This is a genomic window from Amycolatopsis ultiminotia, from assembly GCF_039536925.1.
In the GTDB taxonomy this organism is placed as follows: Bacteria; Actinomycetota; Actinomycetes; order Mycobacteriales; family Pseudonocardiaceae; genus Amycolatopsis; species Amycolatopsis ultiminotia.
Map to the genome: position 1 here is coordinate 56,046 of NZ_BAAAZN010000010.1, position 55,775 is coordinate 111,820.

Below are 55,775 nucleotides of genomic sequence, written 5' to 3' on the forward strand. Positions count from 1 at the left end.
CAGTAGAACTGGGTGTTGAACCACGAGATCTGGTCGCCGCGGTCGCGGTAGAGCCGGTCGTAGTCGAGGCCGGAGAGCCCGCCGCCGCCGTTCAGTTCGGTCGCCACCGGGGCGAGCGTGATGAGGAAGTCCTGGCCGAAGTCCGCGCGCAGGGCGTCGATCAGCCGGTTGAGCGCGTCGTTCGACATCTGCTCCTCGATGTCGAGGTCGATCCCGGACAGCGAGTGGTCCTTGATCAGCTGACGCAGCAACGGGTAGTAGGTGTCGAAGTCGTTCTCCAGCCGTTCGAAGCTGCCCGCGGCCGCGCCGCCGACAAAAGCCAGCGCGTGCACGCCCTGGCCCTGCATGGTGGCGAGGTCCTGCCACATCTGCGTGAACTTCTCCGAAGACGGCGGATCGTCGTTCAACGTCATGGTGGCGCCGTCGTTGAGGTGCACCGCGCCGACGATCACGTCGGTGACCCCGGAGTCGTTCTGGGTGAGGCCGAGCGGGGAGACGTAGGAATCGCCGTCGTAGACGGTCTGGTAGTAGACGACGACCCGGCGTCCGGTGGCGGCCTCGGCCGGCACCGTCGCGAATGCCACCATGAACACGGCCAGCACGGCCGCCGCGAGCTTCCTCATGGTTTCCGACCATAAGACGCGCACGGTGCACGCGGTAGCACCGTCGGTAGGGGTTGCCCTCCGGGGCGCCGGTGCTTCCCGTGGAGGGCAACCGTTGACCAGCGGGCGCCTGATCAGCAGCGGCCGAGCATGTCGGTCAGCGCGGACTTCTCCGCGGAGTTCACCGTGAGCTTGAACTTGTACTTCACCGCGACCCACATCTTGGCGTAGGTGCACCAGTACCCGGTGGACGGCGGCTTCCACTGGTCCGGCGATTTGTCGCCCTTCTCCTGGTTCACGTTGTCGGTCACCGCGATCAGCTGCGGATCGGTCAGATCGTTGGCGTAGGCCTGGCGCTGGTCCTGGGTCCAGGACGAGGCGCCGGTGCGCCACGCGTCGGCCAGCGGTACCACGTGGTCGATGTCCACATCGGACGGAGAGGTCCAGGTGGCGTCGTCGTAGGGCGAGGCCCAGCTGCCCGAGGTCGGGTAGCAGTCCGAGCCGACCTGCACGTCGGTGCCGTCGCGCTTGAGCACCGCCTCCCGGGTGTTGCAGTTGTCGCCCTGGTCGATCCAGTGCGGGAACTTGTCGCGGCTGTAGCCGTCGAGCGAGCCGTCGGCCTGCACGGTGAGCTCGGCGAGGTCGCTGGTTGCGGTCTCCGTGGACGGGATGCCGGGAGGGGTGGCCTCGGCAACCCCGATCGTGGTCGCGCCGAGCAGGGCCATCCCGGCCACTACGGTCAATGAATTGCGAACAGTACGTGTGGTCAGCATATTGCCGCCTCCGGATCAGGTGCGGGGACGAATTCACCCTTAACCACGGAAGTGGCCTGCGCAACACCTCGGGGTGACATGTAACAGACCTTCTGTGAACGGAAAGTCACCGCCGGGTCGCCGGGGATCGAACTCCCCGGTCAGCCGAGGACGAGCCGGAGGTCGGCGGTGTGCCGGTACCAGGTCCACCGGTTGATCTCCCGTTCGTGCGCCACCCCGTCGATGACCAGCGAAGACGTGGGCAGGCAGCCGATCTGGAAGGCCCGCCCGCGGAACGTCGCGGAGCGCTTCACGAACCGTCCACGGGTCACCTTGGCGGCCACCCCCGCCTCGTCCGGGGTGACCTCCACCGAGGTGACCGCACCGTCGAACGCCACCTGTTCGTCGCAATACGCCTGGCCCTTGACGGCGCCGAGGTTTGCGTACCCGAGCAGTACGCCCCCGCTGTCGTCGCGCACGAGCGGGACCGGCACGGCGGTGCCCTTCCACGCGATCGCGAACGCCGCCTCCGCGTCGGCGGGCAGCCGCCGGTGCGCGGCGACCCGTCCCGGCGGCACCGGCACGAAGCCGACCGACACGTCCGCCAGCCGCTCCCGGCGCATGATCCGCACCACCACCGCGGCCAGATCGGCGTCCGTGCCCACGACCACCAGCCGATCGTGTTCCCCCAGCAAGTGGTCGATTTCCGCCTTGCCGGGGCGGGCCCCGACCCGGACCAGCGGCAGGTCACCGAACGCCGCGGCGCGCTCCCCGGCCGGTCCGCAGGCCACCACCGTTCCGCGCACGCGCACGTCCTCCGTTACAGTCATGCACCGGCATTTCCCACCGCCACCCGTGTCCCGCCGGGGCACGTTTTTCCTGTTGCCGAATACCTGGAGTGTCACATGCCGGCCATTGTGCTGATCGGTGCCCAGTGGGGGGACGAGGGCAAGGGCAAGGCCACCGACCTGCTCGGTGACCGTGTCCAGTGGGTCGTCCGCTACCAGGGTGGCAACAACGCGGGCCACACGGTGGTGCTGCCGAACGGTGAGAACTTCGCCCTGCACCTCATCCCGTCCGGCATCCTCAGCCCTGGCGTGACCAATGTGATCGGCAACGGCGTGGTGGTCGATCCCGGTGTGCTGCTGGACGAGCTGGCCGGGCTGGAAGCGCGGAATGTGGACACCGGCGGGCTGCTGATCTCGGCCGACGCGCATTTGATCATGCCGTACCACGTGGAGATCGACAAAGTCACCGAGCGCTACCTCGGCAGCCGCAAGATCGGCACCACCGGCCGCGGTATCGGGCCGTGCTACCAGGACAAGATCGCCAGGGTCGGCGTGCGCGCACAGGACCTGCTGGACGAGAAGATCTTCCGGCAGAAGGTCGAGGCCGCGCTCGAGTTCAAGAACCAGGTCCTGGTCAAGGTCTACAACCGCAAGGCACTCGACGCCGACCAGGTCGCCGACGAGGTGCTCGCCGCAGGCGAGAAGTTCGCGCACCGCATCGCCGACACCCGGCTGCAGCTGAACCAGGCGCTGGAGCGCGACGAGGTGGTGCTGCTGGAGGGTTCGCAGGGCACGCTGCTCGACGTGGACCACGGCACCTACCCGTTCGTGACCTCCTCCAACCCGACCTCCGGCGGGGCGAGCGCCGGTTCCGGCATCGGCCCCGGCCGGATCACCACCGTGCTGGGCATCCTGAAGGCCTACACCACCCGGGTCGGTTCCGGCCCGTTCCCGACCGAGCTGGACGACGAATCCGGCGAGTTCCTGCGCAAGCAGGGCGGCGAGTTCGGCGTGACCACCGGCCGCTCGCGGCGCACCGGCTGGTTCGACGCGGTGATCGCCCGCTACGCGACCCGGGTCAACGGCATCACCGACTACTTCCTCACGAAGCTGGACGTGTTGTCCGGCCTCGAGAAGGTCCCGGTGTGCGTCGGCTACGAGGTGGACGGCTTCCGCACCGCGGACATGCCGATGACGCAGACCGACGTGCACCACGCGGTGCCGATCTACGAGCAGCTGCCCGGCTGGTTCGAGGACATCTCGACCTGCCGCACCTTCGCCGATCTGCCCGCCAACGCACGGTCCTACGTCGAACGGCTGGAGGAACTGTCCGGCGCCCGGATCTCCGCGATCGGCGTCGGCCCCGGCCGGGATCAGACGATCGTGCGGCACGAGTTCGCCTGACCCCGGCCCGGTGCCGGGCCCGGTCAGGCGAGCTTGGTGCTGACCGGGGTTTCGTGGCGGAACAGGTCGAGCACCGGGCAGTGCTCGTCCACCGCGCGGCGCAGCTGCTCGTAACGTTCGGCCGGAGCAGGGCCTTCGAGTTCCACCGAGATCCGGACGTCGCGGAAGCCGGGCCGGGTGTCCTCGTCGAAGCCGAAGAAGCCGTGCAGGTCGAGGTCGCCGTCCACGTGCACGCGCACCGCGTCGAGCGGGATGCCGAGCCGGGCGGCCCAGAACTGGTACGTGATCACCTGGCAGGAGCCGAGCGAGGCCAGCGCGTACTCGACCGGATTGGCCGCGCGGTCGGTGCCGCCGAGCGCGGGCGGCTCGTCGACGGTGAACGCGTGGTCGCGCACGCGCACGTCCACCACGGTCGTGGTGCCGGTGGCCAGGGAGTGGTCCACGCCGAACGACACGGCCGCATTGCGCGGGTCGGCCTGCGCGGCGGTGCGGGTGCCGTCGATGACGTCGGTCAGAGACATCGGTCCTCCTGGGGTCGTCGGATGCCCAGCGTGCGTGCCCCGACCGGCCGAGCGCAGCGGCTCCCGGCGAGTGGGAGCCGCGCCGAACAAAACCCGGAAAGGACTTTCGGGACGGTCCGGCCTCGACCGGCAGCACGTCCCCGCATCCTGCCCGGCGCGCTGCAGCTTGGGGTTGCTGCTGCGTGTCCGGCGCCCGACGGCCCGTAGTGCCGCTGTGTGCCCCCGGCGCCCCGGAGTGCCGCTGAGTGTCCGGCGGTTCGGCGTGCCGCTGCGGTGTGTCCGGTCTGCTGTGGTGCGGGTGGTCTCGGCCGGGCGGTGTCGTCGAGCGGTTTCCCGGTCACCCCAGCCGGTTGCGCAGTGCCGTGGTCACCGACATCTCCTCCAGGTCCAGTTCGCGCAGCACCTTCTGCAGTACGTCGTCGTCCAGCCTGCCGGCGCGGTTCTCCTCGATCATCGCTGCCCGCTGTGTGATGAGCAGTTCGCGCCGTGCCCTGGCGAACTGGGCGTGCGGGCTCGACCGGCGTTCCTCGCCGGACAGCGTGATCGCCGCCTGTGCGAATTGGTACCGGGTGTCCACCAGGCGTTCCAGCCGGGCTTCCAGCATGTGTGCCTTGTCTTCCGGTATATCCAATTTGGACAGATAATCGCCGGAGATCTCCCGCAGCCGCTCGTGCGCCGCCTTCTGCGCGATCTGCCGGGCGGCCAGCTCCTCGGCCTGGTCCCTGGTCTCCTCGTCCGGGTCCTGCACCTTGAGCAGCCGGATCAACGGCGGCAGCGTGAGTCCCTGGATCAGCACCGTGCCCACCGCGACCGCGAAGGCGAACAGCTGGATCTCGGCCCGGCCCGGCGTGTCGGCGGGCACGCCGGACGCGGCGGCGATGGTGACCACCCCGCGCATACCGGTCCAGGACACCACCGCCAGCGATCGCCACGACGTCGGATCTCGTTTCGTCTGCCCGATCAGCTGCAACGAACGGGGCAGGTAGGCGGACAGGAACACCGCGGGGATCCGCACGAACATCGTGACCAGCAGCACCATCACCGCGACCACCGCAAGGGTTCCGTTGTCTCTTGCGGCGTTCTCCGCGCCGTCGAGCACGAACGGCAGCTGGAGACCCACCAGCGCGAACACCAGCGCTTCCAGGATCACGTCGATCGACGCCCACACCGAACGGTCCTGCATGCGTGTCGGCGGTGACGCGTCCAGTGACCGGTATCCGAGATACAGCCCGGCGGCGACCACGGCCAGCACGCCCGATCCGCTGAATTCGGCGCCGAACGGGTGCAGGTGCTCGGCAAGGACGTACGCGGCGAACGGGACCACGATGCCGAACGCGGACTCCATCATCGGATCGTCGAGCCGCGAGCGGAGGAAGCCCACGACCGCTCCGATCAGCAGTCCGACCGCGATGCCGAGCACGGTCGCCACGGCGAACACGGCGAAGCCGTGGCCGAGCGATCCGGCGGTCCCCGCGACGGCGGCGAGCGCGACCTTGTACAGGGTCAGCGCGGCCGCGTCGTTGACCAGGCTCTCGCCGGTCAGCACGGTCATGATCCCGCGTGGCAGGCCGAGCCTGCGCCCGATCGCGACCGCGGTGACCGCGTCCGGCGGGGAGACCACCGCACCCAGCACCAGCGCCGAAGCCCACGGCAGGTCCGGCAACAGCAGGTGCACCACGAAGGCGACCACGAACGCGGTGACCACGACCAGCAGCACGCCGAGCGAGACGATCGAGCGCAGGTTCGCCCGGAAGTGCGTCACCGAACTTTCCAGCGAGGTCGAGTAGAGCAGCGGCGGCAGCACCAGGGTCAGGATCAGCTCGGGCTCCAGCTCGATGCGCGGTACGCCGGGCAGCACCGCCACCCCCAGCGCGACCACCACGATCACCAACGGCGCGGACAGGTTGAACCGGCGAGCCAGCGCAGTCAGCCCGAGCGAGCCGGCCAGCACACCTATCAGCGTCAAGGTCTCCATGTCCGCATCTTGGCCCATGATCGCCGTGGCTCGCCCGTTTCAGCCCGTCGTGTCGGAAGGCGGCAGTCGTTTTCGAGCCGGCCCCCGGTGGTCGAGCCGCCGGGGCGGGTGGCCGCCGCCCCGGTTCCGGAAGGGCCAGGACCAGGTCCACGACCTGCCACCGGTCGGCATGCCGGTGCGCCGGCTCGAGCACCTCCAGCCCGCACGACCAGGCTGCAACGAACGTCAGCTGCGCCCCCGGGACGCCTCAAGACGCCGGCTGGGGTTCTGCGGACCGGAGCGGTCAGCCCAGGTCCTTCAATTCCCTTTCCACCGCGGCGAGTTCTTCGGCGGAGCCCTGCACCTTCGGGCCGGTGAACCACTTCCGTGCCGACACCGCCCACCACAGTGCCGCGCCGCCCAGTACCACCAGGAAGGCGACGGGTGTGTAGTTGAACGTGTCGACCGTGACCGGGGCGGCTTGGGGCAGCATGAACAACACGAAGATCACCACTACCCACGCCGTGGCGATGATGCCGATCGGCTTACCCCAGCGGCCCAGGTTCCAAGGGCCCTTCTCGAAGCTGTCACCGCGGCGGACGCGGAGGAACACAGGGATCACGTACGCCACGTACAGGCCGACAGTCGCAATCGACGTGACCGCGGCGTACGCCGTCTCGCTCCACAGGTACGGCAGTGCCAATACCAGTGCCCCGCCGGCGGCCAGCCATACCGCGTTGGTCGGGGTTTGGGTGCGCTTGTTGATGCGGTGCCAGAAATTGGCGCCGGGGATCGCGCCGTCGCGGGCGAAGGCGTAAATCATCCGCGAGTTCGCGGTCACCGAGGCCATCCCGCAGAACAGCTGTGCGCCGATACAGATGAGCAGCAGGAACTTCCCGGTCACGGCGCCGGTCGCGTCGATGAAGATCTGCGCGGGCGGTACGCCGGTGGCCGAGTTGACCGCACCGCCGTAGTCCTGGATCGCGAAGGTCAGCCCGATCAGCAGCACCCATCCGGCGGCCAGCGACACCAGGATCGACGTGATGATCCCGCGTGGCCCCGCTTTCGAGGCGTTCTTCGTCTCCTCCGTCATGTGTGCCGACGCGTCGTACCCGGTGAGCGTGTACTGCGACAGCAGCAACCCGAGCGCGAACACGTACGGCGCCGAGCCCCAGCCCGTCTGGTTGACGAAGCTGCCGAACACGAACGACGCGTCCTGGTGCTTCGCAGGCACGAACACGAGAATGCCCACGATCACCAGCACTCCGAGCAGGTGCCACCACACGCTCACGCTGTTGAGCAGCGCGACCACGCGCACGCCGAAGGTGTTCAGCACTCCGTGCACCACGAGGATGATCGCCAGCAGCAGGATGGTGTGCCCCGGTGTGGCGCTGAATCCCCATTGCAGATCGAGGAATGCGTTGAGGAACAACGCCGCCCCGAAGTCGATGCCTGCGGTGACCGCGATCTGCCCGATCAGGTTGAACCAGCCGGTGAACCACGACCACGCCGGTCCGTTGCGCGTGGCGAGTTTTGCCGCCCAGTAGTACAGCCCGCCCGCGGTCGGGTAGCTCGAGCACACCTCCGCCATGCCCAGTCCGACGAGCACCACGAACAGCCCGACGAGCGGCCAGCCCCAGATCATCGCCGCCGGCCCGCCGGTCGTCATGCCGAAGCCGTAAAGCGTGAGGCAGCCGGACAGGATCGAGATGATCGTGAACGACACCGCGAAGTTCGAGAACGCCGACATCGTGCGCTTGAGTTCCTGCGCGTAGCCGAGCGCGTGCAGGCGTGCGCTGTCCTCGTCCGGATGGTCGGGTCCGGCGGTCTGCTGGTCGGAGACATCCATCGGGCACCCACCTGAAAGGTATGCGGACAGACCATTGAGTCCGCAGAAGCTAGCCCGCCCCGTTCACGAGTGTCAAGGTTTCGCCGCCGCGTGCAGTCGACGAGAACGGCCCGCCGCCGACCCCTCGGTCGGCGGCGGGCCGGGCAGTGCGAAGGATCAGTGGCCGAGGAAGTCGTGCAGCGACTCCAGCGCCGTGTCCGGCTGGTCGGCGAAGAACCCGTCGACACCTGCCTTCAAGAACGCCGCCTCCTCGCTGAAGACGTCGCCGAACGCGGTCGGGCTGTCCGACGAGCGCAGATTCGTGGGCAGGAACGGGTTTTCGTTGCGGAAGGTGTAGGGCTGCACCTTCAGTCCGGCCTGGTGTGCGTCGTCGACCAGTGCGGTCGGCGCCGCCAGATTGCCCTGTGTGTCGAGCGGGATCACCTGCGACTTGTCCGGCCCGAGGTACTTCGCGTACTTCGCGACTTCACGCAGCCCCGACGGCGAAACGACGTCGGCGTACGTGCGCTTGTCGCCCTTCGCCACGAAGTCCGCAGGAGCGCCGGTCGCCTCGGTCAGCTGAAGCAGCGGCACTCGCACCTGCCGGTGCAACGCCTGCAGGTTGGACACCTCGAACGACTGGATGACCACCGGTGCGTCCGGCCGGTTCAGTCCGTTGCGGTTCAGCACGGACACCAGCTTCGGTTCGACGGGATTGCCGATCGAGGAGAAATAGGTGGAGTGCTTGACTTCCGGGTAGGTGCCGAGTGTGCGGTGCAGTTGCCTGCCGAGCCGGTTGGCGAAGTCCAGCACCTCCTGGTAGGTGACGATCGCGAACCGGCCGTCGTAGAGCTGGTTGTTCGGCCGGTTCTCCGGGATCCGCTCCTTCGCGCGCAGCGTCTTGAGCTCGGCGAGGGTGAAGTCCTCGGTGAACCAGCCGGTCGTCTTCGTGCCGTCGATGACCTTGGTGGTCTTGCGCGAGGCGAATTCCGGATGGTCCGCGACGTCGGTCGTGCCGCCGATCTCCGGTTCGTGCCGGGCCACCAGCTGCCCGTCCTTGGTCGGCACCAGGTCGACGTCCACGGAGTCCACCCCGAGGCGCCAGGCCAGTTCGTAGGACGCGAGGGTGTGCTCCGGACGGTAGCCGGGTGCGCCCCGATGCCCGACGATCACCGGGTCATCGTGCCCGCGGTCGTGCGCAACCGCATCCGGGGCGGCCTGCTCACCGGCGGCGGCCGGACCGATCGCCAGCCCCGCGGCCCCGAACAGGGCAAGGCCGGACAGGACGAGTACGCCGACTCGTTTGCGCTTCATGGAAGACCTCTTTCTACCGGGGCACCCGACGGCGCCACGATTACCGCGCCACCCTCACGGCCGCAAGCGTCGGGCGGACTTCGCCTGCCGGGCCGGAGGCTGACAACCCGGTAAACGGTGCGTGGATTCCGGTTCGGGGCGGACTTGGCGGGACGGCGATCTGCCCTGCCGGTGCACGCACGGTTACGCTGTCCGGCGTGCGCGTACTGGTAATCGGCTCCGGCGCCCGTGAGCATGCACTCGTCCTCGCGGTGTCCGGTGACCCCGCTGTCACGGCGCTCGCCTGCGCGCCGGGTAACGCCGGCACGGCCGCGCTCGCCGAGCAGCTCGGCGTCGAGCCGGCCGAGCCGGGCGCGGTCGCCGCGCTGGCCAAGCAGTGGCAGGCCGATCTCGTGGTGGTCGGCCCCGAAGTCCCGCTCGTCGCGGGCGTTGCGGATGCCGTGCGGGAGGCGGGAATCGCCTGCTTCGGTCCGGGTGCCGCGGCAGCGCGGATCGAGGGCTCCAAGGCGTTCGCGAAAGACGTGATGGCCGCCGCGGGGGTGCCCACCGCGCGTAGTGAGGTCGTCGATACGCCTGCCCGTCTCGACGCCGCGCTCCAGCGCTTCGGCCCGACCTGGGTGGTGAAGGACGACGGGCTCGCCGCAGGCAAGGGCGTGGTGGTGACCGAGGACGTCGAGGTGGCCCGCAAGCATGCGCTGATGCTGCTCGACGGCGGCCACCCGGTACTCCTTGAGTCCTTTTTGGATGGACCGGAGGCCTCGCTGTTCTGCTTCGTGGACGGCCGCACCGTGGTGCCGATGCTGCCCGCGCAGGACTTCAAGCGCGTCGGCGACGAGGACAAGGGCCCGAACACCGGGGGGATGGGGGCCTACGCCCCGCTGCCGTGGGCTGCCGACGATCTGGTCGACGACATCGTCGCGCAGGTCGTGCAGCCGGTGGTGGACGAACTCGACCGGCGTGGCTGCCCGTTCTCCGGTCTGCTGTACGCCGGGCTCGCGCTCACCTCGGACGGTCCGCAGGTGATCGAGTTCAACTGCCGCTTCGGCGATCCGGAAACCCAGGTCGTGCTCGCGCTGCTGAACACGCCGCTGGCCCCGGTGCTGCACGCGACCGCAACCGGAACGCTGGCCGAGCTGCCGCCGCTGGAGTGGTCCGGCGGAGCCGCGGTGACCGTGGTGATCGCCGCCGACGGCTACCCGGGCAAACCTCGCACCGGTGAGGTGATCACCGGCGGTGAGCTCGAAGGCGTGCTGCACGCAGGCACCCGGCGGCGCGAGGACGGCGCCGTGGTCTCGGCAGGTGGCCGGGTGCTGTCGGTGGTCGGCACCGGCAAGTCGCTCAAGGCCGCCCGTAAGCACGCGTACGAGACGGTCGAGCGCGTGCACCTCGCCGGTTCGCACCACCGCACCGACATCGCGCTGCGTGCTGCCAACGGAGAGGTCGTCGCACCCGCCTGAACGGTCTGGGCGAAACCCGTCTCGGCGCAGGGGCGGCGTTGGTAGCCTCGAAGCGGGTTTGCACGGTCACTTTCCGTATGACGTGAGGGGTAGCGCATGCCAGTCAGCACTCCGCCGACCGATCTGGCGTCCTCGGTCCCTGCTGCGCCGGGCGTCGCCGATCTGGTGGTGGAGCCGGCGAAGCTGCTCGACGTGGCCAGGGTCGTGGAGGAGCAGGTCACCGCGCTCGAGGACAAGCTGCTCACGCGGCTGGGCGAGCTGCGCATCGACACACCGTCGGCGGATGCGGTGAGCGTGAACGCCGTGGCCGCGTGGAACCTGGTTGTGGCCGAGGGAGACCAGTCCTACGTCGCACAGGTGCGGGAGTACGTCGCCAACCTGCACCGGCTCGTGGCACAGCTGCGCGACGCGGCCAAGACCTACCAGGCCAGCGACGAGGACAAGGCCGCGGCGTTCGGGGACCGCGGTGCGCACGGTATCCACTAAGCCTCTCCTCGCCTTGGTGGCGGTGCTCGGCGTGGCCGGTTGCTCGTCCGCCGACCCGGGCACCGCGTATCCGGTGCAGACGGCGGTCAGCTCGGCTTCGCAGCAGGCGAAAGCCGCACAACTGCCCGCTCGGCCGGCCGAGCTGCCGATCGCCGGCGTCGATCCGTGTGCGCTGATCGGCCAAGCCCAGCTCGATGAGCTGAAGGTGACCAGCGTGCCGCGGAAGGCCGCGGATCCGCAGGACGGCCCCACCTGCGTGCTCGATGCGAACACCACCGAGCCGTTTCACGCTTTCCACCTGCGGGTCGTCGACGCCGACCTGCAGGAGTGGCTTACCGGCGCGCGGCGGAAGAACAGCATGACCACCGCACCGGTGAGCGTCGAGGGCTATCCGGCACTCACGAACTACCGCGCGTCCGGCACCCCGTCGGACTGCGAGGTGCTGGTCGGCGCGGCGAACGGCGAGACGTTGGCCGCGCAAGCGTTTGCGATCACCTCCGGCGGATTCAGCCAGCCCCAGCTGTGCGAACTCGCCACCCAGGCCGCCGGGCTGGCGGTACAGGGCCTCAAGGCACCGAGTTAGGGAGGGCGCGTGGAGATCTCGGACCTCGCGGGAAGGATCCGCGACCATCGCTTCGACGGCTGGACCGACACTGCCATCTCCGAGGAGATCGAGAAGTTCGGCAGCGGCGACGGAATCGGCAGCATCGGCACAGCGGTCGAGGCGCTGAAGGCCGTCTCGACCGCGCTCGCCGACACCGACCGCACCCTGCGCGCGCAGCTGTCGAAGCTCGGCGTCGAATGGCAGAGCGAGGCGGGCGGCCAGGCCGGGCAGGTGTTCACCGAACAGGCCGGCTTCTCTCAGGACGCGACGCGGAAGGTCTCGCACGCCGCGGAAATGCTCTTCACCCAAGGCGAAGCGTTCAACCGCACCAAGTACAAGCTGCCCGACGCCGAGACCGTGCGCAAAGGCGCGGGCGGCTACACCCTCGGTGATTCGGTGCTGAGCCTGATCGGGTTCGAGACCGATCACTCGGCGCAGGTGGCGGCCGCGCAGAACGCGCGTGCCCAGGCGCTCGAGGCGTTGAACGCCTACGCCCAGCAGAGCGGCGAAAACCTGCTGACCAGTGAGGAACTGAGTCGTCCGGAGTCGCTGACCACGACCCAGCCGGACGGACAGCCCGGCGTCGTGGACCGCGCGGGCTCGGCGGTCGAGGTGACGCCGGACGGAGGCGTCAAGCCCTCGTCGACGTCGATGCGGTCGCAGCACGTCGAACCGCCTCCGGCGCAGCAGGCCGGCCGTGGGGTGGTGGATCCGCCGGCGCACGAGGGCTCCGCACCGGCCAACCGGGTGGTGCCTGCCGCAAACGTGATCACCCCGCCGGCGCGACCGCCCGCGGGTGGGGAAACCGCGCCGGGACGTGGCGCCGGCAGCTCGGGTCGGTACCCGCCGGATGCCCCCGGCGGACCGGGAACTTCCGGCAGGCCAGGGACTTCCGGCGGACCGGGGGCTTCCGGCGGACCGGGGACGTCCGGCGGTTCCGCGGGTTCGCGGCTGCCCGGTGGCCAACGACCGGCCGGTGGTCCTGGACCGGCCGGTGGTCCTGGGGCGTCCGGCGGCTCCGGCGGGCCGGGTTCGGCAGGTGGCTCCGGTGGTCCGGGTTCTGCTGGCGGGTCCGCCGCTTCCGGCGGAACCACCGCCCCCGGCGGTCCTTCGTCGCCCGGTGGTTCCGGTGCACCGCGTGGCTCCGCGCCGTCGGCCGTGCCGGGAGGTCCAGACGGCGGACGGCACGGGAGCCTGCTCCCGGACGCGCCGCGCGGCGCCACCGGGGCGGACGGCGTGACCGGCCGTGGCGGCGGTGCGTCCGGGCCCGGCGCCGGGCACGACCAGACGCTGAACCGGGGCCGGTTGGTCGGCAGCGCTCCGCAAACGCCGTTCGTACCCGGTGCGGAGACTGCTCCGCCCGCGGTGCCGCGTGGTGGGGCGTCGCCAGGAGACGTCGGCGCGGGTGCCGCGGCGATCGGTGCGGGTGTCGCCGGTGGCGCGCTGGCCGGGGACCGCGAACGGCAGGGCCGTGGCTTCGGCGGTTCGCCGGAGAACGGCCCGGTGCGTCCGCTGCCGGTGGACGAGCTGCCCGAGGAGGAGGCGATCGCGCTGCGCAAGACCGAGCAGATCGCGCCCAAATCGGAAGGCGGCAACGCGAAGTTCCTCTCCCCGGCCGCGACACAGGGGGAGGACGACGACGAGCACGTGCGCCGGTTCGGCGTCGACGACAAGGACCTGTTCACCGACCGGCGCATGGTCACCGGTGACGTGATCGGCGACGGCACGGGGGAAGTGCGCTGACCGTGAGCCTGGTGCTGTCCGCGCTCGAATTCGACGTGCTGTGGGAATCGCTGGAGCTCGGCCGCCGCCCGGCCACCCTGGCCGTTCCGTCGCCCGGCAGCACACATTCCGAACGCACGTCGCTGGTGGAGTCCGCTTGGCAGTCGCTCGCGCAACGGCGGCTCGCCCGCGGTGGCCGTCCCTCGGGCGCCCTGCTCGACCAGCTGCACCTGCTCGCCCGGCCGCACTACGCGGTGGACGTGTGGGTGTGGGCCGAGCGGGAGATCCGCGGCCGTGCGGTGAGCCGGGGCAGCCAGGCGGTGCTCGGCGTGATCGACCACGACGAGGTGTGGCTGATCCCCGCCGACGAGGGTGCGCTGGCCGAGGCCGCGGTGCCGGTGGCCGGGGATCTGGCCGCCGGTGTCGGACAGTCGATCTCGGTACCGCACGACGCACTGGTTGCCGCCGATTCCGCCGCACGGGGTGAGCCGAAGGCGCTGGTCACCGAGCTGGCAGATCGTGGCCTCGACCTGTGGGAAGCACAGGAGCTGGCCGGCATGCTGGTGGGTCAGGAAGCTCGTGGCCAGTTCTGCGCCGAACGGGTGCTGCGGGACGGTACGGTGCGCCGTTCGCCCCAGGTGGCCGCCTTCTACGACACCGATGCCGGCCGGTACCTCTTCCAGCTCACCGAGGACCCCGGTGGTCGCGCCTGGGCCACCGTGAGCCCGGCCGACAATCCGGTCCTGATCGGACGGGTCCGCGAGTTGCAGGCGGCGTTGTGAGCCCGTGGCGATCATGAAATCGGACTTCTCGGACTTTCCGTGATTCCGGATGGCACTCCGGGGTGGAACTTGCCGGAGTTTGCCACCACCACCCGATCGAGGTCTTAGAGTTGATATGGGAACCGACCTGGTCAGACCGGCGTCCGACTGGTCGGCAAGAATGTTTTCGTGAAGGGGATGACCGCGAAGTGCCTGTCTACGACGCTGATTCGATGTCCATCGCGGCGCGTCAGGTGGAGAAGCTGAGGGACGAGTTCCGCAAGTCCAAGGACAAAGTCACCGGGATGGACGACGAGCGCGAGAGCCCGTTCGGCGGAATGGACGGCGCGCAGGATGCGCACGGAGCGGTCGGCGAGCTGAAGAACGGCGTCCACAGCCAGTTCGACGCTGCCGGCCAGCACATGGACGCACTCGCGCTCGCGATGCGGAAGGCGGCCGGGCTGATCGTCGAAACGGACCAGGTGGCCAAGAGCGACCTGACCGTCCACGAAGACAAGTGACGACCTGATTCGACCGAGCCGGGACAGAGGGGGAGTACTCACGTGCCATTGACTGCGAACGGAGCAGGCACGCCGGACAACTGGCAGGCGTTCACCGAGAAAGTCGACAAGGTCGCCAAGCTGAACGTCGACGCCATCAACAAGGCGGCCGACCAGTTCCGCGGCGCCTCCACCGACGCGGCCGACCATTCGACGGCACTGGACAACACGACCAAGGCACTCGACGGGGGTGTGTGGTCCGGTCAGGCGGCCGACTCCTTCTTCGACTACGTGCGCTCGGTGCGCAATGCCGGCGCGAAGGTCGAGGCACACCTCGGCGACGTCGCGAACGACCTGTCCGCGTTGGCGAAAGACCTCGGCGACATCAAGTCGAAGGTCACCAACGACAAGCTGCACGGTGCGGAGGCCGCGGTCAACGCGCGCAACCAGAAGGCGCAGACCGACATGGACGCGGCCACCAACGCCGCGAAGACCCTCGCCGCACAGAACAAACCGGGCCCGGACAAGAGCGCCGATCAGATCAAGGCCGAGGCGAAGACCGACATCAACAAGATCACCAGCGACTGGGACGGTCAGGTGCAGGGCCTGCTCGACCAGGCCAACGGGATGATCGGCCGCTCGCAGACGCTGATGAAAAAGCAGATCGACGGCGGGTACGACAAGGTGAAGACGCCCGGTTCGGGCGGCACCACCCCGCAGGGCACCGGCGGTATCCACACCGGACACGGCGGTGGCGGCAGCGGCGGAGGCGGCGGTGGAGGTGGCGGCCTCGGTTCGAGTGGCGGCCCGCCCTCGTCGCCGCCACCGGGAAACGTGCAGCAGTGGATCCAGGAAGCGATCAAGGAACTGCAGGCCGCGGGCGTAAACGTGACCGACGCGGACGTCAAGAACATCTGGGCGATCATCCAGCACGAATCCGGCGGCAACCCGAACGCGATCAACAACTGGGATTCGAACGCGGCCGCAGGACACCCGTCCAAGGGCCTGATGCAGTGCATCGACTCCACGTTCCAAGGGCACAAGCTGCCAGGACACGACAACATCTACAACCCGGTCGACAACATCATCGCCGGCGTCCGGTACTCGATCGACCGGTACGGCTCGATCGGCAACGTGCCAGGCATCCAGGCGATGTCGCAGGGCGGCGCGTACCGCGGGTACTGATTCGCCGCGGTAGCGCCGGTCCGATTCGGCACCGCTGTGCCGGACGGATTCGCCGCAGTTGAGCCGGCGGGACTCCGGCCCCGCCGAGCTGGATGGACTCGCCGCGGTTGAGCCGGTCCGGTTTTGTACCGCTGTGCCGCACCGCCGGGCCGGACGGCCGCACCGCCGGGCCGGACGGCCGCACCGCCGGGCCGGACGGATTCGGCGTGGTTGGGCCGGTCCGGTTTTGCACCGCTGTGCCGCACCGCCGAGCCGGACGGCCGCACCGCCGGGCCGGACGGATTCGGCGTGGTTGAGCCGGATGAACGCCGCACCGTGCCCGTACGGTGCGGCGTTCGTGCCTCTTCTTCTCTTGTTCCCGGTTCGTGAGCGGTGGAAAATTTCCGCCGAAATCAGTATCCGGTCAGTCAAGGAGGGCACTGTGCCGACGAAGACCCGGCTGCGCAGGGTTGCGGTGGTGGCGAGTGCGGCGTTCGCGCTCTCCTTGGGATTCCCTGCCGCCGCACTGGCGGATCCGCCGGCGGCCCTGCCCGCCAATGCCACCGATCTGGAGAAGAACTTCCAGCCTGCCTTCGACTACGACAAGGACGGCTGTTATCCGACTCCGGCGATCGGGCCGGACGGGACGATCGCGCCGGGGCTGGCGCTCGGCGGGGACGTGAACGGCAGCTGCCGGGACGAATCCGACCTCGACAACACCAACTCCTACTCCCGCACCAAGTGCAACAACGGCTGGTGCGCTGCGATGTACACGCTCTACTTCGAGAAGGACCAGGCCGCGCTCGGCCCCGGCAGCGCGGGCCACCGGCACGACTGGGAACACATCGTGGTGTGGATCGAGGGCGACCAGGTCCGCTACGTCGCGACCTCGCAGCACGGCGGGTTCGCCGTGCACCCCGCCTCGGACATGCTGTTCGACGGTACGCACGCGAAGGTCGTCTACCACAAGGACGGCGTCTCCACGCACTGCTTCCGCTCCGCCACCGACAACGACGAGCCGCCGGAAAACCACAAGGGCAGCTGGCAGTACCCGACACTGGTCGGCTGGGACGGTTACCCCGAAGGCATCCGCGACAAGCTCACCTCGGCCGATTTCGGGTCCGCGACCATGGGGATCAAGGACGACCAGTTCGCGGGCAACCTCGGCAAGGCCAAGCCGGACGGGATCCCGTTCGACGAGAACGCGTGAGACGGCCGGGCGGCTCGGCGACCGGCGGCAGGCCTTAGCCTGACGGCATGGTCGACATCGGTGCCTTCGGCAGCCCGGCGCTGCGGGCGGGCGTGCCCCCTTTCCACGTGATGGATGTGCTTTCCGCGGCACAGGCCCGGCAGCGCAGTCACGGCGACGTCGTCTCGCTCGTGGCCGGGCAGCCGTCCGTGCCGGCCCCGGCGGCGGTGCGGCAGGCGGCAAAGGAAGCGCTGGACCGGCACAACCTCGGCTACACCGAGCAGCTCGGCATCCCCGAGCTGCGCGAGGCCGTCGCCGGGCACTACCGGCGCAGCTACGACCTGGACGTGGCTGCCGGCGACGTCGTGCTCACCACCGGTTCGTCCGGCGGGTTCCTGCTGTCGTTCCTCAGCGCGTTCGACCCCGGTGCGCGGGTGGCGATGGCGCGCCCCGGCTACCCCGCGTACCGGAACCTGCTGACTGCACTCGGCTGCGAGGTCGTCGAGTTCGCGACCACGGTGGAGACGAACTTCCAGCCCACCGTCGACCTGCTCGATCGGCTCGGCCCGCTCGACGGGCTGATCGTGGCCAGCCCGGCCAACCCGACCGGCACCGTGCTGCCGCCGGGGGAACTGGCCGCGATCTCCGGATGGTGCGTCTCGCACGGCGTGCAGCTCATCAGCGACGAGATCTACCACGGCATCTCCTACGGCGACCCGCTCGACTGCGCCTGGCAGTACGGCAGCGAGGCGCTCGTGCTCGGCTCGTTCTCCAAGTACTTCGCGATGACCGGGTGGCGGCTCGGCTGGATGCTGGTGCCGCAGCGGCTGCACCGCGCGGTCGACGTGCTGACCGGCAACTTCACCATCTGCCCACCGGCACTCTCGCAGTACGCGGCGGTCGCAGCGTTCACGAGTGAGTCCTACGCCGAGGCCGACGCGCACGTGGCGCACTACCGCAGCAACCGCGACCGGCTGTTCAGCGGCCTGAAGAGCATCGGGATCGACAAGCTAGCCCCCGCCGACGGCGCGTTCTACGCCTACGCCGACGTATCCGCGCACACCACGGACAGCCTCAGCTGGTGCCAACGGCTACTCGCAGACACCGGCGTCGCCATCGCCCCAGGCATCGACTTCGACCCGGTAGCCGGCGGACAGTTCGTGCGATTCTCCTTCGCCGGCGCAGCCGAGCACATCGACGAGGGCGTGCGCAGACTGGGCGATTGGCTGGCTTGAGGCTCAGGGGCTCGGAGATCCTTTGCCGTGCGCCCGTTATCTGCCGCCCTTGCCTACGACGCTGAGCCCCGCCACCGACAGTTTGCCGATGGCGCGGCCCAGCTCATCCTTCGGCGGGCGGTCCCTCAGCTGCCGTTGCGCAGGTCGTGCGCCAGGCGTTGCACCTTGTTCGCGATGTCCGATGGCGCGGCGCCGGCGAGGCTGATCCAGCCGGCACTGTCCACACTCAACAGGACGCGTCCCTGATCGGTGTCGGCCCAGCCAGGCGGGTGCTCGTTGCGGCGGCGTCTCCCCCGGCCGTCCCGAACCGCGACGTACAACCGAACGAAGTAGGTGTGCGGCGCGTTCAGCCAGCGCAGCACGTGCTTGGCATCGCGGATACTGGGGCTGGTCGTACTCGGGATCCGGCCGCTACTGATCGTGTTCAGATCAGTGTTCGAGCAGGTCAGCGAAGCCCAGTCGAGCAGCAGGCGTGCGCCCGATCGGCCAACGAGATCAGCCCGCTCGCCAGAGCAAACCAGGCAGAACACGGCTGGGTCCGACCGGTCCGCCCCGAGGTCACCAGGAACTCCGAACGGACCGGCCCATGCCGTCGCGCGTCCGCGCGCACTTGGCTTCAACCGGCGGGAAAACCGCAGGTCAGACTAGGTTTGGCCGCTGGCGGTGCGGGTGTGCCGATCGGGGCAGGGGGCTCAGGGGGAACCCGGAGATCCCCCTGAACGTTGTCCTTGGACGGCGCGTTTCCGGCGCGTAGGTGGCAGGCTGGAGGGCACCGGGCCGAGGTGGCGCGGCAATCGCATCGGAGGGGCCATGTTCTGGAAGATCGTCGGAGGACTCATCGTCGCCTGGATCGCCTTTATGGTGCTTGGCTCGGTCCTCGGGTTCGTGTTCAAGGCGGTGCTGTGGATCGCGATCATCGGCGGTGCGGTGTTCCTCGGCACCGCGGCTTACGGAGCGATTTCCGGCAAGAAGAGCTCGAAGCGGATCAACAGCTAGTCCGGCACGCTCCGCGTAGCGGAACGTCGGCCGGGACGTCCAGGCTGCTCCGGTGGCACGGTCACGACCGCGCGAGGCTCAGCATCGCTTCGCGGAATCTGGCCGTGCCTTCGGGGTCGGTGAATCGGCCGATGTCGTTGAGGATCACGTGTTCGCATCCGGCTTCGCGGTACTCCTGCAGTTGCTCGCGGACTTCTTCCGGGGAACCGTGCAGTACGGCGTCGGCGACCACCGCGTCGGGGATCGACGTCAGCAGGTCGGTTGCCTTTTCGGCAGGGATGTCCTGCGGGATGTAGCCGTGGTCGAGCGGATAGGTCGCGCCGTGTGCGGAGAAGCCCGCCGGGCCTCGGTAGAGCGCGACCGCGCGGACCGAAGGGTGGGCCAGCAGTGCGCGGCTTTCCCTGCCGGTCGGGGCGAGCGCGGACCAGGCGAACAGGGTGGGCCGGATTGCGGCGGGGTCGCGCCCGATGCTTTCCGCGTGCGCGCGCAGGTAATCGAGTTTTTCCCGGTAAACCCTGGGGGACAAAGTGGTCGGCAGCCAACCGTCGCCGTGCGCGGCGGTCAGCTCCAGCATCCGCGGCCCGTGCGCGGCGACGTACAACTCGTAGCCGGCCACGGCGGTGATGCCGAGTCCGCCGGTGGTGCGCAGGTCGTCGAGCTGACGCAGCGCCGGGCGCAGGTACGTGAGGCGTCCGGTGCGTTCACGCCCGGGGTGCAGGCCGAACGGCCGTAGCTGGCCGGGATCTCCGACCCCGAGACCGAGCCGCATCGGCCGGTGGCCAAGCCAGCTGATCGTGCTCGCGCCCTGTGCGAGCGCGACACTGCTGCGCCGGAGCGGGTCGGTCACCGCGACGCCGAGCGTGACCCGCTCGGTGCGCACCGCGCCCGCCGCGAGCAGGGAGAGCGGATCGAGCAGCTGGTGCGGATCGTCGAGCACGCCGCCGGGCGCCCCGCGCGGGAACCAGCCCTGCAGATGATCGATCAGCCACGCGCCTTCGATCTGCGGATGCCGGTCGGCCCACTGCAGATCGTCGAGCGGATCCACTTGCGGGTGCACGGAAATCGGCGCGCCGAGGGTGAGCGGGTGCATGCGGTCGCGATCCCTTCGTCCAGTCGGGCGAGTGGCGTCCACCGGTCGACGGCCCGGACGCTCAGCCCAGTGCGGCTCGGGCGGCTTCGGTGCCGTCCCACCGGTGCGCGTGCATACCCACCGCCCGCGCACCTTCCACATTGGACTCCCGGTCGTCGAAGAACAGGCAGTCCCCCGGTTCGGCGCCGAGCTGGTCCAGCAGCAGGTGGTAGATCTCCGCGTCCGGCTTCGCGCAGCGCACGTCGCCGGAGAACATCGTGTGACGGAAGAGTTTCGCCCATTCCTGCGTGCGCACCCATGCGCCGAACGCCACCGAGGCGTTGGACAGCAGGGCGAGCGCGGCGCCCGCTTCGGCCAGTGATTCCAGCAGCTCGAGCGACGACGGGACGAGGTGCGCCCAGCCCTCGATGTCGAGTGCGGTGAGCTCGGCCGACATCGCCTCGTCGACCGGTGCCCCCACCCGCTCACCGATCGACGTCCAGTACTCCAGGTCGGTCGAACCCCGGTCGTAGGCGTCGCGCAGCTCCCAGTACGCCGGCTCGAACACCCCGGCCGGAACGCCCATCGTGGCGGCCAGTTTCGGCACCGAGGTGGTGCGGGTGCACAGCACCTCGCCGTAGTCGAACACGATCCAGTTCGTCATCTGCGTCCCCTGGGTTCAGGCACCGGTCTTGATGCGGCGCAACGCCTCTTCGATGTCCGCGGCGGACAGGTCGCGGTGCGTCGTGAACCGCACCTTGCCCGCCATCGGCACGGTCGCGATCCCGAGCGATTGCAACCAGCCCAGCGCCGTGGTCAGGTCCGGTACGTCGGCGAGCACGATGTTGGTGTCCGGTGTGGCCACACGCCAGCCGTGCTCGGCGAGTCCGGCGGCGAGCCGTTGTGCGAACTCGTGTGTCCTGGCGAGTTCGTCGATCCGGCCGAGTGCGACCAGACAGGCCGCGGCGAGCACCCCGCCCTGGCGCACTCCGCCGCCGAGCATCTGCCGCATCCGGCGGCCCTGCTCCACGAACTCCTCGCTGCCGGCGACAACCGAGCCGACCGGCGCGCCCAGGCCTTTGCTGAAGCACGCCGACACGCTGTCCACCCCTACGGTCAGCGCGGCAGGCGGAACCTGCAGGGCCACCGCGGCGTGCCAGATCCGTGCGCCGTCGAGGTGGACCGTGAGCCCGGCCTGTTTCGCCACGGACAGCAATTGCGCGTGTTCGTCCGGCGGGGTAACCGCTCCGCCGGCCGCGTTGTGCGTGTTCTCCAGGCACAACAGCGTGGTGCGCATCGTGTAGTACGGCCCGGTGTGGCCGATCGCGGCGGCCAGCGTCTCCGGAGTGCACCGGCCGGGGCCTGCGTCGTGTTCGAGCAGGTCCGGCATTCCGCCTGCCAGCCACGCGGCCGAGCCCAGTTCGTTGGTGAGCACGTGCGCACCGCGCATGGCGAGGAACCGGTCGCCGCGCTGCAGATGCACGCTGAGCGCGATCAGGTTCGCCATGGTCCCGCTCGGGGTCCACAGCGCGGCGGGCATGCCGAGCGTCCGCGCGGCCCGCCGTTCCAGCTCCGCGATGGTCGGGTCGGTGCCGATGACGTTGTCGTCGACCTCGGCTTCGGCCATCGCCCGGCGCATCACGTCGTCCGGACGGGTGACAGTGTCGGAACGGAAATCGATGGGCCGGCCAGTGCTGGTCACGTTCCGATCACATCACACCGATGGCGTGGTGTTCAACGTGCCCGGGTGGAACGGATCCGGGTGGCCGTGCAACCGTGGACGCCCCCGGATCCGTCCTCCCACCGGACATGGCACGAGTGGAGCTGCAGAGCGCGTGGACCAGCGCGACGAACAGGAGTTCGCGGAGTACTTCGCCGCGAAACGCGATGCTGTCCGCAGGACCGCGTACCTGCTCTGCGGTGACTGGCACAAGGCCGACGACCTGGCACAGACCGCGTTCGTCGCGCTGCACCGGAGGTGGAAGAAGATCAGGGATCGCGCGGCGACGGACGCCTACCTGCGCAAGACGCTCGTGCGCGCGGTGATCGACGAATCGCGCCGGCCGTGGCGCCGGGAGCGGCAGACCGACGTGCTGCCGGAACCGGTGCCGGACGGGCCCGGCCTGGCCGAGCGCGTCGCGACCAGGGAAGACCTGCTCGCCGCGTTGAAGCAGGTCCCGCCGAGGCAGCGGGCGGTGCTGGTGCTGCGGTACTTCGACGGTCTCGACGTGAGCGCCGCGGCGAACGCGCTCGGCTGCAGCGAGGGCAACGTGAAGAGCCAGACGGCGCGCGGACTGGCGAATCTGCGCCAGGTACTGGACCGGGAGGTGGAGACCGATGGATGAGCAGGACGTCGGGAAGTTGTTCTCCGGTGCCCCCGGTGAAGTGCCGCCACCCACCTTCGACGTGGCGGACGTGGTCCGGCGTTCGCGGCGGGAGACGCTGCGCAGGCGCAACCGGTTCGTCGCGGGTGCGGGTGCCGTGGTGCTCGTGCTGGCCGGGTTCGGGACCTGGGGAATCGTGAGCGGTGTCGGCGGAAAGTCCGATTCGTCCTCGGTCTTGAATTCCGCCGGGGCTCCGGCGCAACCCAGCGCGTCAGCCGCACGTCCTCTGGGTACTGATAGCGGGGGTACCCCCAACTTCCCGCCCCAGCCGTCTCGGCAGGGAGACAGCGGGGACGGGAGGACCGGCCCTCGGGTCGAAGGCACCCACGGGTGCGCACAGGTGGACTGGGAGCTCGCCACCGCCCTCGCTGGCGAGCTCCCAGGACACTTGACCGCGGCGAACGCCTCCCCCGGCAGCGTCTGCACTACCGGGGCCCGCGGTGCGGGGTTCCCGCTTCGTGACGGCGCGATCTCGGTCGCGGTGTTCGCGGCGGGCAAGCCGGTCACGGCGCCAGCCCAGCCGGCCGGTGCGCTCACCGTGCGCCACGCAACCGCCGGCGGGGGGACTCTCGTACTCGTCAGCGTGCCGGGGACGGCCGGTCATCCGGCTCCCTACGCCGCCGAGCTGGACCGGTTCGCGACCGAGCTGGCCGCGCGGTTCTGACTTCGGGCCCGGACGGCGGGTTGCCGGTCGTGGTTCTGGCCCGGGGCCCGGACGGCGGGTTCTGGCCGCGCGGTTCTGTCGGCGGGTTCGGCACGGGTTGGTTCGGCACGGGTTGGTTCGGCACGGTCGCGCACGTCGTGGCTGGCAGAATGACCGGTCATGACCGCGGCAGCGACCACTCCCAAGGGCGAGCGACGGCGGGCGGCGCTCGTCGAAGCCGCCGGACAGCTGCTGGCCGAGGGTGGGTTCGACGCCGTCCGGCACCGCGCGGTCGCCGAGCGGGCCGGGCTGCCGCTCGCGTCCACCACCTACTACTTCGATTCGCTCGAGGACCTCGTCACCGCCGCGGTCGAGCACCATTCACAGGCCGAACTCGAGAACGGACGACGCAGGCTGGACGAGCTGGCGACCCGCAACCGGGGTGTGCAGGCGACCGTGGAGCTGGTGCTGGACCTGCTGCTGGGTACGCCGAGCGGGGACCAGGAGGCGGACGCGGAAGCCGTGCTGCTGCGCTACGAACGACTGGTCGCCACCGGCCGACGGCCCTACCTGCGACCGCTCATGCGCACCTTGTCCGCGCAGCTGAACGAGCTGCTGACGGAGATCTTCGCCCGCTCGGGCACCGCGGTGACCGAGGCCGAGCTGGAGAAACTCGTCGCATTGGTGGACGGCGCGGTGGTGAACGCGCTGATCGGGATCGACCCGGCCCCCCGGTCTGCCGCAGCACGGATGCTGAAGGCGGCACTGTCCGGCGACTGAGCACCAGCAGGCCGACGCGGTGATCCGAGCGTCGTCCGGGACCGGTCCCGCTACGGTCGGCGCACCACCGCGGTCTGCTACGCCCGCAGCGGTGCTGATGCGTGCGCAGTGAGCCGGTGGGTTCAGGAGCGGGTCCGGGTGACCCGGTCTAGGTCGTCGTGGGACTTCGCGACCAGGGCGAGCATTGCGGATTCCGCCGCGGCCGGGTTGTTGGCCACGACGGCGTCCAGCACCTTGCGGTGGCTCGGCACCGGGTCGTCGGTGCTGCGGTTGCGGTGCACGAGCTTGTCGCGTTCGGCCAGTCCGATCGCGAGGACACGCTCGACCTGCCGCAGGAAGTTGTTGTGGGTGGCGGCCATCAGCGCGCGGTGGAACGCCAGGTCGGCCTCGACGCTGGCTTCCGCGTCGGAACCGGCCTCGGCCATCTGATCGAGCGCAGCCTGTAGCGCGGTGACGTCGTCGTCGTTCGCCCGCTCCGCGGCCAGCCGGGCCGCTGCGGGTTCGACCACGGTGCGCACTTCGGTCAGTTCGTCGAGCAGGCCCGGATTGCCGCTCGCCGCGGTCTGCCAGCGCATCACGTCGGCGTCGAGCAGGTGCCAGTGCTCGCGGGGCTGCACGAACGTGCCGCGCTTCTGCCGCGCGTCGATCATTCCCTTGGCAGCAAGCACTTTCAGTGCTTCACGAAGTGCGGTCAGGCTGATGTCCAGCTCCTCGCGCAGGCCGGGCAGATCGAGTACGGTGCCCTCGCCCCATTCGCCGGACAGGATCCGGGCGGCCAGTGTCTCCACGGTCTGTCCGTGCAGACCGCGGGGCCGGTGTTCGGTCAAGGTGCGTCCCCTCGGTCGGCCGCTGCGTTCACCGCAGTCGTCACAGCGGCAGGATGAAGCTGGGTGATCCGGTCTCGAAACGGTGGATTTCGGCGTGGCCGTGGTCTTTCAGCGGGAAGGCGGTGAGCGCGTCGGCCAGCTGTGCTGCGACGTAACAGATCCCGTCGATCACCGCGAAGTGCCGGGGATGTGCACCGCACGGCTGGTCGGCGGTTGCGCGGGCTCCCTCGAACGAGGTGACGCAGTCCGGACCGCGGTTGGCCAAGTACGTGCCCGAATCCAGGACCTCCAGGTGCGCCACCAGTGCTTCGCCGCCGGCAGCGGTGGCCGGGGTCGAGCAGACGAACTCGAACTCGCCGACGGAAGTCTCGCGCACAGTCAGCAGCTCACCGGAAAGCTCGCCTGCCACATGGGCTTCTGCGCTACCCGGGACGCGCACGAGCTGCCGCGGCCCGGTTCCCGGCGGCAGCGACGACACGGCGAGTGGTGAAAGCCTGCCCTCGCTGGAGATCGCGTAACTGCGGATTTCGTCGGTACCCAGATCTACTGCGCTCACCACGGAACCGTCCGGCGACGGCACCGCCATGTGCACGTGCGCGACGTCCTGACGCTCCGCGTTCGGGCCGCTGCCGGTGTGCTGCACGAGGTCGGTGCGGCCGTCGATCCGCCCGTCGGCGCGGAGCGCGAATACCGCGAGGCTGCCGCCGGTGTAGTTGGCGCAGAACAGAAATCGACCGTCTGGCGACACCGCGAGGTGGCACGGGTGCGCCCCGCCGGTGAGCTCGACGTCGAGTGCGGTCAGTGTCCCGTCCGCGACGGAAACCGACGTGACTGCACCGGTTTCCGTCTCGTTGGCGGCGTAGACCATCGGCAGCGCCGGATGTTTCACCAGCCACGACGGGGAGGTCATCGGCAGCGTCGACTCGTGCGTCAGTTCACCCGAGGGCGTTCGCCGGAAGACCGAAATCCCGGTGCCGTTGCCGCCCATTTCCCTGGTGTAGCAGCCGACCAGTACCGCGTTCATGCGTCCGCTCGCACCATTGCCGCCACCCGGGCCTCGATCTCGGCGGCTGTACCGCGAGTGAGTGCCGAGCCGATTCCGCACGCCGCCGCACCCGCTTTCCGCCACTCCGGCACGTCGACGGCGGCGATCCCGCCGGTCGGCACGAGAGGGGCCTGCGGCAGCGCCGCGCGGACATCCTTCACCCATTGCGGCCCCAATACGGAGGCCGGGAAGACCTTGATCGCGTCGGCGCCTTCCTCCAGTGCTCGCACGATTTCGGTGACCGACCCGGCACCGGGGAATGCCGCCGCGCCGTAGCGGTGCGCGGTACGGATCACCTCGGGATGCAGCGACGGCGAGACGAGAAACTGCGCGCCGGCCCGGATTGCCGCCGTCGCCGACGACTCGTCGAGCACTGTGCCGGCACCGATCGTCGCGTCCGGATACGCCGTGGTCAGCTCCTCGACCGCGGCCAGTGCCCCCGGGTTCGTGAGCGGCACTTCCACCGAGCTGAGCCCCGCGTCGAGCACCAAGCGCGCGGCTGCCACCGCCGAAGCCGTGTCCGCGGTCCGCACGATGCCCACGACGCCCTGTCGCAGCGCCTCGTGGGTGATCTGCCAGCGGTATCGCATCGATGCACCTCCTCGTCGGCACCCTGGCACGTCCGCCAGGGTGACGGATGAAATCTTAATTTAGTATTTATTATTGACGCGACCTCCGGCCCCCCGCCATGCTGCCAGCCGGACCACGTCGCCGGCTGCAGGAGGTGCGATGTCCACCGGAAAGACCGCCGTCGTGACCGGCGCGGCGGCCGGGATCGGTGCCGCGACGGCACGGCGGCTCGAAGCCGACGGTTACCGCGTCGTCGGGGTGGATCTCGCCCCGGTCGACGGCGGCGTGCAGGGCGATGTCGCCGCCGACGAGACCTGGCAGCGGGTGCTGGAAGTGGCCGGTGAGGTCGACGCGCTGGTGAGCAACGCCTACCTGCCCGCCACCGGGCCGTTGCACGAGATGGACCGTTCGCAGTGGCAGCGCCAGCTCGACGTGAACCTCACCGCGTCCTACCTGGCCGTGCGGACCTGCTTGCCGTCGCTGCGGGCCAGGAGTGGTTCAGTCGTGCTCGTCTCCTCGGTGCACGCGCGGTTCGGGCTGCCCGGCCACCCGGCGTACGCGGCCGGCAAGGGGGCGCTGGTCTCGCTCGCCCGGCAGCTGGCCATCGAATATGCCCCCGAGGTGCGGGTGAACGCCGTGCTGCCGGGGCCGGTGCGCACCAGGGCGTGGGATCGGCTCAGCGACGAGGATCGCGCCCGCAGCGCCCGCGCCACGCCTGCCGGGCGGCTCGGCGAACCCGGTGAGGTCGCTGCTGTCCTCGCATTCCTGCTCTCACCCGCGGCCTCGTTCGTCACGGGTGCCGATCTGACCGTCGACGGCGGATGGTCGGCCGCCAAGGATTCCGCTTAGGAGATGGAGCCAGGTGAAGATCACCGGGATCGAAACGTTCCTCGTCCAGCCCCGTTGGCTGTTCCTCAAGATCAGCACGGACGAGGGGGTTTCCGGCTGGGGTGAGCCGGTGGTCGAGGGCAGGGCGGGCACCGTGCGTGCGGCCGTGCACGAACTGGCCGAACTGGTCGTCGGCGAGGACCCGCTGCGGATCGAGGACCACTGGCAGGTGCTGCGCCGGGGCGGGTTCTACCGCGGCGGTCCGGTGCTTTCCAGCGCGATGGCCGGAATCGACCACGCGCTGTGGGACATCGCGGGGAAGGTACGCGGGGTGCCGGTGCACGAACTGCTCGGCGGCCCGGTGCGCGATCGCGTCCGGGTGTACTCGTGGGTCGGCGGTGACCGGCCGTCGGGCATCTTCGACGCGGTGTCCGCGCAGGTGGCGGCGGGATTCACCGCGGTGAAGATGAACGTCGCAGGTCCGCTCGCGCCGATCGCCTCGCCCGCGGAAGCGAACGCCGCGCTCGCCAGGGCACGTGCGGCGCGGGAAGCCCTCGGCCCGGACCGCGACCTCGCGATCGACTTCCACGGCCGGGTCGCGCCCGCGCTGGCGCGGCGGCTGGTGCGGATGCTCGAGGAGGTCCAGCCGATGTTCGTCGAGGAGCCGATCCTGCCCGAGCTGCCTGCGGAAGTGCTGGCGTCGGTGGTCGGGGCCTCGACGGTGCCGATCGCGACCGGGGAACGGCTGTACTCGCGGTGGGAGTTCAAACCGGTGCTCGACGCGGGCGTCGCGGTGGTGCAGCCGGATCCTTCGCACGCGGGCGGAATCTCCGAGCTGCGGCGGATCGCTTCGCTCGCCGAGATCTACGGCGCGAGCCTCGCCCCGCACTGTCCGCTCGGCCCGATCGCACTGGCCGCGGCCATGCAGGTGGCGTTCGCGACGCCGAACTTCCTGATCCAGGAACAAAGCCTCGGCATGCACTACCACGACGGCCACGAGCCGGTGGCCTACCTCGCCGACTCCGCGTTGTTCCGGTTCACCGACGGCTACGCCGCCCGACCGACCGGGCCGGGGCTCGGCATCGAGGTGGACGAGGAGGCGGTGCGCCGGGCCGACGAGACCGGGCACCGCTGGCGTTCCCCGGTGTGGCGGCTCGACGACGGCGGGCTCACCGAATGGTGACCGCGCACCGGCCGGCTGCGGCGGACCGCCGATGACCGTCACCGGCACAGTCGCCACAACGAGGTGACCTGGTCCGCCCCGCGTCCTGGCCGCGGCTCGAGATCATCCCGTCCGGCCACCCGGAGCCCGGCGGCGCCGATCCGGGCGAGCAGTTCGCCGCGGGTGCGAAGTCCGCGGCGTTCGGCCAGATCGGACAGCACGAGCCAGCCCTCGCCGCCCGGCGTGAGGTGCTCGGCCAGCCCGTCGAGGAACTGGTGGAGCATCCCGGATCCGGCGTCGTAGACCCCCAGCTCCACGGCGGAGGCCGGCCGCCCCGGCAGCCACGGCGGATTGCAGACGACCAGGTCGGCGCGGCCGTCCGGCCATCGGCCGGTCTCCACCGTCCGCACCCGATCGGCAAGGCCGAGCCGGGTCAGGTTCGCCAGTGCGCATCGCACCGCCCGCGGGTTGACGTCGGTGGCCACCACCCGGACGCCCTGGCGGGCCAGCACTGCCGCGAGCACCCCGGTGCCCGTGCCGAGGTCGAACGCCAGCGCGGCCCCCGCGGGCAACGGTGCTCTCGCGACGAGGTCCACGTAATCGCCGCGGGTCGGGGCGAAGACGCCGTAGTCCGGGTGGATCCGCGCGTGCAGCGCCGGGATTTCGATGCCGGTGAGGTGCCATTGGTAGGCACCGAGCACGCCGAGCAGTTCGGGCAGCGAGACGACGGTCGGCCCCGTCGCCGGGCCGTAGGCGTGGTCGCAGGCTGCTCGCACGTCGGGTGCACGGCGCAGGTGCAGTGCATGGTCGGGTTCCAGCAGGACCACCAGTTTGCCGAGCAGCTCGGCCCGCGCGCCTCGGCCGGGTCTTTCGGTCCCCGCGGCGCGCTCGCCGGCGGACGGGCGCATCCGGCGCGCCATCGCCCGCAGCAATTGCCTGCCGTTGTGGAAATCACCGCGCCACAGCAACCCGGTTCCGGACCGGGCCAGGCGGTGTGCGGCGTTTGCGGTGATCCGGTCGTCGGCCACCACGAGATGCGCAGGGGCAGCGGACGCATTTTCCGAATGCCAGCGCGCGGTGCAGAATGCTTCGTTTTCGGTCCACGTGATGGTGGACATGCGAGACTCCCAGTACGACGAAGGTGCCTGTCGGTCGGCAACGCTTCGCGCGGGAGCGCGCGATCAGGCCTCCCGCGTCGAAGCGCGGGAGCGATCGCCGAGCACCATCCCCATACCCATCGCCCCGATGGTCCCACACACCGTGGCTGACCTGCGTGGGTATCGTGGTCACGTGACGGACAAGCCTGGTATTCCGAACGTGCTCGCCGCCCGGTACGCCTCACCCGAGCTGGTGCGGCTGTGGTCACCCGAGCGCAAGGTGGTGCTGGAGCGCCGGCTGTGGCTCGCCGTGCTGCGCGCGCAGAGCGAGCTCGGCGTCGAGGTGCCCGAAGGGGTGCTCGAAGACTACGAGCGGGTCGTCGACCAGGTCGACCTCGAATCCATCGCCGCCCGTGAACGCGTGACGCGGCACGACGTGAAGGCCCGGATCGAGGAGTTCAACGCGCTCGCCGGGCACGAGCACGTGCACAAGGGCATGACGTCGCGGGACCTCACCGAGAACGTCGAACAGTTGCAGCAGCTGCGGTCGCTCGAGCTGGTCCGCAGCCGGGTCGCGGCGGTGCTGGCGCGGCTGGCCGCGCTCGGCGTGGAGCATTCCGATCTGGTGCTGGCCGGTCGCTCGCACAACGTCGCCGCGCAGGCGACCACGCTCGGCAAGCGTTTCGCCACCGCCGCGGACGAGCTGCTGGTCGCCTTCGCCCGGCTCGACGACCTGATCGGGCGCTACCCGCTGCGCGGGATCAAGGGCCCGGTCGGCACCGCACAGGACATGCTCGACCTGCTCGGCGACGAGTCCACTCTGGACCGGCTGGAGTCGAGCGTCGCCGAGCACCTCGGTTTCCGCAACCACTTCGTGAGCGTCGGACAGGTCTACCCGCGTTCGCTCGACTTCGACGTGCTGTCCACTGTGGTCCAGCTCGCCGCGGCGCCGTCCAGCCTGGCGAAGACCATCCGGCTGATGGCCGGGCACGAGCTGGTCACCGAGGGGTTCAAGCCCGGCCAGGTCGGCTCGTCGGCGATGCCGCACAAGATGAACACGCGCTCGTGCGAGCGCGTGAACGGCCTCGCCGTGGTGCTGCGCGGGTACCTCTCGATGATCGGCGAGCTGGCCGGCGACCAGTGGAACGAGGGCGACGTGTCCGATTCCGTGGTCCGCCGGGTGGCGCTGCCGGATGCGTTCTTCGCGCTCGACGGCCTGCTGGAGACCTTCCTCACGGTGCTGGGCGAATTCGGCGCGTTCCCCGCCGTGGTGGACCGGGAACTCGACCGCTACCTGCCGTTCCTCGCGACCACCAAGGTGCTCATGGCGGCGGTGCGCCGCGGCGTCGGCCGGGAGACCGCGCACGAGGCGATCAAGGAGAACGCCGTCGGGGTCGCCCTCGCGATGCGGGAGCGCGGTGCGGAGAACGACCTGCTCGAACGCCTCGCCGCCGACGAACGGCTCCCGCTCGATCGCGCCGAACTGGACGAACTGCTCGCCGATCGGATCTCGTTCACCGGCGTGGCGCCACGCCAGGTCGAGGAGGTCGCCCGCCGGGTCGAGGACGTGCTCAAGCGGTTCCCGGAGGCCTCGGCCTACACGCCGCAGCCGATCCTGTGACCGTCCGCACGCCGTCCACCAGCTGAGACGAACTTACTCGAACGGGCGAAATCCCTACGCTCGGACGCCGAACCCCGCAAGCGCCAGGCTGCACCTCGCGGCCTGGCGTTTCTGTCGCGCGCACCAGGAAGAAGCGATGAGAAGGATCCTCAGCACCGTCATCGGCACCGCGATCGTCGCCATCACCGCCGCGGGCCTCACCGCGTGCGGTTCGTCGGACACCTCCGGCCAGACCCTGCGCGTCGGCACCCTCACCGACGCGCCACCGAGCATCTACCTCGACAACGGCCGTTTCACCGGCTATGACAACGAACTGCTGCGGGACATCGCCCAGCGCGAGGGTTTCCAGGTGGACTTCGTCAGCACCGAGTTCTCCACCCTGCTCGGGAAGGTCGCCGGCGGGCAGCTGGACATCGGCAGCTCGACGATCTCCGCGACCAGCGCACGCAAGAAGACGGTGAACTTCTCCAACGGCTACGACACCAGCTACACCACTGTCGTCAGCAAGAAGGGGGCCGCGCTGCCCGGCGCGAACTCGTTCGGCGGCAAACGGCTCGGTGTGGTGCAGGGCTCCGTGCAGGACGAGTTCGCCGGGAAGCTCGCCGGTGCCGAGGTCGTGCGGTTCCCCGACTACAACGCCGGATTCGCCCAGCTGCGCAGCGGTGGGCTGGACGGCTGGGTGGTGCCGAAGGACATCGGCCAGAAGTATTTCGACCAGAACCCGTCGGTTCCGCTGGAATTCGGGTACACCGTGCTGGACAAGGACACCCCGTCCGCCTTCGCGGTGGCGAAGTCGAACACCGATCTGTTGAACAAGATCAACGACGGCCTGGCCAAGGCGATCGCGGACGGCACCGCGGCCAAGCTGCACGCGCAGTTCTACCGGGCTGCGCCGATCGCGAAGGAACTCGACAAGGGCGGCGCCGGATTGCCGGTGAAGAACTCGTGAGCGAGTGCGGTACTTGGCATAAGCTTCACCGGCAGTTCCCGGAAGCCGAGGAGTGACATGAAGAAGCTGATGGTCACCGCCGTTGCGGCGGCGCTGGTAGCCGGACTGACCGCGTGCGGCGGAGCGGACGCCGACACGCTGCGGGTCGGCACGCTGAGCGACTCCCGGCCCAACGCCTATCAGGAGAACGGCCAGTACACCGGGTTCGACAACGAGCTGCTCCGTGCGATCGCGGACAAGGAGGGGCTGAAGCTCGAGTTCGCCTCGAGCGATTTCTCCGCACTGCTCGGCCAGGTCGCCAGCGGTTCGTTCGACGTCGGCAGCGGCGGTGTCGCGCAGACCGACGAGCGCAAGAAGACCGTGGCGTTCAGCGATCCGTACAACTACCAGTCGCTCGGTATCGAGGCGAAGTCCGCGGCCGGCATCAGTGATGAGAACTCGCTGGGCGGAAAGCGGATCGGCGTGGTCCAGGGCACCGTGTCGGACACCTGGCTCGGCGCGAACGCGCCGAGTGCGCAGGCGGTGCGCTTCCCGAACGACGCGGCCGTGGTCAGCGCGCTGAACTCCGGCGGGGTCGCGGGTGCGGTGTTCGACCAGGTCTCCGCCGAGGACTACGCGAAGAAGAACCCCGGGCTGACGGTCACGAAGGTGGTCACCACGACCATTCCGCACGGGTTCGCGGTGCGGAAGGGCAACACCGATCTGCTGGCCAAGCTGAACGACGGCATCAAGAAGGTCGTCGCGGACGGCACCTGGCAGAAGGTGCACCAGCAGTTCGAGCCCGGTCTGCCGGTACCGGCCGATTTCAAGACCAAGTAACGCCGATGGATCAGTTCTTCGACACGTTCCTCAATTGGGACTACATCTGGCAGGTCTTCCCCGATCTGCTCAAGACCGGACTCGGCAACACGCTGATCCTGTCGGTTTCCTCGGCGTTGATCGGCACCGTGCTCGGCATGGTGCTGGCGGTCATGGGGTTGTCTGCGAAGCGCTGGCTGCGCTGGCCCGCGCGGGTGTACACGGACATCTTCCGCGGCCTGCCCGCGATCCTCACCATCCTGGTGATCGGACAGGGCCTGTTCACGCTCGCCCGCGGGCTGATCGGCACGAACCCGTACCCGCTCGGCATCCTGGCGCTCAGCCTGATCGCCTCTGCCTACATCGGGGAGATCTTCCGTTCCGGCATCCAGAGCGTCGACAAAGGACAGTTGGAGGCCAGCAGGGCGCTCGGCATGAGCTACACCAAGGCGATGCTGCTGGTGGTCATCCCGCAGGGGGTGCGCCGGGTGCTGCCCGCGCTGGTGAATCAGTTCATCGCACTGGTGAAGGACTCCACCCTGGTGTACTTCCTCGGGTTCATCACCTCGCAGCGCGAGCTGTTCCGGATCGGCCAGGACCTCGCGGCCAACACCGGCAACCAGTCGCCACTGGTCGCCGCCGGGGTCGTGTACCTGGTGATCACGATCCCGCTCACGCATCTGGTCAACTTCATCGACAAGCGCTTGCAGACCGGCGGCAAGGTGCGGCCAGGTCTGGGACAGAGCAACGAACTCTCGGCCGGTGGGGTGATGGGTCAGTGACGACGGCGGCGGTGCGCTCCTCTTCGGTGGAACTGCGCGACATCCACGTCAGCTTCGGCACCCTCGAGGTGCTGCGCGGGGTGGATCTCAAGGTGCCGAGCGGGGGCACCACCTGCGTGATCGGCCCGTCCGGTTCGGGCAAGTCGACCTTGTTGCGCTGCGTGAACCGCTTGCAGGAGCCCGATCGCGGCGACCTGCTGCTGGACGGCGAGAGCGTGATCACCGCCGATCCGGACGGCGTGCGCCGGCGCGTGGGCATGGTGTTCCAGCACTTCAACCTGTTCGGGCACCGGAGCGTGCTGGACAACATCGTGCTGCCGTTGCGCAGCGTCCGGCGGCTGTCCAAAGAGGACGCCGCGGAGGTGGCGCGGGAGCGGCTGGCCGAGGTGGGGCTCGCGGACAAGGCACCGTACCGGCCCTCCGCGCTCTCCGGTGGCCAGCAGCAGCGGGTGGCGATCGCACGGGCGCTGGCCATGGAGCCCGAGGTGATGCTGTTCGACGAGGCCACCAGCGCACTCGACCCGGAGCTGGTCAAGGGCATCCTCGATCTGATGGCAGGCCTCGCCTCCCGCGGCCTGACGCTGCTGGTGGTGACCCACGAGATGGGCTTCGCGCGCAGTGTCGCCGACGAGGTGGCGTTCATGGATGCGGGCAAGATCGTCGAGCACGGCACCCCGGACCGGATCTTCGACGAGCCGGAGAGCCCGCGGCTGCAGCAGTTCCTGTCCCAGGTGCTCTGAGGTGCGGGTAATCCGGTAACCGGGCGCGGCGGTATCGGGTTAGCCTCGAGGTATGGCGACCATCGCGCAGCTGACCTGCTACCCGGTCAAGGGCTGCGCCGGCACGTCGTCGGCGGTTGCCGAGGTGGGGCCGGCGGGGCTGGTCAACGACCGCGGGTTCCTCGTTGCCGCACCGGACGGTGACTTTCGCAGCCAGCGGCGATTCCCGGCGCTGGCCGCGGTGCGCCCGCGGGTGCTCGACGGGGGGACCCGGCTCGCGTTGTCCGGGCCCGGCGTGGAGGACCTGGTGCTCGAGGTCCGCGTGGACGGGCCACGGCATCCGGCGTCGACGTTCAACTGGCGTGGTGAGGGAGTCCACCAGGGCGCGGCGGCTGCCGAGTGGTTCTCCACGGTGCTGGGCAGGCCGTCGGCGTTGCTCGGGGTCGCTCCCGAGCACGAACGCGTCACGAGCGGGGAAACTCCGGGTACCGCGGCGTTCGCCGACGGGCACGCCGTGCTCGTCGCGTCGGAGTCCTCTTTGGACGCCCTGAACGAGCGGATCGTGGCAGCCGGAGGGGAACCGGTGCCGATGGACCGGTTCCGGCCGAACGTGGTGGTGCGCGGGTGGGCCGAGCCGCACACCGAGGACGTGGTGCGCATCCTGCGGGCCGGCGGGGTGGAGCTGGCCTACGCCAAGCTGTGCGTGCGCTGCGCGGTGCCGATGGTCGACCAGCGAACCGGCGCCCGCCGTGGTCCGGAGCCGATCCGCACCCTCGCGACGTACCGCAGGGACTCCGGTGGCGGCGTCCTGTTCGGGATGAAGGCGGCGGTGACCCGGCCGGGTCAGCTGGCCGTCGGCGACGTGGTGATGGTGCATTCGTCGGCCGCGCTGAGCCGGAGCACGGTGGCCGCGCCGCCGCCGTTCACCGCGACCGCGAGCCTGCCCGCCGAATCGGGGTAGACGAGGTACGCGCCCGGCGGCACGTCGGCGAAGGTCCGGCCGATTTCGGCGTTCACCGCGACGTGTGCGCTGTGCACGCCGACCGTGCCGGTCAGCCCGGTCAGCTCCAGATCCGCGGGAGTCGCCGCGAGTTGCACGTTGCCGAAGTGGTCGACGGTCAGCACGTCCGACACGAGCTTGCCGGGAAACGCCGCGACCAGCGGATCGGGTAGTCGAACCAGGTCAGCCACGGCGGGACCGAACGACGCCGGTGTGGCGCCGAGCGCGAGCCGAGCTGCGGCGGGCGCGAACACGTCCCGGCCGTGGAAGGTCGCGGACGTCGGCTCGGGTCCGTCGATCAGGTACGCCTCGACCACGCCACCCAGCGCTTCGGCGGCCGGCACCAGCAGCCCGTTGTCCGGCCCCACGAGCAACCCGTGCGCGGCGACGACGACCACCCCGCGGCGTGTGGTGCCGACACCCGGGTCGACGACCGCGAGGTGCACAGCTTCGGGGAGGTACGCCGCAGTCTGCGCGAGCACTGCGGCGCCTTGCCGTACCTGCTGTGGTGGCACGAGGTGGGTCACGTCGAGCACGCGTGCTTCGGGTGCCAGCCGTGCGATGACCCCGTGACAGGCGGCCACGAAGCCGTCCTGCAGCCCGTAGTCGGTGGTGAACGAGATCCAGCGGTAGGCCATGACCAGCATCATCCTCGGTACAGGGGTTCGCGGGTTAGGGTGCAGCGGTGACGACGCTCGCCGATTATCCGAAGATCGCCGCCGGCAAGGTCCGGGAGCTGTACGCGGTCGGAGACGACCACCTGCTGATGGTCGTTTCGGACCGCATCTCCGCTTACGACTTCGTACTGGACACGCCTATCCCGGACAAGGGCCGCGTGCTCACGGCGATGAGCGTGTACTGGTTCGAGCAGCTGTCGGATCTGATCCCGAACCACCTTGTCGCGTACGACGACCCGCGCATCCCGGAGGAGGTCCGTGGCCGCGCGCTGCTCGTACGCCGGCTCGACATGCTGCCGGTGGAGGCAGTGGCACGCGGATATCTCACGGGCTCTGGCTACGCGGACTACCGGCGTACAGGCGCAGTATGCGGCGTACAGCTGCCCGAGGGGATCGTGGAATCGGAGAAGCTGCCTTCGCCGATCTTCACGCCGGCGACGAAGGCCGAGCTTGGTGAGCACGACGAAAACGTGTCTTTCGAAGTAGTGGCGGCGAGGATCGGCGCGAAGCGCGCGGAGGAGGTCCGCGAGGCGACACTGGCGGTGTACCGCCGTGGTGCGGAGCTGGCGGCGGAGCGCGGGATCCTGCTGGCGGACACGAAGCTGGAGTTCGGTATCGACGAGACGGGGGCGCTGGTGCTCGCGGACGAGGTGCTGACGCCGGACTCGTCGCGGTACTGGCCGGCGCAGCAGTATGAGCAGGGCCGAGCGCAGCCGTCGTTCGACAAGCAGTACGTACGCGACTGGCTGACCGGACCGGAGTCGGGATGGGACCGGAAGTCGGAGGAGAAGCCGCCGAGGTTGCCGGAAGCGGTGGTGGAGGCGACGAGGGCAAGGTACGTGGAGGCGTACGAGAGGATGACGGGGTTGTCGTTGGAGGAGTGGGGGTAGGCCCGGGGGGAAACCCCGAAAACTGTCGGCAGCCCATGACAGACTGCAACCATGTCCACACCGTACGCAACACCGCGCGCGAGGGCGTTGGGCCTGGAGCTCCGCGCGGCGCGGAAAAGACGAAGACTGGGTGTGCGAGAGCTCGCCCGCCTGCTGGGAATGACGCCTGGGTTCGTGACGAACTGGGAGCGCGGACTGCGGTTGCCGAAACCGGAGGACGTGGGGGCGGTGCTGGCGCACTGCAGGGTGATCGGTGAAGACCGCAGGCGGATAGTGGAGATGGCGCGCGGAGCGCGCGAGCAGGACTGGATAGCCACCGGCGGCGAAGCGGCGTACCGGGAGTGGGAGCGCACGGCGCGGCGAGTGTTCGCGTGGGGGCCGGAGTTGGTGCCGCCGTTGCTGCAGACGAGCGGGTACGCGCGAGCGGTGTGCCCGACGCCGCGAGCAGCCGAGGAAGAGCGGCCGGAGTGGCGCGAGGTACGCGGGCGGTGTGTGCTGGTGGTGGGGGAAACGGCGCTGCGCAGGAGGATCGGCGGCGCGGAGGTGATGGCGGAGCAGGTGCGCCACCTGTCGGCGCTGCTGGAGGGTGAAGAGGCCGACGTGCGCGTGGTGCCTGCGGAGCAGGAGTACCAGCCGGGGCTCGGCAGGGCGTTCACGATCTTCGATTTCGCGAGCCTGCCTTCGATCGTCCACGAGCGGCTGCTGAGTGAGAGCGCGAGCAGTTCGAGCCCGGCGCGGGTGGCGCGCTATCGCGAGGTGGCGGAGACGTTGCTGGGTCTGGCCCTGCCGAGGTGGTCGGCGAGTGCGTTGCTGGAGTCCGTGCTCCGGGAACTGTCGGTGCCGGGTGGCAGCATGGGAAAGGTGACGAGAGGGGAAGTATGAGTGAGGCGCTGGTACTGGGTGGTGGCGGAGTCGCCGGGATCGCGTGGACCACGGGATTGCTCACCGGGCTCGCGGCGGCCGGTGCGCACGTGACCGCGGCGGATCTCGTCGTGGGCACATCGGCAGGGGCCACGGTGGCGGCGCAGCTGGGCAGCGGGCAGAGCCTGGCGCAGCTGTACGCCCGGCAGGCCGATCCGTCGTTGCAGACCGAGGAGATCACCGCGGAACTGGACCTGGAGAAGATCGGAGCCGAGTTCGGTGCGGTCTTCGAGCAGGCAGCCGATCCGCTCGGCCTGCGGCGGGCGATCGGCCGGTACGCGCTGGCGGCGCAGACGGTGCCGGAAGCCAGGCGCCGCGCGGTGATCGCCGCACGGCTGCCGTCCCACGAGTGGCCGTCGTCGGCGCTGAAAATCGTGGCGGTGGACGCGGAAACCGGGGAGCCCCGGGTGTTCGACCGCGCTTCCGGGGTGCCGCTGGTGGATGCGGTGGCCGCGAGCTGCGCCGTGCCGGGAGTCTGGCCACCGGTCACCATCGGACCACACCGATACGTCGACGGCGGTGTCCGTTCCGGCGAAAATGCGGACTACGCCGAGGGTTTCGACCGGGTGCTGATCGTGGTCCCGATGGGAGAGGCGGAGTCCTTCCCCACCGAACGACCGCTTTCCGAGGTGGTGGACGACTTCCGGGCCGCAGGCAGGAAGGTCGCGATCATCCGCCCGGACGCCGCCGCACAGGAAGCCATCGGCACCAACGTCCTGGACCCGGCCACCCGCACCCCAGCCGCCGAGGCCGGCCGAGCACAGGGCCAAGGCCAGGCGATCGTCTGGGAGTGAACCCCCTCCCGGCCGCATCACCCCGGCCGACCACGATGCCCGGCAGGCAGCGCGGTCGGTAGGTGGTGGTCGGCGGAGTTGGACGCAGCCGCGTGGTTGGTGGGGTTGGACGCGGCTGGGGTGTTGGCGGGTGGAGGCTGTGGTGGTTGGCGGGTTTGGTGGGGTTGGACGTGGCTGGAGGTGTTGGTGGGGCGGTGGCGGTGGCGGTTGACGGGACTGGCGGGGTCGGCGGGCAGCTGGCTTCCGCATCAGCGCGGGTCATGAAGGGGGCCGGTGAGGCTGCTCGTTGTAGTCCTCGAACGGCAGGTGGACGCTGAGGCCGCGAGTGCGTCCGCTTGGCCGGGCGTTGGCTCGCCACGAAGTTCCCACAGTGCGCTGTCCGGGGACTGGGCATTCCCCTACTGCAGCGCTGGCGGATCGATGGTTCGTGCGATTGCGCCGTCGACTTTTCCTGGCGACACGAATGCGGCAAAGGCAATCGCACACCTGTTGCGTGGCTTTGCGGCCAGGGGCACTTCTTCCGATGCCAAGACACCGAGACGCCAAGTGGCGAGGTCGGTATCGGTGCGGAGGTGGCTTGCTGCGCAAACGGGATCGTGCCGATGATCGGCGTTGGTCCGGGTTGCGATCGGCTCCGCTTCCTCGCCGCTAGGCGGAGCGCTGGGTTGCGTCACGTCGGTAGCCGTAGAGGATGAACCCCTTCCGGAGCTTGCCCACCCGGTCGTACAACGCACGAGCTGGTGCGTCTTCCAGCGTGTTCCAGTAGCGGCTCGGGAAACCCTGCGCCTTCGCGTCTTGCGCCACCCACTTGGTCATTGCCGTCGCAATCCCCTGGCGGCGGACTTCCTCGTCCACGAACAAGTCCGCCAGATAGCATCGCCCGGAGTACCAGACACTGGCGTGGAACAAGTAGTGCGCGGCACCGACCATCTTGCCGTTCAACCTGGCGGCGATCCCGCGTATCTGCGCGTCCTCGAGCAGGCGCCGCCGGGTCCGTTCGTAAGCGTCGTCGCTGCGTTCGACCTCGAAGCAGGTGTCTTGCCGCGGACCAGGTCGGCTGGACCTTCCTTTCCCGCGGGCTACGGGGGTGGTGCCGGAAACGTTTGCCGCGGCCGGTGCGCCTCGCTGCTGGTCTGGCACGGTCGCCGTCCGGTCGCCGGGTAACTCTCACGCGCAGTTCACGACGTCGTCTCCTTACCGCCACCGGGCTCCGGCGCAATGGAGTCGTGGATGCTCGTCTGCTGGTCTCGCTGTCCGGGGTCACCTCGCGCACGCTGCACCGCTGCGCGGATCTGGCGACCGAACTCGAACGCCGTCGTGTCCCGCTGTCGCTCCTGTACGTGGCCCGCACCGAGGACAGTCCGGTCACGGCTTGGGTCCGCGAGCGCGTCGAAGCGGGCGATTCCGTGCTGCTGCACGGTTACGACCACCGCGTGCTGCCGACGCACCGCGCGGTGCAGCTGGGCCGCAAGGCGGAATTCGCCGCGCTGCCCGCACACGAGGCCCGGCTGCGGCTGATCGCGGCGAAGGCCGCACTGGACGCGACCGGCGTCACGGCCGACGGCTTCGCCCCACCGCGCTGGCTCGCCTCACCCGGCACTCTGCAGGCCCTGCGCGAACACGGCTTCAGCCTGTGCGCCGACCTGGCCGCCGTCCGCAACCTGGTCACCGGCGAGATCCGCCGGGCCCGCGTGCAGGAGTTCACCAGCCAGTCCCACCGAACCGAAACGGTCCGCTGTTTCGCGCTGGTACTGGCCGCCGCACGAGCTGCTCGCCGGGGCGGCCTGGTCCGGCTGGACATCGCCGCCGCCGACCTGGCCCGTCCCGGCCTGCGCCAGGCGTTGTTCGACGCGGTCGACGTGGCGCTGGAGAACCGCGCGTTCGGCAGCACGTACGGCTCGCTTCGCCGGACCGCCGTCGCCTGAGTCTCGCCGGACCGCCGTCGCCGGAAACTGGCCGGGCTCCCGTCGGCAGCGGCGACCGGTTCAGACCTGCGTCAGCACCCCGCGCTCGAGTACCTGGACCTCGGTGCCTTCCGGGGCGAGGTTCTGGAACAATCCGTAGTGCATTGCCGGGTTGGCCAGCACGGCCTCGTGCACCGGGACCGAACGCCGGGGTGCCACCGCGCGCAGGAAGTCCACGGCTTCGCCCGCCTTGAGCCACGGGGCGCCGGTCGGCAGGCCGAGCACGTCGATCTTCTGCTCGGGCACGAAGAACGAGTCACCCGGGTGGTAGAAGGCGCCGTGGTCGAGCACGTAGCCGATGTTCGGGATCCGCGGGATGTCCTGATGGATCACCGCGTGGTCACCGCCGACCACGTGCACCGAGGTGGAGCCGACCTCGAACGCCTCACCGGGGCGGGCGATCTCGTGCGCCAGCCCCAGCTTTTCCACCGTCTCGGCCGAACCGGGGTCGATGATCAGCTTCGCGTCCGGGTTCGCGGCGAGCAGCGCGGGCAGCCGTTCGGCGTCCAGATGGTCGAAGTGCTGGTGGGTGATCAGCACCGCGGACAGCTCGCGTTCCCGCTCGAAGTCGGTCGAGAACACGCCCGGGTCGATCAGGATCCGCTCGGAGCCGGTTTCGAGTAGCACACAAGCGTGTCCGAAGTGGACGAACTGCATCAGGACCTCTCCTTCTCACCTGGTCACTTTCACCCTATGCCCGTCGGCGCGAGTGCCGCCACGGGTGCACTGGTCACGCTCGGTGCCCGCCTGCGGTGGTCTTCCGCACCGGGCCGCCCCGATGCGATGCTGACCGGCAAGCCAGGGAGACAACTGTTGGCAGGTTGCCAGCAACCTCGTAGCCTGGGGGTGAACCGGAGATGGGGAGACGCCGATGACCGCCGTCCAGCCGAAGCCGACCCCGGTCGGTGAGACGTTCGACTCGCTCAGCCCGGCGACCGACGAGGTCGTCGGCACGTACCCGGTGCACGCGGCCGAAGACGTCCGCGCCGCCGTCGAGCGCGCGCGAGGTGCCGCACAGTGGTGGGACGGGCTCGGCTTCGCCGGGCGTGCGGAGCGGCTGCAGCGCTGGAAGGGCGTGCTCACCCGGCGGCTGCCGCAGCTGTGCCAGATCGTGCGCGAGGAGACCGGTAAGCCGGTCGCGGACGCCCAGCTGGAGAGCGTACTGGCGATCGAGCACATCTCGTGGGCGGCGAAGCACGCGCGCAAGGTGCTGGGCAGGCAACGTCGTTCGCCGGGGCTGCTGATGGCCAACCAGGCGGCGACCGTCGAGTACCGCCCGCTCGGCGTGATCGGCGTGATCGGCCCGTGGAACTACCCGGTGTACACGCCGCTCGGCTCGATCACCTACGCGCTCGCGGCGGGCAACGCCGTGGTGTTCAAGCCGAGCGAGTACACCCCCGGGGTCGGCAAATGGCTGGTCGACGCCTTTGCCGAGGTCGTGCCCGAGCAGCCGGTGCTGCAGCTGATCACCGGTTTCGGCGAGACCGGCGGCGCGCTCGTCGGCTCCGGGGTGGACAAGATCGCGTTCACCGGCTCCACCGCCACCGGGAAGAAGATCATGGCGGCCGCGGCGGCCACCCTCACCCCGGTCGTGATCGAAGCAGGCGGAAAGGACCCGGTGCTGGTCGACGCGGACGCCGACCTCGAGGCGGCGGCCGACGCCACGGTCTGGGGCGCGTTCTCGAACTCCGGGCAGACCTGCATCGGCGTCGAGCGGGTGTACGTGCACGAACGCGCGTACGACGAGTTCGTGGCGAAGGTCGTGGAGAGGGCGAAGAACGTCCGCGCCGGCTCCGACGAAGAGGCGCAGTACGGCCCGGTCACCATGCCCTCGCAGCTCGGCGTGATCCGCAGGCACATCACCGACGCACTCGAACGCGGCGGCCGCGCACTGGTCGGCGGGGCGGACAGCGTCGACGACCGCTACGCGCAGCCGACCGTGCTGGTCGATGTGCCGGAGGACGCCGAGGCGGTCCGTGAGGAGACCTTCGGGCCGACGGTCACCATCGCCAAGGTCCGCGACATGGACGAGGCGGTCGAGAAGGCGAACGCGACGAAGTACGGCCTTGGCTCCACGGTGTTCTCCAAGGCACGCGGCGTCGAACTGGCTTCGCGGCTGCGCGCGGGCATGACCTCGATCAACGCGCCGCTCTCGTTCGCCGGGATCGCTTCGCTGCCCTTCGGCGGCGTGGGTGATTCCGGATTCGGCCGGATCCACGGCCCGGAGGGGCTGCGCGAGTTCGCCCGCTCCAAGGCGGTCGCCCGGCAGCGGTTCACCGCGCCGATCACGCTCACCTCCTTCACCCGCAAGGAATCGACTGACGCGCTGGTCGCGAAGCTGATGACCGTCCTGCACGGCAAGCGCTGAGCCGGAGGAACCTCGGTGCCCAGTTTCGGTGACTTCCAGAACGAGATCTACCTCGGTGGCCTGACCGGCCGGGTGCCATCCCTTCCGATGGCGTACGCGGAGCTGGAAGCGCGTGCCGCACAGGCGTTACCGCCGTCGGTACTGTCCTATGTGGCCGGTGGTGCCGGCGACGAACGGACCCAGCGCGGAAACGTCGAGGCGTTCGAGCGCCATGGTCTGATGCCGCGGATGTTCGTCGGTGCCAAGGAACGCGACCTGTCGGTGGATCTGTTCGGGATGCGGTTGCCCGCCCCGCTGTTCCTCGCGCCGATCGGGGTGATCGGGCTGTGCGCGCAGGACGGCCACGGTGATCTCGCCACCGCACGGGCCGCCGCGCGCACCGGCGTGCCGATGGTCGCCTCCACCCTCAGCGCCGATCCGCTGGAGCAGGTCGTCCCCGAACTCGGTGACACGCCCGGATTCTTCCAGCTCTACACGCCCACCGACCGGCAGCTGGCCGAATCGCTGGTCGCCAGGGCGGAGGCGGCCGGCTTCCGCGGGATCGTGGTCACACTCGACACCTGGGTCACCGGCTGGCGGCCGCGGGACCTGTCGACCGCCAACTTCCCCCAGCTGCGGGGGCATTGCCTGGCGAACTACACCAGCGATCCGGTCTTCCGGAAGCTGCTGCGCCAGGACCCGGCGGCCGACCCGATGGCCACCGTCGGCACCTGGGCCCAGATCTTCGGCAACCCGCTGACCTGGGACGACCTGCCGTGGCTGCGGTCGCTCACGAAACTGCCGCTGCTGGTCAAGGGCATCCAGCACCCGCAGGACGCCCGCCGTGCCATCGACGGCGGCGTGGACGGGATCTACTGCTCCAACCACGGTGGCCGCCAGGCCAACGGCGGTCTGCCCGCGCTGGACTGCCTTGCCGACGTGGTCGACGCGGCGAACGGTGTCCCGGTGCTGTTCGATTCGGGGGTGCGCTCCGGCTCCGACGTGATCAAGGCACTCGCGCTGGGCGCCACCGCGGTGGGCGTCGGACGGCCGTACGCGTGGGGCCTCTCGCTGGCAGGCGCGGACGGGGTGGTGCACGTGCTGCGCACCCTCCTCGCCGAAGCCGACTTGATCATGGCCGTCGACGGTTACCCGACACTGGCCGACCTGACGCGGGAAGCCCTGCGCCCAGTCCGGTGACGAATGCCTCGTCGACGGCCCGACGACCGGTGCCCCGGTGATCTGGTGACCCGACGCCCCGACGCCCCGGTGACCCGACGGCCCGACGCACCGACGCACCGGTGACCCGACGGCCCGACGCACCGACGTACCGGTGGCCCGACGCACCGACGCACCGACGCACCGACGCACCGACGCACCGACGCACCGACGCACCGGTGACCCGACGGCCCGACGACCCGGTGCCCGGTCACTGAACGGCTACCGGTCCGCGGCTGCCACCGCGACGGCGTCCGCCCGCGGGATCACTGGACCCGAAACGAGTATCGGCGCGGCCGCTCAGCCGCGGCCGCGGATCAGGTCGGCCGCCTTCTCCGCGACCATGATCGTCGGTGCGTTCGTGTTCCCACGGGGCACCACCGGCATCACCGACGCGTCCACCACCCGCAGCCCGTCGATGCCGCGCACCCTCAGGTCCGGATCCACCACCGCGTGCTCCCCGGAACCCATCGCACAGGTGCCGACCGGGTGGTAGAGCGTCTGGGTGTTCTCCCGGATGTGCTCGTTCAGCGCCTCGTCGGACAGGTCGTGCGTGACCGGCAGGTGCGGGCGGTCGAGCAACCGCGCCAGCGGGCCCGAGCTGCCGATTTCGATCAGTGACCGCAGTGCCGAGCGCATCGTCTCCAGGTCGATCGGCTCGGCGTAGTAGGCCGGGTCGATCTCCGGTTTCCACAACGGGTTCGCCGACTTCAGCCGGAGGCGGCCGCGGCTGGCCACGTCGACCAGGGTGGCCGCGGAGGTGAAGCCGGAGACGGTCGGCTCGCGCAGGCCGTTGTCGTAGAAGAGCGTGGGCGCCACGTGGACCTGCATGTCCGGGGCTGTCAGTCCGTCGCGGGTCGGGTAGAACGCGCCTGCCTCGCCGACGTTCGAGGCGAGCGGGCCACGCCGGGTCAGCTGGTAGCGGACCAGTCCGGCCGGGGTCGCCGCGTCCACCAGGTCCGTGGTGCCCTTGGTGGACCAGATGATCCCCGCGGCGGGGTGGTCGTGCAGGTTGCCGCCGACGCCGGGCAGTGCGGTGATCACCTCGATGCCCAGTTCCCGCAGGTGCTCGGCCGGGCCGACGCCGGAGAGCAGCAGCAGCTGTGGTGAGTTAATCGCGCCGCCGGAGAGCAGCACCTCCTGCGCGGCCCGCACCGTCGTCTCGCCACCTTTGTCCACATAGGACACGCCGACCGCACGGGTGCCCTCGAACACGATCCGGGTCGCCTGCGCGTGCGTGCGCACGGTGAGGTTCGGCCGGGACAGCGCCGGGCGCAGGTAGGCGTCCGCGGTGGACCAGCGGCGGCCGCGTTTGCAGGTCACCTGGTACTGGCCGGCGCCTTCCTGGGTTTCGCCGTTGAAGTCCTCGTTGCGCTTGAGCCCCCAGGAGACCGCGCTGTCCACCCATGCGCTCGACAGTTCGTGGGTGAACCGCCGGTCTTCGACGTGCAGTGGTCCGTCCGTGCCGTGCAGCGGCCCGCCGAAGCGCTGGTTGCCCTCGGCGCGCTTGAAGTAGGGCAGCACGTCGTCCCAGCCCCAGCCGGTGGCGCCGTGCGAGTCACGCCAGCCGTCGTAATCGGCGCGGTTGCCGCGGATGTAGATCATTGCGTTGATCGACGAGCAGCCGCCCAGCACGCGGCCCCGCGGCCAGTACGCGGACTTGCCGGTGTGCTTCTGCTCGACGGTCTCGTAGTTCCAGTCCCAGCGGGTCTTGAACAGTGACGCAAACGCGGCCGGGATGTGGATCTCGTCCGCGGTGTCCTCGCCGCCCGCCTCGAGCAGCAGCACCCGAGCGGCCGGGTCCTCGCTCAGCCGCGCCGCGAGCACGCACCCGGCGCTCCCGGCCCCGACGATGACGTAGTCGAAGGACTGCTCGGCCACGGTGCCTCCAGCAGGTCGTATTGGCGTACTGTCAATTACGCATTCTGGCGCAGTATGCGGGCCGGGAGAAGCCCTCCGGACAGCTTCCTCCGGACCGGGCGGCCCGGCCAGTCCGCCCGGTCAAGTAGGCTCGGTCCGGTAGTAGCCCCACGACCTGCGTGAACAAGGAGCAGCCTGCCGTGGCCCGAGTCGTTGTCGACGTCATGCCCAAACCCGAAATCCTCGATCCGCAGGGACAGGCCGTCGCACGCGCGTTGCCGCGGCTCGGCTTCACCGGGGTCGCCGAGGTGCGCCAGGGGCGGCACTTCGAACTCGAGGTCGACGACGCCGTTGACGACGAGACCCTCGCCAGGATCGCCGAGGGCTTCCTGGCCAACCCGGTGATCGAGCAGTGGACGGTCCGGCGGGTGGACGCGTGAGCGCGCGGATCGGGGTGATCACCTTCCCCGGCACGCTCGACGACGGGGACGCGGCACGCGCAGTCCGCTACGCCGGCGCCGAGGCGGTCGCGCTCTGGCACGCCGACGAGGACCTGCACGGTGTGGACGCGGTGGTCGTGCCGGGCGGCTTCTCCTACGGCGACTACCTGCGGGCAGGCGTGATCGCCCGCTACGCGCCGGTGATGACGTCGGTGATCGAGTCCGCGCACCAGGGCATGCCGGTGCTCGGCATCTGCAACGGCTTCCAGATCCTGTGCGAGGCCGGTCTGCTGCCCGGTGCGATGATCCGCAACGTCGGGCTGCACTTCGTGTGCCGGGACCAGTGGCTGCGCATCGACAACCACACCACCGCCTGGACCACCCGTTATGAGCCGGGCGCGGAAATCCTCGTCCCGCTCAAGAACAACGACGGCTGCTACATGGCCGATCAATCCACTGTGGACATGCTGGAGGCGGAGGGCCGCGTGGTGTTCCGCTACGTCGGCGGCAACCCGAACGGCTCACGGGCCGATATCGCAGGGATCACCAGCGAGAACGGTCGCGTGGTCGGCCTGATGCCGCATCCGGAGCACGCGATCGACGCCCTCACCGGCCCCTCCGACGACGGCCTCGGCCTGTTCTACAGCGCGGTCGACGCACTGCTGAAGGTCTGATCGGCGGGGCTCACTTCCCTTGGTCGGCGGAAAGCCACTTCTCCGGTCGTACCCGCACCAGCACCGAGGTCTCGCTCAGCGTGTCCGCCACGAAGGCGGCTGCGCCGGGCGCCGGCAGGTAGCGTGCGGCAATCCGAAGTGCCTGCTGCTCGGTCGGCAGTTCGGTAGCGGTGACCGGACCGGACACCGTCACGTAGCGGTAGGGCTGCGACTCCTGCTGCACCGAGACGCTGAGCTGTCCGGCGGCCTGGATCGCCCGGTACTTCACGGATTCACGGTCGGTCCAGAGCAGCACCTCGCCGCCAGGTGAGTAGTCGTACCAAATCGGCACGGCCAGTGGCGCCGAGCCTTCGCGGCCCACCGCCAGCACCCCGACCCGCGCCTCGGCGAGGAACGCCGCACGCTCGTCCACCGTCATGACCGCCATCCAGCGTCACCCCTCGAGAAAGATCGACTTCTGCCAGGGGGCAACACCGGTCCGGGTGACGGCATTCCCGCCGGATCAGGTCGCCGCGGCCACCAAGCGGGCGTACGGGCCTTGCGCGGCCAGCAGTTGCTCGTGCGACCCCAGCTCGGTGATCCGGCCGTCTTCGACCACCGCGACCCGGTCGGCCGCGGCCGCGGTGTGCAGGCGATGCGCGATCGCGATCACCGTGCGGCCTGCCAGTACCGCGTTGAGCGATCGTTCCAGGTCTCGTGCCGAACCGGTGTCCAGCAGCGACGTCGCTTCGTCCAGCACGAGCGTGTGCGGGTCGGCAAGTACGACGCGGGCCAGCGCGAGTTGCTGGGCCAGCCCGGCTGGGACCGCGTACGCGCCGGAGCCGAGCTTGGTGTCCAGGCCGTCGGGCAGTCCGGCCGCCCACTTCGCGGCACCGGCGGACGCCAGCGCGGCCAGCAGTTCCTCGTCGGTCCAGTCGCCGCCTGCCCGGCGGGCGGGCAGCGACAGGTTCTCCCGCAGCGTGCCGGAGAACGTGTGGTGTTCCTGGGTGAGCAGCAGGACCTCACCGCGCAGCACGTCGTCGGCCAGCGACGACACCTCGGTGCCGCCGACCCGGATCGACCCCGACGTGGGTGCCGAGATCCCGGCCAGCAGCCTGCCCAACGTCGACTTGCCTGCACCGGACGGACCGACGATCGCCAGCCGTTCCCCGCGCGGCACCCGCAGATCGACACCGTGCAGAACTTCGCGGTCGGCGGTGTAGGCGAAGCGGACGTCGCGCACTTCGATGTCGCGCCCGCGCGGCACCTCGGTGAGCTTCACGGCCGATTCCGCCGGGTGCACGCCGAGGATCCGGCGCGCGGCGGCCATCGCCACCTGCAGGTCCTCCAGCCAGAACAGTGCCTCGTTCAGCGGTGCGGTCATGGCCTGCGCGTACGCGAGCATCGTGGTGATAGTGCCGAGGCCGGCCCAGCCCCTGGCGTAGGCGAACACTCCGAGCAGCAGCATCGCCGCGATCGGCAGCACGTAGCTGATCTCCAGCGCAGGCAGCCAGCGCTGCTGCAGCGCCCGCATCCGGCGTTCGCCGAGGATCGCTTGGTCGAGTGCCTTCCGGCCGGTGCGGATGCGGCGTTCGGTGAGTCCGAGCGCCTCGGTGGTCCGCGCGCCCTCGACCGTTTCGTGCGTGGTCGACTGGACGTCGCCCCAGCGGTCCAGCATCCATGCCAACCTGCTGGGGATCCGCCGCTGGTACCAGATGTTCACCGGGACCAGCAGCGGCAGCGCGACCAGCAACGCGAGTGCGAGCAGTGGCGCCGTGACGATCATTGCGACCGCGGTCAGCACCACCGTGACCACGGCGATCAGGATTTCCGGCGCGGCGAACCGCACCGCGTGATCGAGCCTGCTGATGTCGCTGGTCGCGCGGCTGAGCAGATCGCCGGTACCGGCCGCCTCGACCGCGCCGAGCGGCAGGTCCAGTGCGTTGGTGACGAACCGTTCCCTGGTCTGCGCCAGCACGCGTTCGCCGAACACCCGGCCACGGAACCGCGCTGCCTTCTTCGCCAACGCCTGCAGCACCAGCGCCACGACGAAGGTCACCGCCAGCAGGTCGACGCGGGTGGTGCTGCCGTCCTCGACCACCCCGTCCACGAGCCGGCCGAGCAGCTGCGGTCCGGCCAGCCCGATCAGCGTGGCCAGGCAGAACAGCCCGAGCATCACGGCGAACTCGCGCCGGTGCTCGGCCGCGGTGCGCAGTGCCCAGCGCCGCACCTCGCGCCTCGACGCGAGCGGCAGCCGCGTGGTCACACCGTCACCGCCTTCCCGTGCACGATCTCGTCCGCCACGTTCCTCCACAGTGGACTCTGGCTGAACACCACTGTGGTCCGGCCACGGCGCAGCTGCGCGACGCGCCCGGTGATCCGGGCCTCGGTGTGCGCGTCGACCGCCGAAGTCGGCTCGTCGAGCAGCAGCACGTCGGCGTCCGTCGCCAGCGCCCGTGCCAGGCTCAGCCGCTGCCGCTGGCCACCGGAGACCTCCCGGCCGCGTTCGCCGATCAGCTCGTCGACCCCGTTCGGCATGGCCTCGGTGATGTCCTCGGCGTCCGCCGCGTGCAGCGCCGCGAAGACGTCCACCTCGCTCGGCCGGGCCGGCGTCAGCTGATCCCGCAGCACCCCGGAGAACCACAGGTCCTGGTTGTGCGCGTACACCACCCGTGAACGCAGCTCGGCCACCGCCACCTGATCCGCCGGTACCCCGCCGACCAGCACCTGCTCGCCCTCGTCCGGATCGGCGAAGCGAGCCATCCGTTCGGCGATCGCCTCCGCTTCACCACCCAGGTCGACCACAGTCAGCCGACCGGGCGCGACCCGGATGCCGCTGCGGGTGTCGAGCACCTCCAGCGGCCCGTCCGGCAGCGGCCGCGGCTGCGCCGGATCGGTCAGACCGGGCTGCAGCGAGAGCAGGCCACACACCTTCCGTGCGGCGACCGTGCCGGAGCTCAGCGCGCCGACCGCCTCGGTGGCGGTGCTCACCGGCACCACGAGAAACGCCGAAACCCCGTAGAACGCCACCAGTTCGCCGACGCCGATGGTGCCATCGAGGGCGAGCCGCGCGCCGAGCCAGGTGATCGCCACGGTGACCAGGCCCGGCAGCAGGATTTCCGCTGCGGCGAGCCAGGCCTCGCTCCGCCCGACCTCGACGCCCGATCGCCGCACCACCTGGCTGGCTGCGCGGAACCGGCGCAGGAACCGGCGTTCGCCGCCGACGCCGCGCAGGATCCGCAGACCGGACACGATGTCCGCGCCCAGCGCGTTGACCTCGCTCAGGTTTTCGCGCTGCACCCCCTTGCGCTTCTGCAGCGGCGCCAGCAGCGGACCGATTCCGAGCACCGCGAGTGGCACGCCGACCAGCGCGACCACCCCGAGCAGCGGCGACGTGCCGAGCATCGCCACGCCGATCACCACGAACGCCACGATCGAGCCCACCGTGCGGCCGATCACCTCGAAGGTGTTGCCGATCCAGTTGATGTCCGATGAGGTGACCGCGACGACGTTGCCGGTGGTGGTGGCCTCGCGCAGCCGCGCGCCAAGCCGGGTGGTGTGGTTGGTGACCATCCGCTGTGTGGTGCCCGCGCCGTGCAGCCACAGCCCGTAGGAGGTGAAGTGCAGCCACGTGCCGAACCCCGCCTGCAGCAGTCCGAGCCCGCCGGCGGCGAGTGCCCAGCGCCAGAGCGCACCGGTGTCGTTCGCCGCGATCGCGTCGACCCCGCGGCCGATCACCAGCGGCAGCAGGGCGGTCGGCAGCGACCAGCAGGCGCCGGTGACCGCGGCGGTCAGCACGAGCCACGGCCGCGAACGCAGGACCGCCAGCAGGTAGCGTCCGGCGCTCGGGCGGGCGGGCAACCGGAGATCCGGGAAGGGATACGTGGCGGAGAGCACGATCACCGACGGTAAGCCGCCCGGGACGTCCGGCGCGACTGATTTATCCCCGGCGAACGGCGGGTGAGCAGGGGATGCCACCCGCGGGGCGGCGGCGGGCGGCACGTAGTCTTGAGGCCGTGGCGAACCCTGATGTGGACACCGTGACCAGCACCGTTGACACCACCGCGGCGGCTGCGGCGAGCCCCGACACGGCTCAGCCGTACGTCGAACTCGGGCTCGCCGAAGACGAGTACGCCCGGATCCGCGAGATCCTCGGCCGCCGCCCCACCGACGCCGAACTGGCGATGTATTCGGTGATGTGGAGCGAGCACTGCTCGTACAAATCGTCGAAGAAGCACCTGCGGTACTTCGGCGAGACGGCCACCGACGAGATGAAGGCGAAGATGCTCGCCGGCATCGGCGAGAACGCGGGCGTGATCGACATCGGCGACGGCTGGGCGGTCACCTTCAAGGTGGAGAGCCACAACCATCCGTCCTATGTGGAGCCCTACCAGGGTGCGGCGACCGGCGTCGGCGGTATCGTGCGCGACATCATGGCGATGGGCGCCCGCCCGCTCGCGGTGCAGGACGCACTGCGCTTCGGCCCGGCCGATGCCGAGGACACCAAGCGCGTGCTGCCCGGCGTGGTCGCCGGGGTCGGCGGTTACGGCAACTGCCTCGGCCTGCCGAACGTCGGCGGCGAGCTGGTGTTCGATCCGTCGTACGCGGGCAACCCGCTGGTCAACGCGCTGTGCGTGGGCGCGATGCGGACCGAGGACCTGCATCTGGCGTTCGCTTCCGGAGCCGGCAACAAGATCATCCTGTTCGGCGCGCGCACCGGTCTCGACGGCATCGGCGGCGTTTCGGTGCTCGCCAGCGACACGTTCTCCGGTGACGAGACCGCGGCCGGCCGGCGCAAGCTGCCGAGCGTGCAGGTGGGCGACCCGTTCACCGAAAAGGTGCTCATCGAGTGCTGCCTCGACCTGTTCAGGGAGAACCTGGTCGTCGGGATCCAGGACCTCGGCGGGGCCGGGCTGTCCTGCGCGACGTCCGAGCTGGCCGCCGCCGGGGACGGCGGGATGCACGTCTACCTCGACCGCGTTCCGTTGCGTGCCACCGGAATGACGCCGGCCGAGGTGCTCTCCAGTGAATCGCAGGAGCGGATGTGCGCGGTCGTCTCGCCGGAGCACGTCGACGCGTTCATGGCCGTCTGCGCGAAGTGGGACGTCATCGCCACCGACATCGGTGAGGTGACCGACGGCGAGCATCTGGTGATCACCTGGCACGACGAGGTCGTGGTCGACGTCCCGGCGCACACCGTGGCGCACCAGGGTCCGGTGTACGACCGGCCGATCGCGCGGCCCTCCTTCCAGGACGCGCTGATCGCCGACACCTCCGCGGACCTGCCCCGGCCGGCCACGCCCGAGGAACTGCGCGCGGACTTCCTCAAGCTGATCGCGGCGCCGAACCAGGCGTCGAAGGAATGGGTCACCTCGCAGTACGACCGGTACGTGCGCGGGAACTCGGTGCTGTCCCAGCCGTCCGACTCGGGGATGGTCCGGATCGACGAGAGCAGCGGCCGCGGCGTGTCGGTGGCCACCGACTGCAACGCGAAGTTCGTCTACCTCGACCCGTACCGCGGCGCGCAGCTGGCGCTGGCCGAGGCCTACCGCAACGTGGCCACCGGCGGTGCGACCCCGGTCGCGGTGTCCGACTGCCTCAACTTCGGTGCGCCGACCGACCCCGGGGTGATGTGGCAGTTCGAGCAGGCCGTGCACGGTCTCGCGGACGGCTGTGTGGAGCTGGGCATCCCGGTCACCGGCGGCAACGTGAGCTTCTTCAACCAGACCGGTGACACGGCCATCCTGCCGACCCCGGTGATCGCCGTGCTCGGCGTGATCGACGACGTGACCCGCCGGATCCCCACCGGCATCGGCGCGGAGGCGGGCGAGACGCTGCTGCTGCTCGGCGAGACCCACGACGAGCTCGACGGTTCGGCCTGGGCCCGTGAACTGCACGGACATCTCGGCGGCGTGCCGCCGCGCGTGGACCTGGCCCGGGAGAAGCTGCTGGCCGAAATCCTGGTGGCAGGCTCGCGCGACGGCATGATCTCCGCCGCGCACGACCTGGCCGACGGCGGACTGGCGCAGGCCCTCACCGAGACCGTCCTGATCGGACAGTGCGGGGCCAGGGTGTTCCTCGACCGCGATCAGGATCCGTTCGTGCAGTTGTTCTCGGAGTCCGCAGGCCGGGTACTGGTCGCCGTCCCGCGTACCGAGGAACTGCGGTTCACCGAGATGTGCTCGGCCCGCGGCCTGCCGTGGCGCAAGACCGGGGTGGTCGACCCCGAGTCCGGCACGCTCGAGCTGCAGGGCCTGACCGAGTTCACCGTCGACGAGCTCCGCGCGGCCTGGGAGACCACCCTGCCGGCGCTGTTCGACTGACCTCAGCCGCGCGGCACGATCCGCGCGGATTTGGTCCGGTCCGGAGACGCGAGGGGGTGCAGCTGCCAGTCTTCGGACAGCTGCACCTCGTCGTCGGTGAGCCGGACCGTGGTGTCCTGCAGCTGAACCTTGGTCGGCATCCGGGCGAACCGGAGTTCGGCCGAGCCTTGGAAGGATGCCTGGCGGAGGTCGAGTGCGCTCCCGAACACCACATCGGTGAACGACAGTCTGCGCAGTCGGCACTGGTCCGGGCGGTACTGAAGGCGGCCACCCCGGTGATAACGCAGTCGTCGACGAGCACGGCCTGGTGGAGACAGCCGTCGTCGAGCCGGAGGTTGCCGATTCGGCGTCCGATCAGGAAGAAGGACTCCAGAAACGCATCGCTGAGGTCCAGGCGGTAGTCCGCTGCACTGGCTTCGGAACTGTCCGGGAGCAGGTCCGCGATCAGCCGTTGCTCCGGGCGAGCCCGGCCAGCGCGTGCATCGCACCGACCCGCACCTGGTCGGCCTCGTGCCCGAGCAGCTCCACCGACTTGGCGGACAGTTCGTCGGAAATCCGCTCGCGGTCAAGGTCGTGCCGTCGCTGCTCGATCTCCTGCCGGGCTTCCTCGACCCGGCGTCGCCGATCGTTGAGCCACAACGCATACAGCGCGACGACTGCGCCGCCTGCCAGCCCGCCGGTCTTGAGCGAGTCACTGTGGCTGGTTGCGGGGTCGGCCAGCAACCAGCCACCGACCCCGCACAGCAGCAGCACGGACGCGGCGAACGTCCAGAGCAGCGGGGAACGCACTCGATCAGAAGGCCAGCACGAAGAAGAACCCGATGCACCAGCTGCCGCCGGTCTGGCTCGCGATCACCGAGCCGTTGGCGTCCTTGCCCGACAGCGTGCCCTCGAGCTCGGCGGTCACCGTGGAGCTGCCCTCGTAACCGGTCACCTTCAGCTGCGGGTCGCCGTCGGTGGCTTCCTTGATGCTGTCCGAGGAGAAGGACTCGGTGCCCTGGCAGGTCATCGCGGTGGCGCCGGCGGCGTCCTTGGCGCTGATCTTCGCGAGGAAGTCGTCGATCGCGCCCTTCGCGTCGGCGGAGGAGGTGCCGCCGGAGTCGGGATCGTCACTGTCCTCGGTGGACGGGGACGATTCCTCCGGCGGTGCCTGCTGCTGCGACGACGGTGCGGGCGCCGGGGCCTGCGGCTGCGCGGTGTCGCTGCCCTTGTCGTCCTTGCTCAGGAAGAACCCCGGCGCGACGAAACCGGTGATACCCAGTGCGACCACCACGACGACCGCGACCGCGATGCTGATCCACAGTCCGGTCTTGTTGCCCTTCGGCGGCTGTGGGCCACCCTGGCCGTAGGGCTGGTTCGGGTCCCAGCCCTGCTGCCCGCCCGGGTACTGCTGCTGTCCGTACGGCTGTCCGTACTGCTGGGTGGCCGGGTACTGCTGGGTGCCGGGGTACTGCTGCGCCCCCGGGTACTGCTGGGCGTTCGGGTCCCACCCCGGCTGCGGCTGCTGCTGGGCGTTCGGGTCCCAGGCGGGCGGCTGCTGCTGGGCGTTGGGGTCCCAGGCGGGCTGCGGCTGGTTCGGGTCCCACCCCGGCTGCGGCTGTTGGGCGTTCGGATCCCAGCCGGGCGCGCCGCCCGGCTGCTGGGGCACCCCGCCGGAGCCGGGTTGCTGCCAGCCCTGTCCGTAGGGGTCCCCGCCCTGCCCTGGCTGCGGTGGGTAGGTCATTTCCGGTTCCGCCTTCCTGCTGCACCGATTCGCGCCGCGGTCTGACGCCCCGCTTGCGCCGGCGGTTCCGTCCCGCCCCAGGGCTGCATTCTGCAAGCCGGGGAGCTTCGGCACAAAAGCGGCTCCCGGTCGTCCCGCCCGGCAAGAGGCGGGCGACCGGGAGCCTTGGTCACCTCGGTGCGGCGGTCAGCCGTTCGCGAGCGCCTGTAGCCGATCGATGGCACCGTTGAAGGTGTCCTGGTCCAGCGGGCTCGAGGTGTACTGCCACACCGTGTAGACGCCCCAGTTGTACGGCAGTTCGCCCACCGACGAGGCGTAGCGCGCCACCCAGAGCGGGGCGGTGCTGGAGAAGTCCGCGCTCACGCACTGGTTCCACCAGCTCGTCGACGTGTAGATGACCGGCCAGCGGCCGGT

57 protein-coding genes (2 of these 57 cut by a window edge) are annotated in these 55,775 nt (G+C 70.0%); 31 read left to right on the plus strand and 26 right to left on the minus strand.

The features are described from left to right. The 3 genes from ABD793_RS22855 to ABD793_RS22865 form a co-directional block, all read right to left on the minus strand. Nucleotides 1-623 carry the 5' portion of a glycosyl hydrolase family 18 protein gene (locus ABD793_RS22855; protein WP_344863226.1) on the minus strand. The gene continues 277 nt to the left of window position 1, outside the view, so 623 of the gene's 900 nt are visible here — the first part of the coding sequence; its start codon is at nucleotides 621-623; its stop codon lies beyond the left edge, outside the window. 113 nt (nucleotides 624-736) lie between these two features. Continuing rightward, a complete protein-coding gene (locus ABD793_RS22860; protein ID WP_425548745.1) occupies nucleotides 737-1,327 on the minus strand; it encodes an HNH endonuclease family protein in 591 nt (196 codons plus the stop codon). Nucleotides 1,328-1,515: 188 nt separating this feature from the next. Next, entirely contained in the window at nucleotides 1,516-2,184 is a 669-nt protein-coding gene (locus tag ABD793_RS22865) for a hypothetical protein (RefSeq protein WP_344863230.1), read from the minus strand. Nucleotides 2,185-2,259: 75 nt separating this feature from the next. Here ABD793_RS22865 and ABD793_RS22870 point away from each other — a divergent pair, with 75 nt between their 5' ends. Next, on the plus strand, nucleotides 2,260-3,546 hold the full coding sequence (locus ABD793_RS22870) for an adenylosuccinate synthase (RefSeq protein ID WP_344863232.1): 1,287 nt from the start codon (nucleotides 2,260-2,262) through the stop codon (nucleotides 3,544-3,546). Between the two features lie 23 nt (nucleotides 3,547-3,569). On the opposite strand, the gene ABD793_RS22875 is transcribed toward ABD793_RS22870, so the two are convergent. From ABD793_RS22875 to ABD793_RS22890, 4 genes are all read right to left on the minus strand, one after another. Continuing rightward, nucleotides 3,570-4,067, minus strand: coding sequence for an OsmC family protein (locus ABD793_RS22875; RefSeq protein ID WP_344863234.1), 498 nt, complete (start codon nucleotides 4,065-4,067; stop codon nucleotides 3,570-3,572). A 337-nt stretch (nucleotides 4,068-4,404) separates the two neighbouring features. After that, a complete protein-coding gene (locus tag ABD793_RS22880) occupies nucleotides 4,405-6,042 on the minus strand; it encodes a Na+/H+ antiporter (RefSeq protein WP_344863236.1) in 1,638 nt (545 codons plus the stop codon). Between the two features lie 283 nt (nucleotides 6,043-6,325). Further along, nucleotides 6,326-7,870, minus strand: coding sequence for an amino acid permease (locus tag ABD793_RS22885; RefSeq protein ID WP_344863238.1), 1,545 nt, complete (start codon nucleotides 7,868-7,870; stop codon nucleotides 6,326-6,328). Between the two features lie 156 nt (nucleotides 7,871-8,026). Next, nucleotides 8,027-9,163: a glycerophosphodiester phosphodiesterase gene (locus tag ABD793_RS22890; RefSeq protein ID WP_344863240.1), complete on the minus strand. Its 1,137-nt coding sequence runs from the start codon at nucleotides 9,161-9,163 to the stop codon at nucleotides 8,027-8,029. Nucleotides 9,164-9,360: 197 nt separating this feature from the next. On the opposite strand from ABD793_RS22890, the gene purD reads away from it, so the two are divergent. The 9 genes from purD (at nucleotide 9,361) to ABD793_RS22935 (ending at nucleotide 18,281) form a co-directional block, all read left to right on the plus strand. Next, on the plus strand, nucleotides 9,361-10,620 hold the full coding sequence (gene purD, locus ABD793_RS22895) for a phosphoribosylamine--glycine ligase (RefSeq protein ID WP_344863242.1): 1,260 nt from the start codon (nucleotides 9,361-9,363) through the stop codon (nucleotides 10,618-10,620). A 96-nt stretch (nucleotides 10,621-10,716) separates the two neighbouring features. Continuing rightward, entirely contained in the window at nucleotides 10,717-11,106 is a 390-nt protein-coding gene (locus tag ABD793_RS22900) for a PE domain-containing protein (protein ID WP_344863244.1), read from the plus strand. 16 nt (nucleotides 11,107-11,122) lie between these two features. Continuing rightward, entirely contained in the window at nucleotides 11,123-11,689 is a 567-nt protein-coding gene (locus ABD793_RS22905) for a DUF3558 domain-containing protein (RefSeq protein ID WP_344863246.1), read from the plus strand. Between the two features lie 9 nt (nucleotides 11,690-11,698). Then, nucleotides 11,699-13,453, plus strand: coding sequence for a hypothetical protein (locus tag ABD793_RS22910; protein WP_344863248.1), 1,755 nt, complete (start codon nucleotides 11,699-11,701; stop codon nucleotides 13,451-13,453). Between the two features lie 2 nt (nucleotides 13,454-13,455). Further along, a complete protein-coding gene (locus tag ABD793_RS22915; protein WP_344863250.1) occupies nucleotides 13,456-14,214 on the plus strand; it encodes an ESX secretion-associated protein EspG in 759 nt (252 codons plus the stop codon). 188 nt (nucleotides 14,215-14,402) lie between these two features. Then, nucleotides 14,403-14,714, plus strand: coding sequence for a hypothetical protein (locus tag ABD793_RS22920; RefSeq protein WP_344863252.1), 312 nt, complete (start codon nucleotides 14,403-14,405; stop codon nucleotides 14,712-14,714). Between the two features lie 42 nt (nucleotides 14,715-14,756). Beyond that, a complete protein-coding gene (locus ABD793_RS22925; RefSeq protein ID WP_425548740.1) occupies nucleotides 14,757-15,878 on the plus strand; it encodes a transglycosylase SLT domain-containing protein in 1,122 nt (373 codons plus the stop codon). Between the two features lie 421 nt (nucleotides 15,879-16,299). Next, entirely contained in the window at nucleotides 16,300-17,067 is a 768-nt protein-coding gene (locus tag ABD793_RS22930; RefSeq protein ID WP_344863254.1) for an NPP1 family protein, read from the plus strand. Between the two features lie 47 nt (nucleotides 17,068-17,114). Next, nucleotides 17,115-18,281 (plus strand): pyridoxal phosphate-dependent aminotransferase, encoded by a 1,167-nt coding sequence (locus ABD793_RS22935; protein WP_344863256.1) that lies wholly within the window; start codon nucleotides 17,115-17,117, stop codon nucleotides 18,279-18,281. 125 nt (nucleotides 18,282-18,406) lie between these two features. Here ABD793_RS22935 and ABD793_RS22940 read toward each other — a convergent pair whose 3' ends face one another. Then, nucleotides 18,407-18,811, minus strand: a complete 405-nt coding sequence (locus ABD793_RS22940; protein WP_344863258.1) for an ESX secretion-associated protein EspG — start codon at nucleotides 18,809-18,811, stop codon at nucleotides 18,407-18,409. Between the two features lie 280 nt (nucleotides 18,812-19,091). On the opposite strand from ABD793_RS22940, the gene ABD793_RS22945 reads away from it, so the two are divergent. After that, entirely contained in the window at nucleotides 19,092-19,277 is a 186-nt protein-coding gene (locus tag ABD793_RS22945; RefSeq protein ID WP_344863260.1) for a hypothetical protein, read from the plus strand. Between the two features lie 61 nt (nucleotides 19,278-19,338). Here the strand turns inward: ABD793_RS22945 and ABD793_RS22950 are convergent, their stop codons facing one another. The 3 genes from ABD793_RS22950 to ABD793_RS22960 form a co-directional block, all read right to left on the minus strand. Continuing rightward, a complete protein-coding gene (locus ABD793_RS22950) occupies nucleotides 19,339-20,367 on the minus strand; it encodes an LLM class flavin-dependent oxidoreductase (protein WP_344863262.1) in 1,029 nt (342 codons plus the stop codon). A gap of 61 nt (nucleotides 20,368-20,428) precedes the next feature. Next, nucleotides 20,429-21,010 (minus strand): HAD family hydrolase, encoded by a 582-nt coding sequence (locus ABD793_RS22955; protein ID WP_344863264.1) that lies wholly within the window; start codon nucleotides 21,008-21,010, stop codon nucleotides 20,429-20,431. A gap of 15 nt (nucleotides 21,011-21,025) precedes the next feature. Beyond that, nucleotides 21,026-22,048 (minus strand): threonine aldolase family protein, encoded by a 1,023-nt coding sequence (locus ABD793_RS22960; protein ID WP_344863265.1) that lies wholly within the window; start codon nucleotides 22,046-22,048, stop codon nucleotides 21,026-21,028. A 133-nt stretch (nucleotides 22,049-22,181) separates the two neighbouring features. Between ABD793_RS22960 and ABD793_RS22965 the strand changes: the two genes are divergently transcribed. The 3 genes from ABD793_RS22965 (at nucleotide 22,182) to ABD793_RS22975 (ending at nucleotide 24,153) form a co-directional block, all read left to right on the plus strand. Further along, nucleotides 22,182-22,691: a SigE family RNA polymerase sigma factor gene (locus tag ABD793_RS22965; RefSeq protein WP_344863266.1), complete on the plus strand. Its 510-nt coding sequence runs from the start codon at nucleotides 22,182-22,184 to the stop codon at nucleotides 22,689-22,691. Beyond that, nucleotides 22,684-23,394 carry a hypothetical protein gene (locus ABD793_RS22970; RefSeq protein WP_344863267.1) on the plus strand — a complete coding sequence of 237 codons (711 nt, stop codon included), beginning with the start codon at nucleotides 22,684-22,686 and terminating at the stop codon, nucleotides 23,392-23,394. Before ABD793_RS22965 ends, ABD793_RS22970 begins: the two co-directional genes overlap by 8 nt. A 159-nt stretch (nucleotides 23,395-23,553) precedes the next feature. Next, the gene (locus ABD793_RS22975; protein WP_344863268.1) at nucleotides 23,554-24,153 is read left to right on the plus strand and encodes a TetR/AcrR family transcriptional regulator; all 600 of its coding nucleotides are present in this window, start codon (nucleotides 23,554-23,556) and stop codon (nucleotides 24,151-24,153) included. A gap of 122 nt (nucleotides 24,154-24,275) precedes the next feature. Here the strand turns inward: ABD793_RS22975 and ABD793_RS22980 are convergent, their stop codons facing one another. The 3 genes from ABD793_RS22980 to ABD793_RS22990 are packed head-to-tail and all read right to left on the minus strand — an operon-like array spanning nucleotide 24,276 to nucleotide 26,615. After that, nucleotides 24,276-24,980 carry a FadR/GntR family transcriptional regulator gene (locus ABD793_RS22980; RefSeq protein WP_344863269.1) on the minus strand — a complete coding sequence of 235 codons (705 nt, stop codon included), beginning with the start codon at nucleotides 24,978-24,980 and terminating at the stop codon, nucleotides 24,276-24,278. A gap of 40 nt (nucleotides 24,981-25,020) precedes the next feature. Further along, nucleotides 25,021-26,004 carry a lactonase family protein gene (locus ABD793_RS22985; protein WP_344863270.1) on the minus strand — a complete coding sequence of 328 codons (984 nt, stop codon included), beginning with the start codon at nucleotides 26,002-26,004 and terminating at the stop codon, nucleotides 25,021-25,023. Beyond that, nucleotides 26,001-26,615, minus strand: a complete 615-nt coding sequence (locus ABD793_RS22990; RefSeq protein WP_344863271.1) for a bifunctional 4-hydroxy-2-oxoglutarate aldolase/2-dehydro-3-deoxy-phosphogluconate aldolase — start codon at nucleotides 26,613-26,615, stop codon at nucleotides 26,001-26,003. Before ABD793_RS22990 ends, ABD793_RS22985 begins: the two co-directional genes overlap by 4 nt. A 139-nt stretch (nucleotides 26,616-26,754) precedes the next feature. Between ABD793_RS22990 and ABD793_RS22995 the strand changes: the two genes are divergently transcribed. Together ABD793_RS22995 and dgoD are read left to right on the plus strand one after the other, a co-directional pair. Beyond that, nucleotides 26,755-27,444 carry an SDR family NAD(P)-dependent oxidoreductase gene (locus ABD793_RS22995; RefSeq protein WP_344863272.1) on the plus strand — a complete coding sequence of 230 codons (690 nt, stop codon included), beginning with the start codon at nucleotides 26,755-26,757 and terminating at the stop codon, nucleotides 27,442-27,444. A gap of 13 nt (nucleotides 27,445-27,457) precedes the next feature. Further along, nucleotides 27,458-28,606 carry a galactonate dehydratase gene (gene dgoD, locus ABD793_RS23000; protein WP_344863273.1) on the plus strand — a complete coding sequence of 383 codons (1,149 nt, stop codon included), beginning with the start codon at nucleotides 27,458-27,460 and terminating at the stop codon, nucleotides 28,604-28,606. Between the two features lie 38 nt (nucleotides 28,607-28,644). Here dgoD and ABD793_RS23005 read toward each other — a convergent pair whose 3' ends face one another. Next, nucleotides 28,645-29,703 carry a methyltransferase gene (locus tag ABD793_RS23005; protein WP_344863275.1) on the minus strand — a complete coding sequence of 353 codons (1,059 nt, stop codon included), beginning with the start codon at nucleotides 29,701-29,703 and terminating at the stop codon, nucleotides 28,645-28,647. Between the two features lie 172 nt (nucleotides 29,704-29,875). Between ABD793_RS23005 and purB the strand changes: the two genes are divergently transcribed. From purB to ABD793_RS23035, 6 genes are all read left to right on the plus strand, one after another. Then, on the plus strand, nucleotides 29,876-31,303 hold the full coding sequence (purB, locus tag ABD793_RS23010; RefSeq protein WP_344863277.1) for an adenylosuccinate lyase: 1,428 nt from the start codon (nucleotides 29,876-29,878) through the stop codon (nucleotides 31,301-31,303). Nucleotides 31,304-31,439: 136 nt separating this feature from the next. After that, complete coding sequence (locus tag ABD793_RS23015) at nucleotides 31,440-32,252, plus strand: substrate-binding periplasmic protein (protein ID WP_344863279.1); 813 nt, start codon at nucleotides 31,440-31,442, stop codon at nucleotides 32,250-32,252. A gap of 57 nt (nucleotides 32,253-32,309) precedes the next feature. After that, nucleotides 32,310-33,071, plus strand: coding sequence for an ABC transporter substrate-binding protein (locus tag ABD793_RS23020; RefSeq protein ID WP_344863281.1), 762 nt, complete (start codon nucleotides 32,310-32,312; stop codon nucleotides 33,069-33,071). 5 nt (nucleotides 33,072-33,076) lie between these two features. After that, nucleotides 33,077-33,832 (plus strand): amino acid ABC transporter permease, encoded by a 756-nt coding sequence (locus tag ABD793_RS23025; protein WP_344863283.1) that lies wholly within the window; start codon nucleotides 33,077-33,079, stop codon nucleotides 33,830-33,832. After that, nucleotides 33,829-34,572 (plus strand): amino acid ABC transporter ATP-binding protein, encoded by a 744-nt coding sequence (locus ABD793_RS23030; RefSeq protein ID WP_344863285.1) that lies wholly within the window; start codon nucleotides 33,829-33,831, stop codon nucleotides 34,570-34,572. Before ABD793_RS23025 ends, ABD793_RS23030 begins: the two co-directional genes overlap by 4 nt. 52 nt (nucleotides 34,573-34,624) lie before the next feature. Continuing rightward, nucleotides 34,625-35,512 (plus strand): MOSC domain-containing protein, encoded by an 888-nt coding sequence (locus ABD793_RS23035; protein ID WP_344863287.1) that lies wholly within the window; start codon nucleotides 34,625-34,627, stop codon nucleotides 35,510-35,512. Here the strand turns inward: ABD793_RS23035 and ABD793_RS23040 are convergent. After that, nucleotides 35,395-36,189, minus strand: a complete 795-nt coding sequence (locus ABD793_RS23040; protein ID WP_344863289.1) for an SAM hydrolase/SAM-dependent halogenase family protein — start codon at nucleotides 36,187-36,189, stop codon at nucleotides 35,395-35,397. The two genes, ABD793_RS23035 and ABD793_RS23040, sit on opposite strands and share 118 nt — an antisense overlap. A 47-nt stretch (nucleotides 36,190-36,236) precedes the next feature. Here ABD793_RS23040 and ABD793_RS23045 point away from each other — a divergent pair, with 47 nt between their 5' ends. The 3 genes from ABD793_RS23045 to ABD793_RS23055 are packed head-to-tail and all read left to right on the plus strand — an operon-like array spanning nucleotide 36,237 to nucleotide 38,833. Then, a complete protein-coding gene (locus ABD793_RS23045; protein ID WP_344863291.1) occupies nucleotides 36,237-37,118 on the plus strand; it encodes a phosphoribosylaminoimidazolesuccinocarboxamide synthase in 882 nt (293 codons plus the stop codon). A 51-nt stretch (nucleotides 37,119-37,169) separates the two neighbouring features. Further along, complete coding sequence (locus tag ABD793_RS23050; RefSeq protein WP_344863293.1) at nucleotides 37,170-38,000, plus strand: helix-turn-helix domain-containing protein; 831 nt, start codon at nucleotides 37,170-37,172, stop codon at nucleotides 37,998-38,000. After that, nucleotides 37,997-38,833 (plus strand): patatin-like phospholipase family protein, encoded by an 837-nt coding sequence (locus tag ABD793_RS23055; RefSeq protein WP_344863295.1) that lies wholly within the window; start codon nucleotides 37,997-37,999, stop codon nucleotides 38,831-38,833. Before ABD793_RS23050 ends, ABD793_RS23055 begins: the two co-directional genes overlap by 4 nt. A 648-nt stretch (nucleotides 38,834-39,481) precedes the next feature. Here ABD793_RS23055 and ABD793_RS23060 read toward each other — a convergent pair. Continuing rightward, nucleotides 39,482-39,973: a GNAT family N-acetyltransferase gene (locus tag ABD793_RS23060; protein WP_344863297.1), complete on the minus strand. Its 492-nt coding sequence runs from the start codon at nucleotides 39,971-39,973 to the stop codon at nucleotides 39,482-39,484. An 86-nt stretch (nucleotides 39,974-40,059) separates the two neighbouring features. On the opposite strand from ABD793_RS23060, the gene ABD793_RS23065 reads away from it, so the two are divergent. Continuing rightward, nucleotides 40,060-40,758, plus strand: a complete 699-nt coding sequence (locus tag ABD793_RS23065) for a DUF2334 domain-containing protein (protein WP_344863299.1) — start codon at nucleotides 40,060-40,062, stop codon at nucleotides 40,756-40,758. A gap of 60 nt (nucleotides 40,759-40,818) precedes the next feature. Here ABD793_RS23065 and ABD793_RS23070 read toward each other — a convergent pair whose 3' ends face one another. Then, the gene (locus ABD793_RS23070) at nucleotides 40,819-41,454 is read right to left on the minus strand and encodes an MBL fold metallo-hydrolase (protein ID WP_344863301.1); all 636 of its coding nucleotides are present in this window, start codon (nucleotides 41,452-41,454) and stop codon (nucleotides 40,819-40,821) included. Nucleotides 41,455-41,668: 214 nt separating this feature from the next. Between ABD793_RS23070 and ABD793_RS23075 the strand changes: the two genes are divergently transcribed. Both ABD793_RS23075 and ABD793_RS23080 read left to right on the plus strand, forming a co-directional pair. Beyond that, nucleotides 41,669-43,165 (plus strand): aldehyde dehydrogenase family protein, encoded by a 1,497-nt coding sequence (locus tag ABD793_RS23075; RefSeq protein WP_344863303.1) that lies wholly within the window; start codon nucleotides 41,669-41,671, stop codon nucleotides 43,163-43,165. A gap of 15 nt (nucleotides 43,166-43,180) precedes the next feature. Further along, nucleotides 43,181-44,344: an alpha-hydroxy-acid oxidizing protein gene (locus ABD793_RS23080; RefSeq protein WP_344863305.1), complete on the plus strand. Its 1,164-nt coding sequence runs from the start codon at nucleotides 43,181-43,183 to the stop codon at nucleotides 44,342-44,344. A gap of 318 nt (nucleotides 44,345-44,662) precedes the next feature. On the opposite strand, the gene ABD793_RS23085 is transcribed toward ABD793_RS23080, so the two are convergent. Then, the gene (locus ABD793_RS23085; protein ID WP_344863307.1) at nucleotides 44,663-46,243 is read right to left on the minus strand and encodes a GMC family oxidoreductase; all 1,581 of its coding nucleotides are present in this window, start codon (nucleotides 46,241-46,243) and stop codon (nucleotides 44,663-44,665) included. 179 nt (nucleotides 46,244-46,422) lie between these two features. On the opposite strand from ABD793_RS23085, the gene purS reads away from it, so the two are divergent. Beyond that, on the plus strand, nucleotides 46,423-46,662 hold the full coding sequence (gene purS / locus ABD793_RS23090) for a phosphoribosylformylglycinamidine synthase subunit PurS (RefSeq protein WP_344863309.1): 240 nt from the start codon (nucleotides 46,423-46,425) through the stop codon (nucleotides 46,660-46,662). After that, nucleotides 46,659-47,336 carry a phosphoribosylformylglycinamidine synthase subunit PurQ gene (gene purQ / locus ABD793_RS23095; protein ID WP_344863311.1) on the plus strand — a complete coding sequence of 226 codons (678 nt, stop codon included), beginning with the start codon at nucleotides 46,659-46,661 and terminating at the stop codon, nucleotides 47,334-47,336. Before purS ends, purQ begins: the two co-directional genes overlap by 4 nt. Before the next feature lie 10 nt (nucleotides 47,337-47,346). On the opposite strand, the gene ABD793_RS23100 is transcribed toward purQ, so the two are convergent. The 3 genes from ABD793_RS23100 to ABD793_RS23110 form a co-directional block, all read right to left on the minus strand. After that, nucleotides 47,347-47,763 (minus strand): pyridoxamine 5'-phosphate oxidase family protein, encoded by a 417-nt coding sequence (locus tag ABD793_RS23100; RefSeq protein WP_344863313.1) that lies wholly within the window; start codon nucleotides 47,761-47,763, stop codon nucleotides 47,347-47,349. Between the two features lie 75 nt (nucleotides 47,764-47,838). Then, nucleotides 47,839-49,581, minus strand: coding sequence for an ABC transporter ATP-binding protein (locus tag ABD793_RS23105; RefSeq protein WP_344863314.1), 1,743 nt, complete (start codon nucleotides 49,579-49,581; stop codon nucleotides 47,839-47,841). Next, nucleotides 49,578-51,212 carry an ABC transporter ATP-binding protein gene (locus tag ABD793_RS23110; protein WP_344863316.1) on the minus strand — a complete coding sequence of 545 codons (1,635 nt, stop codon included), beginning with the start codon at nucleotides 51,210-51,212 and terminating at the stop codon, nucleotides 49,578-49,580. The genes ABD793_RS23105 and ABD793_RS23110 overlap by 4 nt, the downstream gene beginning before the upstream one ends. Nucleotides 51,213-51,355: 143 nt before the next feature. Between ABD793_RS23110 and purL the strand changes: the two genes are divergently transcribed. After that, nucleotides 51,356-53,638, plus strand: coding sequence for a phosphoribosylformylglycinamidine synthase subunit PurL (purL, locus tag ABD793_RS23115; protein WP_344863690.1), 2,283 nt, complete (start codon nucleotides 51,356-51,358; stop codon nucleotides 53,636-53,638). A 2-nt stretch (nucleotides 53,639-53,640) separates the two neighbouring features. Here the strand turns inward: purL and ABD793_RS23120 are convergent, their stop codons facing one another. The 4 genes from ABD793_RS23120 to ABD793_RS23135 form a co-directional block, all read right to left on the minus strand. Next, nucleotides 53,641-53,778: a hypothetical protein gene (locus ABD793_RS23120; RefSeq protein ID WP_344863722.1), complete on the minus strand. Its 138-nt coding sequence runs from the start codon at nucleotides 53,776-53,778 to the stop codon at nucleotides 53,641-53,643. A 304-nt stretch (nucleotides 53,779-54,082) separates the two neighbouring features. Continuing rightward, nucleotides 54,083-54,427: a hypothetical protein gene (locus tag ABD793_RS23125; protein WP_425548741.1), complete on the minus strand. Its 345-nt coding sequence runs from the start codon at nucleotides 54,425-54,427 to the stop codon at nucleotides 54,083-54,085. 4 nt (nucleotides 54,428-54,431) lie between these two features. After that, a complete protein-coding gene (locus ABD793_RS23130; protein WP_344863318.1) occupies nucleotides 54,432-55,361 on the minus strand; it encodes a hypothetical protein in 930 nt (309 codons plus the stop codon). 186 nt (nucleotides 55,362-55,547) lie between these two features. Then, nucleotides 55,548-55,775, minus strand: partial view of a lysozyme gene (locus tag ABD793_RS23135; RefSeq protein ID WP_344863320.1) — the final stretch only. The gene runs 648 nt beyond the window's last position; only the last 228 of its 876 coding nucleotides appear in the window; the start codon falls outside the window, past its right edge — the gene reads right to left on this strand; it ends in the stop codon at nucleotides 55,548-55,550.

Coding starts and splice junctions, on each gene's coding strand:
- ABD793_RS22860 (WP_425548745.1), bottom strand. CDS start 1,327: ATGGCCCTGCTCGGCGCGACCACGATCGGGGTTGCCGAGGCCACCCCT.
- ABD793_RS22865 (WP_344863230.1), bottom strand. CDS start 2,184: ATGACTGTAACGGAGGACGTGCGCGTGCGCGGAACGGTGGTGGCCTGC.
- ABD793_RS22870 (WP_344863232.1), top strand. CDS start 2,260: ATGCCGGCCATTGTGCTGATCGGTGCCCAGTGGGGGGACGAGGGCAAG.
- ABD793_RS22875 (WP_344863234.1), bottom strand. CDS start 4,067: ATGTCTCTGACCGACGTCATCGACGGCACCCGCACCGCCGCGCAGGCC.
- ABD793_RS22880 (WP_344863236.1), bottom strand. CDS start 6,042: ATGGAGACCTTGACGCTGATAGGTGTGCTGGCCGGCTCGCTCGGGCTG.
- ABD793_RS22885 (WP_344863238.1), bottom strand. CDS start 7,870: ATGGATGTCTCCGACCAGCAGACCGCCGGACCCGACCATCCGGACGAG.
- ABD793_RS22890 (WP_344863240.1), bottom strand. CDS start 9,163: ATGAAGCGCAAACGAGTCGGCGTACTCGTCCTGTCCGGCCTTGCCCTG.
- ABD793_RS22900 (WP_344863244.1), top strand. CDS start 10,717: ATGCCAGTCAGCACTCCGCCGACCGATCTGGCGTCCTCGGTCCCTGCT.
- ABD793_RS22935 (WP_344863256.1), top strand. CDS start 17,115: ATGGTCGACATCGGTGCCTTCGGCAGCCCGGCGCTGCGGGCGGGCGTG.
- ABD793_RS22945 (WP_344863260.1), top strand. CDS start 19,092: ATGTTCTGGAAGATCGTCGGAGGACTCATCGTCGCCTGGATCGCCTTT.
- ABD793_RS22950 (WP_344863262.1), bottom strand. CDS start 20,367: ATGCACCCGCTCACCCTCGGCGCGCCGATTTCCGTGCACCCGCAAGTG.
- ABD793_RS22955 (WP_344863264.1), bottom strand. CDS start 21,010: ATGACGAACTGGATCGTGTTCGACTACGGCGAGGTGCTGTGCACCCGC.
- ABD793_RS22970 (WP_344863267.1), top strand. CDS start 22,684: ATGGATGAGCAGGACGTCGGGAAGTTGTTCTCCGGTGCCCCCGGTGAA.
- ABD793_RS22975 (WP_344863268.1), top strand. CDS start 23,554: ATGACCGCGGCAGCGACCACTCCCAAGGGCGAGCGACGGCGGGCGGCG.
- ABD793_RS22985 (WP_344863270.1), bottom strand. CDS start 26,004: ATGAACGCGGTACTGGTCGGCTGCTACACCAGGGAAATGGGCGGCAAC.
- ABD793_RS22990 (WP_344863271.1), bottom strand. CDS start 26,615: ATGCGATACCGCTGGCAGATCACCCACGAGGCGCTGCGACAGGGCGTC.
- ABD793_RS22995 (WP_344863272.1), top strand. CDS start 26,755: ATGTCCACCGGAAAGACCGCCGTCGTGACCGGCGCGGCGGCCGGGATC.
- ABD793_RS23005 (WP_344863275.1), bottom strand. CDS start 29,703: ATGTCCACCATCACGTGGACCGAAAACGAAGCATTCTGCACCGCGCGC.
- ABD793_RS23015 (WP_344863279.1), top strand. CDS start 31,440: ATGAGAAGGATCCTCAGCACCGTCATCGGCACCGCGATCGTCGCCATC.
- ABD793_RS23020 (WP_344863281.1), top strand. CDS start 32,310: ATGAAGAAGCTGATGGTCACCGCCGTTGCGGCGGCGCTGGTAGCCGGA.
- ABD793_RS23025 (WP_344863283.1), top strand. CDS start 33,077: ATGGATCAGTTCTTCGACACGTTCCTCAATTGGGACTACATCTGGCAG.
- ABD793_RS23035 (WP_344863287.1), top strand. CDS start 34,625: ATGGCGACCATCGCGCAGCTGACCTGCTACCCGGTCAAGGGCTGCGCC.
- ABD793_RS23040 (WP_344863289.1), bottom strand. CDS start 36,189: ATGGCCTACCGCTGGATCTCGTTCACCACCGACTACGGGCTGCAGGAC.
- ABD793_RS23050 (WP_344863293.1), top strand. CDS start 37,170: ATGTCCACACCGTACGCAACACCGCGCGCGAGGGCGTTGGGCCTGGAG.
- ABD793_RS23055 (WP_344863295.1), top strand. CDS start 37,997: ATGAGTGAGGCGCTGGTACTGGGTGGTGGCGGAGTCGCCGGGATCGCG.
- ABD793_RS23070 (WP_344863301.1), bottom strand. CDS start 41,454: ATGCAGTTCGTCCACTTCGGACACGCTTGTGTGCTACTCGAAACCGGC.
- ABD793_RS23075 (WP_344863303.1), top strand. CDS start 41,669: ATGACCGCCGTCCAGCCGAAGCCGACCCCGGTCGGTGAGACGTTCGAC.
- ABD793_RS23100 (WP_344863313.1), bottom strand. CDS start 47,763: ATGGCGGTCATGACGGTGGACGAGCGTGCGGCGTTCCTCGCCGAGGCG.
- ABD793_RS23120 (WP_344863722.1), bottom strand. CDS start 53,778: ATGCCGACCAAGGTTCAGCTGCAGGACACCACGGTCCGGCTCACCGAC.
- ABD793_RS23130 (WP_344863318.1), bottom strand. CDS start 55,361: ATGACCTACCCACCGCAGCCAGGGCAGGGCGGGGACCCCTACGGACAG.